A 57,671-nucleotide genomic window follows, 5' to 3' on the forward strand; every position below is an offset into this window, starting at 1 on the left:
ATCATCTCGTTTCCCAAACCACCCATCATCCAATACAAACAGCTCCACTCCTACACTCTGAGCTTCCTTCGCCAACTGCTCAATCTTGTCGGCATCAAAGTTAAAGTAGGTGGCTTCCCAGTTATTAATCAGGATCGGCCGTTCCTTGTCACGAAATGGTCCACGACATAATCTGTTCCTGTATAATTCATGATAAATTCTCGACATGCCGCCCAAGCCATTTTCGGTGTATACCATAACCACTTCTGGCGTTTGGAACGACTCCTTCGGTCCAAGCAGCCATGTGAAATCAAAAGGATTAATCCCCATCGTGACTCTAGTGTTCCGATAGGAATCTACCTGCGTCTGGGCCGTAAAGTTCCCGCTGTACACCAGATTAAAGGCGTATACTTCGCCCTGATCTTCATCTGTCCCTTCTCTTACAAGTGCCATAAAGGGTGCCTGATGAGGGCTGCTAGCGCCACGGCAGCTGTCTACAATTTGAATTCCAGGTAAAATTTTTCTCCTTGCTATATTTTTTTCATTGTTATGCGCACCGTACAAGGTAATGAGTTCATATTCATCATCTCGAAAATCCACACTGGCACTTAACGCTCTAAGCAGTTTTAGCTGCTGCTGACCTTCATTATCAAAACGGACAGAACGGGTAATGACATCCCGCTTTGGATATAGGCTATAGGATAGTACAATCTTTACATCAATTAATGGATCTTCAAGGATGATTTCCAGTGTTTCTACTTCGCCATCATCCTCCGCATACGTAGAAGGAAGCCCTTTCAATTTTGCTTTGCCTTGGTAAACCCGATGTTCTTTATACCGAAAATCTGTCACTGTAGAACCATTCTCCAATTGAAGCTGATACGCAGGAATCCTGAAATCACTATTTCCAAATGACGGATATTCTTGCGGGATGGTATCCAGTGAAAAAGCTCGATCCGCCCCATCCGGATTGGGTGAAAATCCTCTATCCATAAAGATGATTTTATTGCTTCCCCGATAGTTCTGAATTTTCTTTCCCCAATACAGATGGACTAAATAACCATCTTGTATAACCTGCATGACATAACTGGTATTGCTGCCTTGTAAATGGAATAAAAGCTTCTCTTTATCGATGATTATAGCCATAGTGACCCCCTTGTAGCGCCAATATTAATATTTTCAAAAAGTATAAATTATGTTGTTTCCTTGTTTCTTACACCCTAATCATAATGGAATAGTTTTAATAATTATATGGAATAATGTAGACTCTATATGAAACGGTGTGATAATATGCAGAGATGAATTAAGAGGTGAAAACAAATGAGTTCGCATTTTTCCAATCATTCCTATAACAACTTGGATCTCAATCTATACACATGTGGCAAAGAGAGCTGTACCAGCAAACACTCTTATGGTCCAGCCATTCGAAGCGGGTATATGGTGCATTTTATTTTAAAAGGAAAAGGGATCTTTAAAGTCAACGATAAAATCTATCATTTGGAGAAAAACGATGCTTTCTTTATTGAGCCGAAGGTTCTAATTTACTACGAAGCGGATGAAGTCGACCCATGGGAATATGCCTGGATCGGTTTTAATGGGGTGCAAGCAAAAGAATATCTAAGCCGGACCTGTATCCATAGGGACAAGCCCATTTTCCGGTTTGAAGCGGAGGGCAATCTTGCTCGCTGTATGGAAAGTATCGTCGTTTCTTCTACGCTGAAATCCAACAAAGACCTGTTGCTGACATCCAAGCTGTATGAATTCCTGTATCTGATGTTTGAACTTTACCCTAATCAGGAAGTCAACAATGAGGTAAGACAGCAGCGTTATATTAAAGAAGCGCTTCTCTTTATTCAACAAAACTATTCACACTTCATTACCGTAAGTGACATTGCCAAGTACATTTCAATTGACCGTTCTTATTTGCATCGTTTATTTAAACAGCAACTCAATAAGTCACCGCAGGAATATTTATTGCATTTGAGGATTGAAAAATCTTGCTCCCTCTTAAAAAATACTTCCCTGAAAATCGGAGATATTGCTCGATCAGTAGGGTATAAAGATGTATTGCTGTTCTCCAAAATGTTTAAAACGGTCAACAAGATGACCCCATCCGAATACCGAAAAAATCACCAAAAATAACACGCTTTGTTCGTAACTAAGACGTTGCTCCATTAAGCTAAACCAGCTAATAGCTTGTCAAGATTTTTCAATAGAAGCTCAAATAAATGCTTTTATACTAGTATTTGTGCAAGACAAATAACCCTCCAATACGCCCCTCGTTTTGTGCTGTTCAAAGTCTTCCTTATAGAACAACTCACAGAGGGCATAGGCGCCTACTGCATCAGCCTTTACCTTCCGCAAACTCGACGCTTTCTTAGCTTGATAAGACAGCATAGGATTAACCACTACAAACAAGTAGTTATTGTCTTGCAAGAAACGAGTAACAGGAAGATGATAATGTCCTGTTGATTCTAAGATAATCATCGGCTGTTGATCGCTTTGTTCCTCAATGAGCTTTAAGAACGAATGAAAAGCCTCCAATCCTTCACGAGTATTAAGGACGGTAGAGCTTGCAGCCCCTAGTCCCGCTTGTAGTGTCATAGCTTCGCTTGTTATTCGAGATCATTGTCTCGACCAGTCTCAAATATGTTTCTACAAGTAGGGGGTGAACAATTTAGCACACGGGGTCAAGCCCCACGGGCAGAGACGTTCTACCCCGGCTACCCGTAATAAACCTCTTATGAACAAAGAGGTCAACCAGTAAAAACTGGCTGACCTCATAATACGAACGGACAGGATAGCTTGATTGTTCGCGAAAAATAATAACTCCTTTAATTCCGGAGAGCCAGAGCGGCCGCAACAGCAGCTGGATCTCCACCGTACGTCTCAAGCTGGTCGATTACGATTTATCATTAGGCCGCATCTGCGATGTCTGCCTTTAAAATCATGGAATTTCTATGAAAATAAAAGTATTTTCCTCTTAATTCACTTCATTCTCATTTAATCATCCATGTAAAAAAGTGTTTTATTTATATAAGCTTATACGAAAGCGAAAGCTTTTTTAAGCGGCAAAAAAATAACAAAGGAGGTTTTTTCGTGAACTCAAACACTGCTCTTATAAGAAAAGGCGGCACAAATGTGTCGTCTTCCAAACGTCTTCCGTGGGTCGGGCTACTGGCCTTAGCCATGGCGGGATTCATCTGCATTCTTACGGAAAGCCTGCCCGCTGGATTACTGCCGCAAATTGCACAGGGTCTTGGGGTCACAGAAGCTCTTGCCGGACAATTGGTCACTCTCTATGCGGTTGGATCTCTTCTGGCCGCCATTCCTTTGACAACGGCTACCCGCGGGTGGAGACGACGGCCGCTCCTGCTGCTGTGCATCATCGGCTTTCTTGTATTTAACACCATCACCGCGTTATCTTCCGTTTATGTGCTGACGCTTGTCGCGCGTTTCTTAGCAGGTGTCTCGGCAGGCGTTCTGTGGGGGATGACGGCCGGTTATGCGCGGCGCATGGTGCCTGATTCGCTGAAAGGAAGAGCGATGGCCGTAGCCATGGTTGGCACCCCGCTGGCATTGGCGCTGGGCGTTCCGCTTGGCACTTTTTTCGGTGCATATACAGGGTGGCGTCTCATTTTCGGAGCTGTATCATTACTGACTGTAGTCCTTATTGGCTGGGTGCTTTGGAAGGTGCCGGATTATGCCGGTGAGCCTGCCGGTGATCAGCTCCCTTTTCACAAGGTTTTCCTGATTCCCGGTGTACGGCCGATTCTGTTTGTCGTTTTGGCATGGGTGCTGGCTCATAATATTTTGTACACTTATATTGCACCGTATCTTACGGAAACCGCGTTTGCTCAGCGAGTGGATTTGGTTCTTCTTATTTTCGGAATTACCTCGGTTGTCGGCATTTGGGTGATAGGCATGCTGATTGACCGTTTTCTAAGGATGCTGGTTTTAATCAGCATCGCGGGATTTGCTTTGGCTTCTGCAGCCTTGGGAATCGGAATGGATCAACCTGCAATCATTATTCTTAGTGTTACGGTGTGGGGGCTTACGTTTGGCGGGGCAGCCACTTTACTGCAAACAGCAATAGCACAAGCTGGGGGAAAAAGCGCTGATATAGCCCAATCGATGCTGGTTACCGCGTGGAATGTGGCAATCGGCGGAGGAGGTATTATCGGCGGTGTTATTCTTGAACTGCTTGGAGCTGAATTCCTTCCGAGCTTATTAATCATCCTGCTGCTTCCCTCCTTGCTTGCAGCTTGGCTAGCTAAAAAGCATGGCTTTCCTTCCTAAAGGATCTATGAGTATGTGCAACATAAGCAAAAAATGAATCCGCTGTAAGGCGGATTCATTTTTTTTGGATTTTAGAATTACATCTTATGCGAGCAAATTCGTTTCTCCAATGAGACTTTTATAAGCGATTGGTGAAGACATTACGATCAGAGTCGTATAGGTTCCGTATTGATCGCATCGGTTTTCAAACGCCTCCAGCTCCTGGGTTGTTTCCGTGAGGACCTTCAATAAATAATTATACTCCCCGCTTATCCGATAACATTCCGTGACCTCCGGTGATGAACGACAAAAATCAAGGAAAGGATAGCAATTCCGGGTCCGAACAAGCATATAGGCGTGGCATTGCTTACCCACTTTTTGCAAAGAAATGACGGTTCGGTATTCCTCGATAATACCCTTTTCTTCCATGCGTTTCACACGTTCAGTTACGGCTGGCTGAGACAGTCCCACCAGCTTTCCTAAATCTGTCATTGATAATCTCGCCTGGTTCTGCAAATGAAGCAGGATGCTTTTATCGATTTCGTCCAAAAAAATCGCCCCCTTAAATTTAAAAGTTATTTCTTTTAAATACCTTTAGAATCATCGCGAATTTCTTTATAAAACGTGTTTGTTTTATGTTAGTCGCCAGAAATTATTTATATAATAAACACACTTGCTATAAATAATCAAGTAAATTACAGTAGGAGAGGATGAGAAGTATGAGAAATATAGATCTGGAATTGGTGCATAAAAGAGTCAATGAGGTAATTGACCATGCACTTGAGGAAAAAAGGATCGTGGGTACCGTTGTCCAAATTGCATTAGGCGGAAACCTTGTTTACAACAGACCTGCTGGTTGGGCCGACCGCGAGCAGAAACGGCCGATGCAGGAAAATGCTTTGTTCAGATATGCTTCAGTAACCAAGCCGGTCGTGTCAACGGCAGCCTTAGTATTAATTTCGCAAGGGAGATTGCAGTTAAACGATCTGGTGGAAAAATGGTTGCCCGTCTTTCGTCCCAAACTGCCAAATGGACAGTATGCCTCCATGACTGTTCACCATCTGATGACGCATACCGCCGGTTTAACCTACCGTTTCTTCCAGGAAGAAAAGGGAACTTATGAGCTTGCCGGGGTATCGGACGGAATGGATCTGGCGGGAATTACACTTGAAGAGAATCTGCAAAGACTCGCTTCTGTCCCGCTTCTATATGAGCCAGGGAAAATGTGGAGATATTCCATAGCAACAGACGTGCTCGGAGCGGTCATCGAAAAGGTTACTGGAATGCCCCTAAGTGAAGCTGTACGGGTGCTTGTAACTCATCCGCTTTCCATGAAGGACACGGATTTCAAGGCCGTGGACACGGACAGATTGACCGCGGCTTACGCAGACAGCGCTGAAGAACCCCGGCGCTTGCACGAGTTTGATACCGTTCCTTTCGTGGAGGGGACGGCAGGATTCCTCCTTTCACCCAACAGGTTTACCGATAAGACAGCTTATCCTTCCGGGGGAGCCGGCATGATTGGCAGCGCAGGAGACTTTCTTAAACTGCTGGAAGCTTTGCGGCAGGGAGGAAATACGATTCTGCCTGAGGCTCTTGTCACGGAAATGACAACCAATCAAATTGGTGACCTTGTGATGCCCTATTGGCCGGGGAGAGGCTTTGGACTTGGTTTCACGCTGCTTAAAGACCCAGCGGATGCCAATACATTGGAATCGCCGGGAACGTGGCGGATGGGCGGAACCTATGGTCACTCCTGGTTTGTTGATCCGAGAGAGGAGCTTAGTGTTGTAGCGTTCACCAATACGGCGCTTGAAGGAATGTCAGGCAGGTTTACAACGGAGCTGTGCGAATCTGTCTACAAGGGTATTCGAGGAGTTAAGTAGAGAGTGGAGAACGATAGTTCAATGAAGCATTGACAATTTAAGGAAAGAAGTTATATGTGATACAAAACTGTTACAAATATATCTTGTAACAAAATGAACCACTTGTCAGAATTCGTCCTATTGAAAGTCGCATATTATGCGGCTTTTTTTGATTTATGAGGTCAAGTGTCGACAAAGAAATTTATAAAATTATGCTACTCAAGTCTCAAGACCCATTCACCAAATAATTTTAAAATTGAATAGATTGTTTCACAATCAACATTAATATGCGGCGAAGAGGGAATTTAATCGACCAGAAGAGGGCAGTTGTTCTCTCTCCTATTCAGACATCTTACAAAAGAAAAGCACGTTAAATTACTCAGTCGGAGGAATCACTATTTTGAGAAAGCTATCATTCTTTATTGCCATTATCATGTTAGGTACAATGTTGTCCGCTTGTTCTGCCATTACATCCACCGTGGATCAAGCGCCTGCAGGCGTTACGTCCGGCGAGAGCAAAGAAATCGAAAAATACAATGCGTATGTGAGGCTGAATAACTTGATGACAGGCAGAATCAATGAGGTTCTGGTTCATTATTTCGAGAAGTTCGGAGTTGATACACAGCCTGTAATCGAGAAGAACTTCAGCTTCATCATGCTCGGCGTTGCTGAAACTGAGCGGGAAGTTGTTGATAAAGCGAACAGCTATACCGCAAGCCAACCTGCTTTTGCGAACGCAGACCCCGTAGTGATCAAACTGACACCGGTCATCAATGATCTGTTGTCCGTCCTGGACGAAATGAAAGCCTACTATGATACAAAAGGCTACGTGGATGATGATTTCGCAAAAGGAAAACAGCTGCATACCAAGCTTGTAAGTGCCCATCTCGCTTACGAGACTGTCGCCAAACAATACTTCACGGCTTTGCAAAAATTGGGTAACGAGCAGCGTCTGGCTGAACTGCAAAAACTCAAGGACTCAGACCAGCAGATTAGGTATAATGCCTTGAAGTTCATGATAGATGCCGAGGCTACGGCCATTGAAATGGATGAGCAGGGAATCACCGCCGACAATGTGCTCCAGCTTGATATGACGAAGTTTAAAGCCAAATACGACATTATGACCGCAGATCTGAGTACGCTCATGACAATCTCAAAAGACAAGAAACGAGTTCAAAAAGAAGGGATTAACAGCTTCAGTATCGAGAGCTATGTTGATTCAGCCACTGAGGCAAAAGCGGCCGCTTCGAAAATCATTGAACGCATCAATAAGAAGGAACCTGTATCTGATTCTGATCTGAACGGCCAGTTCCTAAACACTACGGATGGCACACCTGAGAATTTCAATTATAAGCTAAGCAAGGCAGTCGAACGATATAATGAAATAAATTAAGCGTATCGTAGATAAGGCTGTAGCAACGATTCTAGGGAAAGAAAAGCAATGGTGGAGAGGCGAAGAGGTTAACAAGATTGCCGTCGGGATCGCGAAACAGAACGACACGGTTCCCCCACGGCATTGTGGTAGGTTCCTTTACCCACTCATCGACAAACGACTTCAAGCGCTCGTATTCGGCATCGACATCGTGGACGTGGAACTCGATGATGACAGTGTGATTGTCGGCCGCCACTGCCGAACATATACAAAAACACTACTGACAACAGTATATCAGTAGCGTTTATGAAGAAACCATAGGGAAAGAGTGATATGACTGCACTAATAGGATACGTTAGTTCAATGGAACATCGACAGTCTAGGACTTTATTTCGTATTATTAGGTCAACCAAAAATTTGGTTGGCCTATTTTAATAGGTGTTTTAAGATGACGATAGCCGGGAAGAACTAGGTGGTTTTAGGGAAATAAATAACCCCGTCAAGAAAACTGTTCTCCCACTATCACCAACGACCATGTTTGAGCTGATTGGGGCATGCGATCCCGTATAACAAGCGAAGCTATGAGGTTGGAATCATCGTGGGCTCGTTTCATTTCTCATACGAGAAGACATTGAACATCTCATTGTGAATCCCTTGCAATCTAAGCGAGCATGCGGGACTACGTTACGCAAAGTTAAAACAGATGCAGCAGACGCTTGGCACTTAGCTGAAATGTTCTACCGCGGCGATTTAAAGCCGCACCGGGCATGGGATGAAGCTCATACGGAGCTTCAAAATGTGACCAGACAGCATGAATTTATAACATCATTATATGTGCAGGCCAAGCTAAATACTCGTGCTTTGCTTGATCAGGTATTTCCCGAATATGAACCTGTATTTTATGACCTTTACTCGGTAACGGCTCTAAAAGTCCTACAAGCTTGCCTTCAGGGTAAGGTCAAAAATGCCTCTCAAGCTTTGTTTGAACATGCCAGGCTCTCTCACTCTAGGAAGTGGATTAACGATAGAGCAGAGCTGCTAGACATAGCGCTGAAGCAAAAAGCCAAGGTCAACCGAAGCATCTCTCAACATTCCGTTTTAGAAGGAATGATTACCTTATTACTTGCTTTTCAGTCTCAACTCGAAATATTAGAGACACAAATGGAGAAAATTTCCGTAAATCAGCTTATACATCACATATACGCCATACTTAGTAAAAACGAGCCCTGTTGTCTGTAAAATTACCATATTACCGTATTAATCCAGAACTTTCTGTAGGAGCAGAGAGTTTCTTAGTCATGCCTCTAAATGGGGTCCAGCCAATATTTTAACGAAAATATACGCTAAGGGAGCATAAAAAACGGGCTTTTCTTACTCTAAGTCGTTGTCCACTATACATCATTAGCGGTCATCAGTATGCCGAAAAACGGTTCGTTACGTCCGCTAAGGTCATCAGGAACGACGAAAATGCATGTCCGATAAAGCTAAGCATAAAAACGTCAAAATGTTGGCGCTACCCCTTATACCAAAACTGGTCCTCTATAAATTCTAAAGCATCCCGGTTTTGGACAGTAAACCGGGCACTCATAGAATGAATCGTGTTGATACGTTTACATAGATCATCCGGATTCCAGCGTGAGAGTAAGATCTTTGGATCACCACGCATGCCTCCAAGAGGATTCGCACGATAAATGCCTGAAAACGCCAGACGGTTGACCAAGAGCAGACTCCATGCAGCCTCGAACATCATCTATGTTCATATTTTCAATACCCCTATTTATTATAATTTTAGGGATTAATGTCCAATTACATTATGAACGTTTCCCATCTAGGTTTCCCCTTATGCAGAAGATCATGGAAATGAGAAGAAGCACCAATGGTACTGCCGCGCATATGATCATTCCAAAATACCCCGTTACTGTATCAAAGTTATCTATTTGAATAAAATTTTGAGGATAGATGCTGACGGCAAATATGATAATTAACGGAAGATAAAAAATGTATCCGTTCCACTTTTGGGTGAGCTGGCTGATCCCGGCTACAAGATAGAAATAATAATTTGAGGCGGTCATGAAAATTTTGATTGTCCACAAAATGATAAAAAATATTTCAAACCGTTCCAGGAACGAACCGGGGAATTCAATTTGCTGCGCAAAAGAAACGACCGGCCATTGCAATCGGGAAACTTCTTCTACCGACATACAGCCAACGACCATCGTTACCATCATGACATACAAAGCCATTGCAATCGAGTAGCCGATCCCCCCCGCTTTCCATGCTTTTTGTGGATTGACCATAAAATTAGTTAATATGAGCATGGATTCAAAACCCAGCGTCGAAAAAGGTACAACTTTAAGAGATTTGAGGATCGGCCCCCACCCTTGATGGAAAACAGGGCGCAAATTATCAATGTCAAAATGATTGATATTGAGAATGATCAGCAATAAATAAACAATAAAGGTTAAGGGAAAGAAAAGCTCGACCAAGCGAACCATCGCATGAAGACCGCCCGAGGTCAAATAACCAATAAGCAGAAGAAACGGCAAGAGAATCATGCTTACCGGAGTTCTCTCCAATGCAAGGGCTTTGAGGAATTCTGCCATCATTCTGGATACAAGAGAGCAGATCATCACGCAATATACCATGAACGCAATATTGATGAAAAGGCTGATAAATTTACCTGCGATCACAGAATTGAGCTCATAGAACGTTTTCCCTGGAAATCGCCGACACAATTTCACGTTGATAAAAACGACGCCGACACCAAACAGACTTGCCAGCAAAAGCCCCTGCCACACGTCAGGCGTTTGCGCCTGTTGCGTGACGGTTCGTGGTAAACTGACAATTCCCACAGCGTACACGGTCGAAGTTACTGTTAATAGAGCTTGTATAGTAGAAATTTCATCCTGTTTCATGGAAGGTATGTTGGGCATTACGCTCCCTCTCCTTTTGTATAAGCACCTGTTCGTTCAATCTGTACTTCAACCCGAACGTCGATCGGTATTTCACTGAATGTATCCTGCCAATTGTCTTTTACACGATCCCAGTAGGTGGGATAGTTCACTTTTACCTTTGAACCGAAGCCGGCTACGTCTGCTTTCATTTCTTTCTGGAGCTTGCTTAATGATTGGAGCACGATCTTTTTGATTTCATCTTGCACCGTTTCTTTAGCGGTTCGGATGAACGGTTCCTTCAAGAACTCCGAAGAAATAACCGAGTTTTCGTTTAGTTTGACAGCTGTTTTGATACGAACCGTGAATGAGAGAGCCTCCCCTTTGACGTGAGGGATAAGTTTGCTATGGGTATCCTCAACTTCATCCTGATAACACTTCTATCACACACGCCTCAAGATCTGTTCCTTCTTTCGCATTGATCGTAAAAGCCGCCTGCTGTACCAATTCTTCCTTCAGTTGTTCCAGATTAACCTGAGAGCGGCCTTCACGGATTCCCATTTGTCCCACATCCATTTTTTTGGAGACGACATCAGGAAGATGATCCAGGATCTTTTTTAGATGATCTAATTTCGCCTCGATTAATCTTGCCATAACGATGACGGTCCCCCTTCAAAAAACTTAAATCATGATATACATGTAATATGTGTAAAATAGTGATAAATATTCATGGGGAAGAACAGGGGTCTATCGTGTCCGGCGATGAAGGAGTGGATACTAGAACCAGAGGGACTCTCTTTGAGTATCAGTAAGCAAAAAAACGAACACCAGATGGTGTCCGTTGTTGGTCATACATATGGAGGCGAGGGTACTCTCGTCGAGCGATTCCGTGAAGCTAATCCCTTTTAGTTGCTCATTAAATTCCCGAATTGTTCTGTCGTTCCGTTTGGTTCAACAGTAGGATTTCTGTTTAATGCAATTGGCAAACATTTTGATTTTTGGCGAGTAACACAATCACAAAAGATGCATCCTTTTCAACCTTGCCGTTCAACATAGGAGTATATCCTGTACTAGTTTCACTCATGGTGTACTTGATCAAAAAATGGCAGAATAGTCCATTTCTCACGATTATTATTTTTACCACTGTGACAACAGTTGCTGAACTATGCGCTGTTTGGCTGGGCTGGGTTACTTATAGCATTGGCTGGAATTATTTATGGACTTTCATTTCTTACGGTATTGCATTTGTACTAGTTTACTTATATATACTGGTTTTGAAATGGGCAGAGAAATAAACGAATCTCCAAGCCAAGCGATAGCACAATAGAAGCAGTGACAGCCTAGTCTTTCGACTTGCGGGTCACTGCTTTTTTGAGTGGGAGTCAAATAAATGGAATTTGATACTCGACCTATTAGATGATCATACCGTTCAGTTTATAGAAAAATATGCCATCTCCTTGGCGTATTTTTTCGTTAGAATGTTGGTGGAACCCCTTGACAAACATTAGCTGGTTTTCTCGTCCTTGGTTGCCGCTGTTTCAATTTCTAGGCCCAGTATAATACTTTATTTTTTGCTGACAGTTATATTATTAACATCAGTTCTCTTTTTGCTTTGCATAATATTCGTTGATCAGATCCAGGAACACCTTGGGAAACGCCAAGGTGGACATATCTGCCTCGCTGATCCAGCGGTACCCCGCCGGCAGCGCATTATGTGCGTGCTCCACCTGCTCAGCCAGCGCAATCAACGCACCTGGCTTCGCCGCGGCGCTGTAGCTGGCCCGCTGCTCGGCAGCCAGCGGCTGTTCGCCCGCCTCCCCGTCAGGGACGGCGACCTCTTCACACTGGAACACACGCAGGTTCCAGTGAATGTGGCTGAACGTGTGCTCTGCCTCACGTACAAACCTCACCGGGCGCGCATGCACGCCCTCTGCCAACAAATGAGCTGCCAGGTGATCCATGGCTGGCTCATCTGGCACCGGACCGTTGTAGCCCTCCGGTCCGGCAAGCTCGTGCGGCAGCTCCCACATGCGGGCCAACAGGCCCTTGGCCGGGCGCTGGCGCACAAGCAGGCGGCCTGCGTTGGCACCGCTACCCTCGATAAGGGCGACGGAGCGAGGCTCCAGCCGCGGCGGCTTCGCTTTTGTTTTGACTGGCAGCGTCTCCTCGCGGCCTGCCAGCCTGCCCGAGCAATGCTCCATGACCGGACAGGTCAGACAATGAGGCGACTTTGGCGTGCAGACCAGCGCCCCCAGCTCCATCAGCGCCTGATTAAAATCGGAGGCTCTTCCTTCGGGAATCAGCTCCCTGACCAGACTTTCCATATGCGCCCGCGTGCTGCCCTTCATGATATCCTCTTCAATGAGAAAATAACGCGACAGCACACGCATCACATTCCCGTCTACAGCAGGCTCTGGCCGATTAAAGGCAATGCTCATAATCGCCCCCGTCGTATACGGGCCTACTCCTTTCAGTGCAGCAACAGCCTGCGTATCATCTGGCACCTGCCCACCGTGAAGCTCAACAACCTGTTTCGCCGCCGTTTGCAAATTCCGGGCCCGCGAATAATACCCCAGCCCTTCCCACAGCTTGAGCACATCCTCCTCGGGCGCTTCCGCCAGCGCTTCAATCGTCGGAAAACGTGCAATAAAGCGATTAAAATACGGAATGACCGTATCGACACGTGTCTGCTGAAGCATAATTTCCGAAATCCAGATATAAAAAGGATTGCGATGGCGGCGCCACGGCAAATCGCGTTTGTTACGTGTATACCAATTCAACAGTTCAAAGCTGAAGTAACGCTTTTGTTCCAATGTATTTGTAGTCATCACATCACGTCTCCTTATATTCGACAATCACAAAAGCAGAGGCAATGTTAGGCTGATGTGTAATACTCAAGTGAATGCTGTAATTCGAGTCACCCGTATTCGGTAATCTCAGTCGATCCCACGCAGACGAAGACAAATAAACTACGGGCTTCCCCCCAGATTCAGGTAAAATGTCCATATCGCTGAACCCGATGATTTGCCCAATTCCACAACCGAAGGCTTTCGTTATCGCTTCCTTGGCAGCAAAACGCCCTGCTACAAACTCCGTTAGCCTTCCCTTGCGTTCCACTGCAAGCTCGCGTTCTGCCGGGGTCAACACCCGATTCAAAAATGCATCTGCATATTTACCTGCCAAAATATGAGCCATACGGCTTATTTCCAGCACATCATGTCCAATTCCGTAGATCATTTGGGTATTCCCCGCCCTTTTTTTACTTTACTGGATCTATTGTAACAGTGCGTCCACACCCTGGCGAGTCGCAAAGGCGTAAAAGCGTCACCAAAATATGTTAAAATGAGAGAGGCAATCAGTGAATGCTTTAAATTCGCGGATATGCCAGTTTAAAAACTCCCTGTAGAAAGGAAGGATAGGATGTCAGAAACGATTGTGGTTGAAGCTGGTACTGATGCAGGAACAGATGCGGTGATCCGGGCCTCATGGTTTCCCGCTAAACATACGGCCAAGAGCCTGCTCATCATCGCTCATGGCTACAAAGGATTTAAGGATTGGGGTATGTTCCCCTTTATTGCAGAAGCATTGAGTATGGATAACCACGTAGTAACCTTCAATTTTTCACATAATGGCATAGGTGAGGATCTGGAAAATTTTACTGAGCTGGAAAAGTTCGCACGCAACACTTATAGCCGCGAACAAGAGGATTTGGAACTATTGCTGTCCGATCTGAGAGCACGCCATGAATTCAGAGAATTGCCGTTGTTTCTGTTAGGACATAGCCGAGGTGCGGGAAGCTGCTTTGTATATGCACTAGATCATCCCGGCGAGATTGCTGGCGTCATTTCATGGAACGGCGTAACCAATCTTGATCTGTTTACCTTACCGCAAAAAGAAGAAATGCGCGCCAAGGGACGCAGCTATGTGCAGAACGCCAGAACCGGACAACAGCTTCCGCTGGATGCTGTCATTCTGGACGACCTAGAGCACAATCGCGAGCGTTTTGCCATTGTAGACAGGCTTGCCAATAGCCAGCTGCCAGCTGTGCTTATCCAGGGAACCGAAGACTCCAAACGTCTACGGGAAGGCTCTGCCCAGCTCACCTCCGTTCGTCCCGACATCGAGTGGGTACAAATTCAAGGTGGCAATCATACCTTTAACACCGTTCATCCATTCCAGGGAGGCAGTCTTCAACTGGATCAGGCAATTACCGAAACCCGCCGCTTCATTGACCGGATCACTAATTAGGCAGTAGCCCCCTCAATACAAACGGCGATCCGCCGGGCGGATCGCCGCATTTATTTAGCTTAGCATTTTACAATTCCAAAATGATTAATGCTTACACTCCCGGAATGCTTGTCCGCTTATGTGCTGTACGTGTAAAATAGCTTTCCAGCTTTTCGCGGGCCGCCGGGTCAATTTCCTTGCCTTCCAGGTAGTCGCTGTTTGCTTCGTAGGAGATCCCCAGTTCCTTTTCATCCGTCTGGCCTTCCCACAATCCTGCTGTAGGCGCTTTGTCTAAGATAGCCTGCGGAACTCCAAGATAACTGGCTAGCAAACGCACCTGACGTTTGTTGAGCGTGCTGAGCGGTGTAATATCGACCGCACCATCGCCCCATTTGGTATAAAAGCCTGTAATGGCTTCTGAAGCGTGATCTGTACCCACGACGAGTAGGTTCAGTTCATTCGCAAGTGCGTACTGAACCACCATACGTGTTCTTGCCTTTACATTTCCTCTCACTTGCGGAGTAATGGAACGTTCCAGATCCATACTCTTTAATGCATGCTCCACTTCCACGGCAACCTTGTCCACGGCTTCCTTAATGTTCGTTTCCCCGGCATATTTCAGGTTGAACGCTTTGGCCACCGCGTAGCTGTGCTCGATATCTTCCTGTTGACCATATGGCTGGAATACACCCAGTGTTTTGTATTCTTGCCCTTGCTCCTGCGTCAACTCATCTGTAGCCTGCTTGCACAAGGCGGCTGCTACGGCACTGTCAATCCCGCCACTGATGGCGATCAACAGCCCTTTGCTTCCTGTTTTTGTTACGTACGACTTGAGGAAATCCACACGCTTGCGGACCTCCGCCTCTACGTTGATCGTAGGCTGTACTCCCAATTCAGCAATAATCTGTTCCTGCAAACTCATCAGATAAGCACCTCTTTTTTAGGAATTTCCTTCACAAGCCAACACGCAAAAGCCCCGGCAAATTTCGCAGGCGAAAAATGCGGGGCATAGCTTGAGCAGTTTACCGGCAAAAACGGTCAAATGCACTGGTCAAATCAGCAGCAATCTGATCTGCCGAACGATCTTCGATCTGATGACGCTCGATAAAGTGAACCAGTTCGCCGTCTTTCAGCAGCGCGATCGAAGGGGAAGATGGCGGATACGGCGCGAAAAATTCGCGAGCCTTCGCCGTTGCTTCCTTATCCTGTCCTGCAAAAACCGTATACAGATGATCCGGCGTAATATCATGCTTCAGCGCTTCAGCTATACCCGGGCGGCATTGGCCTGCGGCACAACCGCATACCGAGTTCACAACCACCAGCACTGTACCTTTAGCATCAGGCAGCTTAGCCTCCACATCTTCAGAAGTACGCAGTTCCTGAATCCCAAGATTCGTCAGTTCATCGCGCATAGGCTGAACTGAATCTCTCATATATTGATCGAAAGACATAGACATATTCTTTCACTCCTTTTCACTAAATCATATATACTACGTTTCTAATTTCATCCTTTGCCGTAGTAAAGACATGGACATCTAAAGCCCATTATACAATCTTTTTCACGTAATTTGCAAAAAATCCGGTTACATCTTTGCACAATTATTTCTGTATCGAATTTATGACAGGAGGCTCAGAATGCTCCCGATAAGTCGGAATGGTTCTGCGCAAACGGACTTTAAACTGTGTGCCCATTCCCTCCACCGAATCTACGGCAATCGTACCGTGATGACGCTCCACTATACTTTGACATAAGGCCAGCCCCAAACCTGTACCTTTCGTTTTGGTTGTGTAAAAAGGCTGGAACAGCTTTTCAAGCTGTTTTGGCGGAATTCCCGGACCTGTATCCCTCACTTCCAGTTCGACAAAATCCCCTTCTTCATGAGTAGAAATGGTCAGCACACCCTTTTCCCCCATAGCTTCCATCGCATTACGCGATAAGTTAAGCAGCAACTGCTTGATTTCCTTAGGATTCAGATGCAGCATCGTTACATGATCCTCCAGTTTTAACTCAATCGTCTGTCCCCTCAGGTTCGCATCTGCCCACAAAAGAGGTGTTAGTTCACGAATAATATCATGCAGATGACACTGCTCCTTCTCGACAATCCGATTCTGGGCCAGGGAAAGAAAATCATTAATAATCCCGTTCGCCCGATCCAGCTCCTCCATCACGATGCGGTAATAATGACTTAGAGAATCAGGGCTCTTCTCGCGCATAAGCTGTAAAAACCCGCGCACAACCGCCATCGGATTACGTATTTCATGAGTAATGCCCGCTGCCATCTGTCCGACGAGACTGAGCCTCTCGAAATTGCCCAACTCACTGCGCAGCGTCTCCAGCTCTGTGATGTCCTGCAAGGCGATAATGACACCTGTCGTCTGATTGATATGTTTATCTCGAATAGGAAGGAAACTGGAGAAGAATACTTTAGGAGATACATTTATAAAATCAGCGCCTGCTTCTCCTTCCAATGCTTTCGCAACTCGTTCGTTGACTACAGGCGAAGCGCTAAAAACGTACAACGAGTTTAAAGGACGGCCTACGACCTCAGGCAACGTAATATAGGGATCGAAGTCCCGGTAGAGCTCCAGCATCGTTTTGTTCATATGTATAACTCGTTCTTCGCTGTCCAAAGTAACAAGAGATAACGGCATCAAATCCATGACTTGACGCAGCTTATCCACTTCGATTAAATATTTGCTCGTAAACTCAGTTACATCTCGCCGCAACGTCAGTTTCTCAAAGGAATTATGCATCAGACTTACGACCGTAAAACTTGCCAACACACCTACAGCAACATTCCAAAACGTTGTAAGCAGATCAGGAATGTATACTGAAATGTTCTGTTTGCCCCACAATAGCGGTAATAATGCCTTAAGCAGCATATCAGCCACAACATATGTGAAAATTACGAGCTTTTTGTCCAACAATGTTCCTCTTTGAAAAAACTTGACATGCAGTAGCATAAAAGGAAAAAGGATAAAAGCAGTGCCCACATACATTGGGGACATTTCTATCGACTGCGCTATAATTAGAACACCCGTCAATGCAGAAGCAGCGAGAACAAAGGAAGTGCGACGTGTACCATACATTACGCCTACAGCAAGGGGAATAATACCGAGATTGGAAGGTAGGCCATATGGAGGCTGGTATTGAAAGAGCGAACATAGCAATATAGCTGGCAAGCAACACAGATAAAGTATTCCTTGATGAGGTCCGGGAAGCAGATTGCCTGCCCAAACCTTTTTCTTGTCCCCATAATCCGTTAATATAGAGAAAAAACCCGCCGATATAACGGCGAGGAGAACTTGGAGCACACTTTCCTTCAACGCAATTAACAAGGACTTCTCCCCCTCATCATCTTTCCTTGACGCCGTTAGTTGAATTAAAGCACAGGCTACAATATATTACAATATATGTGTTAAAATCCCGGTGTAGAACGACAAATTCTGCTAAATACCGGATATATATTAGAGGATCGTTTTTACGGTTTTTATACTCCTGTAAAATAAGAGATATACGCAGCTACTGTGCTCAAAGTCTATCTAAAGAGACGGTATTACGATATGATGGAAAATCTGTTACGCTATTCTGAATTTTTTTGAAAATTTGTCGACGAAAAGGAAGAGGTCTATGACTTACGACGTTATTGTGATCGGAGGCGGCTCAGCCGGCTTAATGGCAGCGGCTGCTGCCAGTGGCGAGGGCGCCAAGGTGCTTTTAGTGGAAAAGGGAAATAAACTTGGACGAAAGCTGGGGATCTCCGGCGGAGGTCGCTGCAATGTCACCAATGCAAAAGAGCTGGATGAACTTATTCGCCACATTCCCGGGAATGGTCGTTTTCTGCACAGTGCCCTGGCTGCTTTCGGCAATCGGGATATCATCGCCTTCTTTGAACAACTAGGTATAGCCTTAAAGGAAGAAGACAACGGGCGTATGTTTCCAGTAACGGACAAAGCCAAAACGGTCGTCGATGCTTTGATTAATAAGGTACGCTCTCAAGGAGTCGAGATTCGGACAAGCTGCCCTGTTCAAGAGGTGATTTACAAAGAAGGTCATACAGCTGGTGTGCGGCTGCGTTCCGGTGAAATGCTGCGTAGCCGTAACGTCATTGTCGCTGTCGGTGGCAAGTCCGTCCCGCACACAGGCTCGGAAGGTGACGGCTATGCATGGGCAGAGCAAGCTGGGCATACCATTACGGAACTATATCCAACAGAGGTCCCGCTAACGTCAGGCGAGACATTTATCCAGACAAAAGAGCTTCAGGGGCTCTCCTTACGAAACATCAGCCTGACCGTATGGAATGCGAAACAAAAGAAGGTTGTCGTTCATGAAGGAGATATGATTTTCACGCATTTTGGTTTGTCTGGTCCAACCGCTTTGCGTTGCAGTCAGTTTGTCGTCAAGGGAATGAAAAAGGATAAGGTAAACACAGTATTGTTAACTCTCGATTTACAGCCTCACAAACATGCTGATGAAGTCTACCGTGAGACGCTGGAACTGGCATCGGTCGATGCTAAAAAGGCGATCAAAAACGTGCTTAAACCTTATTTACCGGAACGCATGATTCCGTTGTTGCTTCAGCAAGCTGAACTGCGTGAGGATTTGACCTATGATCATATTCCCAAGCAGCAATGGCAAGAACTCGCCCATCGAATCAAGGCGTTTCCCATTCGTGTGAATGGGACGCTCTCCCTGAAGGAAGCATTTGTTACCGGGGGTGGTGTGAATTTGAAGGAAATTAATCCGAAAACGATGGAGTCCAAGCTGATGCCTGGCTTGTTTTTTTGCGGTGAGATTCTGGATATTCACGGCTACACTGGAGGTTATAATATTACAGCGGCGTTTACGACAGGGCATACAGCAGGAACGCAAGCGGCTTTAAACGAGATGTAGGAGTGGGAGGCACTACGCGTAGGCTTTGATCTTACGATCGCTGGCCCTTCTCCAGATTCAAATCCTCCGCTTTGCTACAAACCGCCATTACAACCGCAATTTTTAAGAAAAATAGGAATTTAAAAGACTTAAATCAGTTGTATTGCTGATTTAAGTCTTTTTTTTGAGTAATCGCGTATTGAACAAACTCCATCTTGTTTTAACGTTTACCGCTATTCCTAAACCTCAATAATGATAGGTAAAATCATAGGTCTTCTCTTGGTTTGGCTGTAAATAAACTGACCCACATTATCCTTTAACATCTGCTTAATCAAGCCCCACTGACTCATTTCGATTTCTGTTAACTCGTTCACTGTGGCCATAATCGTGTCGCGAATCTGATTCATCAGCTCTTCGGAATCCTTAACAAATACAAAGCCTCTTGATATGACTTCTGGCGTTGCAAGCATTTGCTTCTCGTTTTTGCTCAAAGTCATCACAATAATCAGCATTCCGTCTGAGGCAAGTTTTTTACGGTCCCGCAGTACAATATTGCCCACATCACCAGTTACCAGCCCGTCTACCAGGCTATTGCCGGATGGTACTTTGGGACCCAGGGATGCCCTTCCCTCTGCGATTTGAATTGTCTCACCGTTTTGGACAATAAATACGTTTTCCATAGGAATACCGACTGATTCTGCTAGCTGACGATGCTGATGCAGCATTCTGAATTCACCATGTATAGGAATTAAATACTGGGGTTTCATCAGGGTCATCATTAATTTTAACTCTTCTTGGCTGCCATGACCGGATACGTGCATCCCCGTGGCGTTGCCTGATCCATAAATAACGTTAGCGCCCAGTACGTACAGGTTATCGATGACTTGAGAAAGATTTCGCTCATTTCCCGGTATCGCTCCCGCAGCAATGATGACGGTATCCCCAGGCAATATTTCGATTTTGGGATGCAGGGAATTAGCTAAACGGGACAATGCAGCCATCGGTTCACCCTGACTTCCTGTACATAAAACTGCAATTTTTTCTGCAGGATACCGCTCCGTTTCTCCAGCCTCAATCAACAAATCCTCGGGCATGTGCAAGAAGCCCAACTCTTTAGCCACCGTTACCACATTTACCATGCTGCGTCCGAGTAAGACCAGTTTGCGGCCTGTTTCCACAGCAGCGTCAATGACCTGCTGGACACGGTTCACATTGGAAGCGAACGTGGAGATAAATACCTGCTGCTTGGCTCGAGCGAATGCATCCAGAATGTGCCCGCCAACCAAGCGTTCTGAAGGCGTAAATCCTGGTCTTTCCGCATTCGTACTTTCGGAGAGAAGCACCTTAACCCCTTTCTTTCCGATTTCAGCCATGCGATGAAGATCCGGAAAAGGTCCGCTGACAGGAGACATATCAAATTTGAAATCCCCGGTATGGACCACATTTCCTTCCGGTGTCTGAAAAAAGACGCCCAAGCAATCTGGGATACTGTGGACAGTAGTGAAAAAGGATGTCTGAATCTTCCCCACATCAATGGTAGAATCCGCATCTATAAGATGAAGCTCGGCATCACGTAAAAGATTATGTTCCTTTAGCTTAATCTTAATTAATTCGATGGTGAGCTTTGTCCCGAATACCGGAATGTTGATCTGCTTCAGTAAATAAGGAATGCCCCCGATGTGATCCTCATGTCCATGGGTTACAATGAGCGCTCTAACTTTATCCTGATTCTCCAGCAGATAGGTGACATCCGGTACAATGAGGTCAATACCAGGCAAATTTTCATTGGGAAACTTGGAGCCACAATCAATGACGACAATATCCTGATCGTATTGGATGAAATACATATTTTTTCCAATTTCATTAACACCGCCTAGAGCAGCAATGAGTAATCTGTTATCAGCAAGCATCAGTTTATTTCCTCCTTAGGAAAATGCTATCCATATTATTTATTTTCCGCGTAAACTTATGCACCATATTGGGAAAGAAATGAGTAGCCTTCCTAAATAAGAGGACTTGTTTCACAAACACAAAAAGAAACCCTTGTCTCTAACAGACAGGGGCCCTCACTTGATTGATTACATACCCACCGCAGCCGATATCGCAGCAAAAATAGCAGCAATCAGCCATAGGATCGGGAATAGTTTGAAGATTACCTTCAGCCACTGTCCAAAGCTGATCCGGGCAATGGCCAATCCTGCCAGCAGCACTCCACCTGTCGGTGAAATGAGATTAGTTAACCCGTTACCAAATTGGTACGCTGTGACTACGGCTTCACGATTAATGCCTACAAGATCGCCAAGCGGTGCAAGCACAGGCATGGTTAGTGCAGCTTCCCCCGAAGAAGAGGGAACGAGGAAAGTAATGATATTATGCGCAAGCAACATAATAGTCGTGAATAAATAACTTGGCAAACCTTCCAGGACGCTTGCAAGTGCATTCAATACGGTATCAATAATCATCCCCTGTTCTGCGATAATCAGAATTCCGCGGGCGAGGCCTATGATCACCGCGGCGTAGATAAATTCTCCGCATCCTTTTACAAAATTCTCAGCTATCTCCTTCTGACTCATTTTGGTGACAACCCCAACAAAAATACCAAGGGCAAAGAAAAGGGCGCCGATCTCAGTCATATACCAGCCTTTGACCAAAATTCCCCAGACAATCGCTCCAAGCGTTACAATAAATCCACCTATAATTAATTTGTGCCGGAATGTGAAGACGACGTCCTCGCCTGTGCTTTCCTTAATAAATTGCTCGCGGTTTATAATATCACTTTGAAACACGAGGGATTTCTCCGGATTTCGCTTCACCCGGTGCGCATACCACATCGTAAAAGCAATAGAAATCATCGTAAATACAAGCCATTCGATAAATCTCAGCCAGAGCTGAGGATTCCCCTCCACTCCTGCGATTCCCTGGGCAATCAACACTGAAAATGGATTGACAGTCGAACCAACATAGCCAATTTGCGTTCCCAGAAATAAAATAAGAATCGCTGTCATAGAGTCGAAACCCAAGGCAAACATCAACGGAATGAAAATCGCATAAAGTGGAATAATTTCTTCACTCATCCCAAAGGTAGAACCTCCGAGACTGAAGATAACCATAGCAATGGGAATAAGCAAAATCCCTTTATTCTTCAACCGCCTGGCAAGAGCTGTCAGCGCACGATCAATGGCGCCTGTCTGCAGAATAATACCGAAGGAGCCGCCTACAATAAGAACAAAAGAGACGACATCGGCGGCATTGATAATCCCCTTAATAGGAGCGCTAAGGATCTGAGGGATTCCCTGTCTTAAATCGCCGTTCTCCCCTGTTTTGGGTACAGAGTGATAGGTTCCTGAAACGATTGCCGTTTTGGTCACACCGTTCACTGTCACTTCATGACGCTCAAATTGACCGCTGGGTACAACCCATGTCAACGCGGCGACTGTAATAATAATCAAGAATATTAAGGTATAACTATGGGGCAAGGATAATTTCCATTTCTTATTCGTGATGTTCATGTTTATCCCTCATTCCAAGAATGGTTATACGTAACCTTCCCTCCCATAATGGTCAATATCACTTGGGCATCCCTGATGTCACCAGCGGATGCATTAAGGAGGTCGCGATCAAAAACGGCGATGTCAGCATATTTTCCAGCCTCCAGCGTACCTGTAACCTCTTCCATATAACAATGTTTGGCTCCATTAATCGTCCATGCCTTTAAAACTTCGGATGCCGGCATTCCTTGGTCAGGATACCAGCCTCCAGCAGGCGAGCCATCCGGGAATAATCGGTGAGAGGCCGCATACAGCGAATCGGGGACACTGGTGATAAATAAAGGCAAATCAGTACCTATAGTGATCGGCACGTTAGCTTCCAGCATGGACTTATAATTATAAAAACGGTTTTCATTCTCTTTGCCTGCCACAGCAGACATATAAGCCTCTTCGTAAGAGGGATTCAGCAGCAAAATCTGAGCATAGACCTCGGCAAAAATTTCGTTTTCTCCCATTCTGGTCAGGTCATCTGGATGAGGATACTCCAGATCACTGATCGAATGTCTGATAAGGTGATTGCCTTGCTGCGCGCGGCATTTTTCAATCATGGATACTGCTTGGCGAATCGCAGCATCGCCTTCTGCAGTTAGGCAGCATTTGATCCCCTGGCTGTCCGCTTCCAGAACTGAGGCTTCAATTTTTTCGTAATCAACCGCCCTCAAATTCGTGACTCCAGGCATATCTGCGTAAGGCTCCAACATATCCCCTGTATGATCGGCTACGACGCCGTCAAGCATCAGCTTGTAGCCTTGAAAACGAATAAGGTCTCCATGATAAAGTGCCTTATACTTGATACCAATACTTATATCAAACGGTTCGACAACCGGTTCCAGCGAGAAATGAAACCGGAGTGGAAGTTCACCTGTTTCTTTCAATTCCTCTAGAATTGGAAGCAGCTCGCTATGCCGGTCAAAGCCAATATCTTTTATAGAAGTAACCCCTCGTGCAGCCAGCAGGCGGCAAAATTCCATAAACTCTTGTTGGACAAGGCTGCGGTCCTGCATCATAGCTTGGAGCAGTAAAGCGCGTGCTTCGGCACTGCATTGATCTGGCGAAAATTGATATCTCTCCTCAGCCAATCGATTCATCCAGCAGTAACTTTTATTTTGGTTGATGGCGATGACCACCCGATCGGGAAACAATCCATCCAACAAGCTTGGCTCAGGCAGTCCACCCCATTTTTCCTCGCTCCAACCGTAAGCGGTTACATCTTTTCCTGATGGAAGGTGGTTTGCCTCTTGAAGCAGTAGTTGCACTGCTCCTTCACTTGAGGCTGTATGCGTCAGATCCACGCCCCGATGCATTGACATATATCCGGTGAAAAATACATGGTTGTCATGAATTCCCGGCATGATAAAGGCATCGCCCAGATCATAGACAACCGTTTCCGATCCTATCCAGACTTGTGCCTCTTCCGGATGCCCCACTGCTGCAATACGTTCTCCTCGCACTGCAATAAACCCGGGCGAAGCTTCATTTTCCAATCCATTAAAAATAGCATTGGAGAGTAATACTTTGTCTGCTAATGTATCTTTCATCCCTTGCATAGTTTCACCACCTCATGATTGATTCACCTAACAACATGACGTAATATAACGTTATGTTAATGCTTCTGCTTCTCCCTATTGGATGGAAGCAGAAGCCACACGTAACTGAACTACCTTGCATAACAGGTAACGGATTATATGGAGAATTGATAACGGTCTCCGATGATGTACTGCTTCCCTACATGAACCGGGCTTCCATGCTGGTCATAGATAATGGTATGCATGTAAAACAACGCCTGCCCGATCGCCGTCTCCAGCAATTTGGCCTGATTTTCATCCGCCAAGGCAATTTGTAATATCGTCTCTCCTGGCTGGTTAGGGTCGATGCTGTATTTTTGCCGCAGCAGTTCGTATACAGACCCCTCCAACTGCTCGTGCATTAGAAATGCAAAGCGTTCATAAGGATAAAAATTGTTTTCCAGCATCAGGGGGCGATCATCCGCATATCTTTTACGCTGGATAAATAACACTTTTTCTCCTGGCGATAGCTGCAACTGATGTGCAATTTCTTCATCTGCTTCTACGATTTCACGTTTTGTGACCACACTGTGTGAAGAAAGCCCGTTGGATTTGCAAGCAGCCGTAAAGCTGATGACATGTTCAATCTTCCGTCCAATTTTGGGGATATTGACAAAGGTGCCTTTTCCCTGACGTTTGGTCAGATATCCTTCATGAACTAATTCGGCAATTGCTTTCCTTACAGTAATTCGACTTACATTATACATTTCGCTTAATTCTGTTTCGGTCGGTATACGACTTCCTTGCGTAAATGTTCCATTATGAATTGCGGTTTTGACCGCTTTTTGTAATTGAATATATAATGGCTCCGCTTGGTCTGAATTTAACATAATGTACCCTCACTTGTCATATAACGTTATATCACTCTCACTTAGAGTATCAAAGGTTACATATTCTTACAAGTGAAGATATTCGAAAAGGATCGTCAATAATGAACGCCGTATCCGAAGGAACCTTCTACCAGGCAGCTCTGGGCGGCAAGCCTTGAGCCTTCTGCCATAGCAGCCTGAATGTTGCCTTTTTCCAAAAAGCTCAGTAAAAAAGCAGTTATATAAGAATCGCCTGCTCCCATGGTATCCACAGCGTCAACGGAATCGGGCATTTGAAAATAGAACTTCGTACCATCATAGGCGATAGATCGGTCACCGCCACGTGTGGCGACAAGAATTTGCCCCTCCTTTTTTCGATTGGAACGGATAAAATTCTGTGTCTCTTCATCCGTCATATGGCTGCAAGAGAAGAATGCAAAATCGGCATGCATGATATATTGTTCTACCTGTGTATCTGTAAAATCATCTGAAAAATCAAAGGAAATAGGAATTCCCAGTGTCTCCAACTCGGGCAGCAAGTGGCCTGTATGGCTGTACAAGCCAGTATGAATCAGGTCGAATCCGCCAAGATAATCCTTGTCATCTTCGCTCAGTTCCAATGGATGGAGACGTGTCACTCCCCCCTCATTACTACCCAGAAATACTCTGTCTCCGTCTTCCAGGGTTACACGTGCACAGCCGTTCTCACCGCTGTGATATCTGCACCGTGAAATATCGATGTCAAGCTCACGGAGGGTATGTTCTACATGCCGTGCTTCGTGATCGTCCCCAAACACGCCTATAAAGGCTGCATCCACTCCCGCTTTTTTGGCAAACACACTGAAATTAAGCGCATTGCCGCCAGGGTACATCATGCGCAGATGAACATATTTATCTACCACATTATCGCCAATGCCTAGAACCTTCATGATGGTTTCCTCCTGTTGGTAGGTGCGCTTAGTAAGCTACTTTGCCCATATAACGGCGAGTTTCCAATGGGTGGTTGCGTACATTTGCTAGTGCTTCACGATACACACATACAATGCTGTAAAATAAAACCGGGTTAAAAAACTCTACCACTTCGTCTGCAATCGTTCCGATGCCAAGCTCCTTTGCATCAATCACTTCCACTTTCTCGGCATACTGATTCAGGAAAGTCTGTGCCCGCTCATCCAGCGCCCGTGTACGTCCTTCGTTGATCATCAGAATAAATGGAGTTTCCTTATCCGTTACTTCAAATGGGCCATGAAAGAATTCACCGGAATGGATAGAAGCTGCATGAAGCCATTGCATTTCCATCAGCGAGCAGATGGCAAAGCCATAAGCATGTCCATAAGATGCTCCGCTGGTCAGGATATAAAAGAGTTCCTCATTGCGATATCTGTCAGCGAATACTTGAGCGCGCGGTTCAACTTGGACTTTGGCCCGGTTAATAATCCCATTGATTGCTCCCAATCCATTCTGGAAAGCTGGGTAATGCGCATAGCCCTCAGTGATTTGAAGCAGTTCAACCGTAAGTTCTAGAATAATGGCCATCGGGTTGTTTTTAACATCGCTCTCATCCCCCCACTCGTAAAGGAAGGAATAATCCGAATAGTTAAGCAGGCTCGCTTCACTATTGTGGGTTAAGCCAATGGTATAAGCACCTTTCTCTTTGGCAGATTTAGCAGCTGCGACCGATTCTGGAGTATTTCCACCGTGGGAACAAACGATGACCACTGAGTGTGCCCCCAATCGTTTTGGCAACGCATGTACAAACTCATTCGCTGTATACATCCCTGCTACCAGTTTCTTTGCTTCACTATCCAGAAAATATTTTGAAGGATACATATCAACTAGTGAGCCCCCGCAGGCTACTAAATAAACCTCAGAAATCTTCCCATTCGCTTGTTCATTAATCGTCTGAATCGTCTGTTGTACATTCATTTTTTATCTCTCCTTCTATATAACGTTATATAACGTATTGTTTACGAGATAAATATAAGCGCTTTCATTAAAAGTGTCAAGCCCTTCATTAAAAAAAGCTCTAACCCTTTTGTATGAGGTTTAGAGCTCCTTTTGGGATTTAATTTATATTCATTGATTGGGTTAGCGATAAGAGAGCTATGCCCATAATATACGCGCAAAAAATATGGTCTTACACATGGGTTTGTCCGAATAAACTAAATGAGACAAATACATAACGTCCAATAAATAATCAAGGAGGAAAACACCATTAATACATTTATCGGGTATGTTTTTCTGGGTCTGTCACTTTCAGCTCCCATTGGACCCATCAACGCCGCACAGTTAGATCGAGGTATTAAAAATGGATTTTGGCACGCCTGGTTTATTGGGCTAGGTGCAATCACAGCAGACATTATCTATATGATGCTTGTCTATTTGGGAATGATCCACCTTCTTAATTCCCCATTTGTCAAAGCTTTTTTATGGCTATTTGGTTTTTTCGTGCTTGTGTATACAGGACTTGAAAGCATCAAAAATGCTGGTGTGATTTCAGAATCCGAATTAAGGGGAAATGGCAATACCCTGACTAACTCCTTTGTTGCGGGCTTCCTGATGTCGTTGTTTAATCCTCTCTCCATCCTTTTCTGGCTTGGTATTTACGGTTCCATACTGGCCAATGTTGCTAATACATATCCAGTACAACAGCTATTGATTTACAGCGGAGCGATTGTACTGGGCGTGTTGGCGTGGGATGTGACGATGGCAGCCGCTTCAAGTGTTTTCCGTAGATTTCTCAAACCTGGATTGCTTAAAACCATCTCTTGGATGTCAGGTCTATCTCTTGTAGGCTTTGGCTTTTATTTTGGTGTACAGGCATTTCAATTACTTTTTTTACGCTAACGCTTGTCTTCTTGATAAAGTTAACGAGATTCCTTGCTGTGCTTTCGACGCACCCATTGTACAATGAGGTCACATATTGCAATTAACAAGACCAGCAGTAAACTGATGTAAACCCCAGGGCGGCTAAGCTTATGAAAAAAGGCCCCGACTACAGCCATAGCTATCAGCAATAACCCAATCCAGCGTTTGATATTGCTCGATGTGCTTGATTCCAGCAACTTACCTGAAGACAGCAAAATAAAGCACCAGTTATATAACAGCATTAAGCCCGCAGCTGTTGTGATATATTCATACACTTTTCCCGGTAGCAGCAACGATAATACGATTGCTGAGATTAATCCAACAGAGATCAAACTGAGTGCATAAAGAGGATATTTGCCCTTCCACTTTCGTGAGAACAGTGTGGGCGCATCTCCTTCCTGAGCAAGGGTAATCATCATCGAAGTCTCTGCATATAGCGATGCTGTCATCGTGGAGAACCCTGCAATAATCAGGACTCCATTAAACAAATGAGGCACAAAGGCCAGATGATCGCTACTGAGCGCAAGTACAAAAGGACTTTCCTTCGGATTAAAGGCACTTAATGGTACCATAGACACAGCCAGCCCAATCGAAAGCACATACACTGCAACCAGCGTCATCAACATGACCTTTCCTGCTTTGGGTGCTTCGTCCGGGTTTTGAAGTCGGTTAGACATAATTCCGAGCACTTCAATACCTCCGTATGCATAAAAGGCAAAAATAAAAGATGACCATAACCCTATGCCACCGGTTGGAAAAAAGTCTTTGTAGCTGAGAGGGAACTTCGGATTATATTTACCTCCTCCGATCCAGCCTGCCAAAAGCGCTACCGCTAGGACCAAAAACATCACAAGAGCCGCTATCTTAATGATCGCGAGTACATTTTCTACACGATCAAAACCCTTATTGCCAAAAAAAACAATCACAAGTCCTAAGAGCCCGAAGCCTGCCGCAAAAATCCACATCGGTACCTGAGGAAACCAAAAGCGTGAAAATATAGACAGCGCGGTTAGTTGACTCCCATTAATAAGCAATTCCGAGAACCAATACACCCAGCCACTGCCGAAGCCTGCCCAATTGCCAAATGCTTTTTGAGCATAGGAACGGAAAGAGCCCTGTTCTGGATGATCTGCTGTCATGCGCGAAAGGGCGTCAAACACCACATACGTTCCAACTGCTGCCAAGAAGTAAGCAATCAGCACGGCTGGACCACCAATGGAAATTGCTAAACTAGACCCGAGGAAATACCCTGTACCGATGGTGCCTGCAACTCCTAACAAGCTCAGCTGCCACCATTTTAGTTTTTGCTCTTTTTGTTTGCCCGCTGAAGACTTGCCCATACGAAAATCACCCTATTCTGAATTTGAGACCTATTTCTTGTTTTTTTATGATTGCCTTCTTCTCCATATTTCATGTGAAAGTCAATTCAATTTGTAATAAAGAAGCACCAGCAAACTCGATTAAAGGTTTGCTGATGCTTCTTTTTAATTAAACGTTTTACATTTTGGGCAAAGAAAGTGCCTTGTCTGCATTTTGAATATCCATTTGAATTTGCTGATCCGGATCATAGGCGTTGTAGTAACCATTATTCTTCATATAATTAAAAATTTGCTCATGAAGGTTAACAGCTTTACTCAATTGGTCACAAAGGACATTTCGAACTTCTGAGCTGGTGGACTCTGTTAAGGCCGCGGCGTAGTTTTTGATCCCACTTTTAGCTGCGATTAACAGATCTGAAGCAATCACCTGATCGGTCATGGGGGTCGTACCGGTCATATTCCCAATAAAAGAATTCACGTTATTCCTCCTTAGATTATACAAGCAGATTTCTAAGCTGTTGAATATCTTGTGTACCGCTGCTGATGTCCTGCTGTAAAATATTTTTTAAATTTGAATCTGAGACTAAAGGAAGCATGGTTTGAGTTTTTGTAATACAAGTTGTTTTAAACGTAAGTAGCTCATGCAATTCCAACTTTTCGTGAACTCCGAGTTTTTGCAAGATCAAAACCTCCTTTCTGAACTTTCTTCTTGTTGTTTCCTATGATTACTGCCATTATGCATGATCGAAGAACCCAAGTTTTCACAAGATCCTTTTCAGCTGTTTCTCATGATGAAAAAAGGTTCCTTCAAGCCATTAGTCATGGCTTTGAGGGAACCTTTTTATTCCAAACTGTGCAACCAGTGCGGACACAATTGTCAGGTGTGAACGCTTCCTGAAAAACCGTCCACATCGTCCTCCGGTTGTTGGTCAGAGCTGACATTGTGTTCCTGTGTTGTGTTCGTAAACGTTTGGGAAGAGCCGTTTTTATACGCCTCGCTCCAGTCTTCATTGATGATGTGCGCTGGAATAATCCAATCCTCCGGGCTATAACCTGGATTTTGCATACCAATATTACTTTGTTTACCTGGGCGATAAGTGAGAACTCCTGTCTCAATTATACTTCCTTCATAAGCTTGGCAAATCTCTAATGCAGACAGCACATCCTGGTTCTCAACGTGAACACTGAGGCCTGTATCACCGTTCGTGCTGGCAGAGTATCCAATCTCCTTTAATGTTTCACAGGCTTGGGCGGCTTGCTGCGGATCACGAAATTGAAAACGGAAAGAACCCGTATCCATGTGCTTCATCTCCTCTGAATTTATCTTATTTTGTTATTTGGGTTCATTAGGTATGTTATTTGTTAATATAACCAATCGGAACGGTATTTTTACATTCGAAACCTTTATTTTTCAAAAATTTACCTTAAAGCTTTGAAATTAAATAATTAAAAAAGCAGCTACTGTGACAAATCGCATGTTTTCCCTACGTAAATCCCTTTATGCTAGTAGTAAGGGTATGGTTGCCCGGTCATCCGAACCGAGCGGTCAAAGGATGCCCAAATCCATACATAAAGGCGGAATGAAGATGATAGATTACCGAACATTGGTGACACAGCAATCCATGCATTTGTATAGCGTGTTTGCCAAGTCATTCAAAAGTGTAAACGAACATGCGGTTGCTGGCATCAAAACGGTGGGCTTCAACCCAACGGCCTTCGCCGTGATGGAAGTTTTATATCACAAGGGAGCACAGCCAATTCAACAAATTGGAGCCAAACTGCTTCTGCAAAGCGGAAATGTCACTTATGTGATCGACAAGCTGGAGAGCCGTGGTTATTTGCACCGTCACCCGTGCGACCAAGATCGTCGTATTATATATGCAGAATTGACGGACGAAGGACAACGCGTCATGGACGAAATTTATCCTGATTATACACGTCAGATTGAACGTGCCTTTAGCGGAATCAGCGAAACCGAAAGAGATCAACTCATCGGCTTGCTCAAAAAATTGGGCCGTAGCGCTGATAATCTGTCACCTTATCACAAATAGAATGAATAGTATTTTAGCAACTGATCGTTTGTGAATAAACGAACAATCTTATAGCTGTGCTAAACGAAAATTTAGATTTACACAGAAAAGTCCACCCTTTTATTCATGGGTGGACTTTTTTAATGACTAAAATGTTTGATTATTACATTATTAAAAATAGCCTTACCGCCTTCTGAAAAAAGAGTAATTCCCCGATCCTCTAAGCGTGGAAATATTAAGGAGGAATAAGCTACTTCTCCATCATCTACAAAGACTTCGATGCTGGTTTTATCGACGAGAATCTTCAAGTGGACATTTTTCTTGTTGGTATCAAAAGGCGCCTTACTCTCTACATATTTTCCACTCTGATCCGGCTGCCCGGTGTTCGCTCTGTTTACATAAGAGTATTGACCCTCCACCGAAACACCCACATCTACATGACGCTTGCCATCCGCAGACTCTCGAAGCCTCAATCCTGTATTTTTGATCGTTGACCAAGATACATCCGCCTCTAACTGATAGGCATCACCTGCTACCGGAAGCGTGTGAGTCCCATCTACTTGGATCTTCCCCAATGATTCCGTTGCGATGGGGAATTGCTCCAAAGCTGGTACAGGCTGTGAAATCAAGCGATAGCCGACATCAGATGTACGCTTCAACCGAATTTGGCGAACAACCGAATCCATTCCATTAAAGCCTTCTTTTAGGGTAGGCGTGTTATTAGCATAATCCCAATTGTTCATCCAGGCCAGCGCATAACGGTGACTGTATTGGTCTTTGGCTTTGCCATCCTCGAACGTAACCGCACCATACCAGTCAAAGCCATAATCCAGCCAATCAGGATCATTGCGATCAGGGAGAAATGCTTCTCCATTAAAATCTCCCGTCCAATAGGCATACGTGTTGGGTCCGCCGGTTGGTTTACTATTGGCGCTCGCGCCCAGAATCCATTGATAGGTCCCATCATCCGCGCGCATCTGATAAAGGTCAGGACATTCCACAAGCCCGATATTTTCCGTTTGAAAGCCACTCGTAAACTGCCAATCTTTTAAATTCTTAGACTTATAAAAGCCAATCTTCGTTCCCTCTGCCATGACCATCACCCATTGATTACGCCCAGTATCCCGGACGATCTTGGGATCTCTGAAATCCTTCGTACCAGGGTTGGACATCACAGGCTTGTTGCGGTAAGAAGTAAACGTCTTGCCTTTATCCTTACTGTACCACAGAAATTGTTCCTGCTTTCCTCCATCTGCTGAGGGCTGTGTGACAATGGCTACAAGTGCTCCTTTTCCAAAACCAGCGGTGCCATGATCGTCGATCACGACCGAACCGGACCAAGGATCTCCATTCGGGTTTGTATATTTGGGAATCGCCACCCCTTCATCTTTCCAATGAACCAGATCGGTCGATGTTGCATGGCGCCATTCTGTACCGTTCTTATGAGGGTAATCACGATTATATAAATAATAATAATGATATTTTCCATCCATATAAATCGGCCGCTGCGGATCATTTTTCCACTTATCCGGAACGGTAAAATGGTAGGCTGCCCGGTAGGTCGGTGTTGAATGCTTACTTTGATTTGCTTGATTTTTTGGAGTTGCAGCAGGTTTAGGGGGGTTGACAGCATCCTGTTGGTACATATTCCATCCCATAGCTATGAATATCGTTAAGCCTGTGATGACTACTACGGATCGTATCCAAATGTTCTTGGGAGCTTTTTTTCTCATTATGACGATCCTCCTTACTTCATTGCATCGTTATGTATCGTCCGACGGACGACAGATCGGGTTGCTACCGACTGCCGCCTTCGGACATACTGCTTAAATACCTACTTATTTCTTTCCGTACTCATTTTGGTGTTCTTTTTTGTCATTCGCTGGATCAATCGTGATTTGCCCTTGTTCCAGAATACCGTTTTTCACAACAGAGGTTTTCGAACCTTTAATATTCAGCAGGAAGCTTGGCGCAAAAGTAGATTTGTGATCCGGGAAAAGCCCACGATTGGTCATATAACTCGAAACGACTACGTTATTGCCTTTGCCTTGCGGGATAGCAAAATGGGCATACGTCCAGGTAATATCATCACGATCCAGATCCTGATGAAGAACGAGACCGGTTCCATTCAACGGTTTATAAGGCCCTGTCAAGGAAGTCGAAACATAACCCAGCATGTAAATATCATCGTCACCGATCGCATCTACAGTCACCTTAGAACCTCTTGTACTCGTAAATAAATACCACAAACCGTTCATTTTGAACACATTCGCCCGTTCAATTTCATCTGTTACCAGATTGGATGCAATCAAAGGAGGCATTACATTTTTCAACGTATAATCATCATTCAATTCAACGATGCCCAGTGCGCCGTTCGCCAGCTCAGCTCCCTTTTTCTTAGGACTTTGCAGCAGGTTTTGTTGCTCTTCCTTGAAGAAATTCTTATTGCCGCCATAATAAGCTGGGTTTTGAATCGAATCTTCGCCCTGATAGCCTGTCTCTGTTCCTGTGTTGGCTTCAAATATAATATATTTGTGGCCTTGATCCTCGACATAGTGAGGGTCTCGAAGAGTATGATTATCCATATCTATTCCGACGCTTTGCTGTACATTTTGATAGGTTTTCCCATCTCCACCGTCATAGATCGATTTCAAATCCTCGACTCCATCTACTTTCAGTGTCTTATCATCAGGCTGAGAGACATTAATTTGAGCCGTGCTCAAGGTTTGCTTGCCGTATAATTTGTTATTCGGGTCATACGGCTGTCTGCTGGTATAGAATAAACGTACTTGTCCATCAGAGGTTAAGGTAGCTGAGCCGGACCATTCTTCTGACTGATTTTTGAGAATCGGATCGTTGGAGAGCAGTTTATCATTGTCTTTAAATACTCTACCAGCATTTTTCCAGCCGCTCAGTGAAGTATCACCCGCTTTTTGATAGAACAGATATATAAATGTATCCTCGCCTCTTTTAGGATCGCCTGCCAATCCAAAAACGATATTATATCCCTTGTAATTAGCCACTGTGCCATCGGCATTTTGTAACGGCCAGCTGTCCCAGACATCCAGATCAATCTGCTTGCCTGAGCTATCGTGACCAATAGCAGAAGGAATATTTTTAATTGTAGAGGCATCGAAGGACGGAACCTCATATTTCTCTTTACCTTGCTGTTTGAAAATATTCAGCATGTCACTACGCGTAATTTGGGTAAATGCACTGTCTGCTTTGGTATCTGCCTCGTCATTTCCCTTTGCAAAAGCCTGAACGCCGCCTCCTAACAGTAAGGTAGTTGCTACTGTTGCAGTGGCTGCTTTACTAAACCATTTGTTAAACTTCAAGTAATCCATCTCCCTTAATCTGATTATGCTTTCTAGATTTGAAACCCAATTTTTTGGTTGGTAGGGCCATTTTATATGGTATGTCAAACGATTGATATAGACTGAAAATCCCTATTATGTGAGGGAAGAAAACAGATTTCTCTATAAATTTTATCCTCATATTTTCCTAGTAATTTTCTGAAAACCCCTTTTTTTTCATTCTTATTACATTCAGAAAAATTTGTTACTTGATTTTTTTTCGTATCCCATTTTGCTTGGTTGGTTGCTTCATTCACATGCAAAATCGTTCTAAAATAAATCATACAAAGCCCGATTTGGAAGCGGGTTCAAAAAAATGGTTCCTTAGTACTGTACGGCTCAATACAGAAACAAATTTTTAGTTACAATTTTTTAAGACTTTTTTACCATTTCGTTACCTATTCGATATGAATATATCGCAATCTCTAGGGGGTTTTATTTTCTTTTTTATATACTGGGGAATTTATCGGTCCTATACGAGGTGGCTATTTTGCTGAATCAGTAGGAGAAGAGACCTTAGCATAAAGAAACAGCCCGGCCCCTTATTGGTGTACCGGACTGTCTCTTATAATGAAAGAAGTATATTATTTTTTATGCGTGTTCTCTTTGTGGTGCCTTTATACGCTGATCTGCCTCTTCTTCCGTACCCGGTGGGCGGTTCCGCAAGCCGAGGACAACAAACCAGCTAATCACTGCAATAACGACCATGATCACGAACAGGGAATGCAGACTGTTTTCCAGTACAGACCGGAGTAATCCGGCAACCTTGTCACTTAGACTCTGTGAAGCATGCGGGGCCAGCAGACCATTGATATCCTCCTGCGTAACCCCTTGCTGAGTGAGCTGTCCGTCCGCTGTCTGGGCAGCAATGCGATAATTCAGCCATGAACCGAAGGCTGCAACCCCAATTGTTTGTCCCAACGTGCGCAGGAACGTATTCAAGGCTGTAGATGCGCCACGCAGCTGGAATCCGACCGAGGACTGAGCAATAATCGTGAACACGGTCATCGAGAAGCCGAATCCCAGTCCATACAATAATGTAGACAGGAACAGCAGCCAGATCGGAGCCGTTTGGTCCATCAAGGTCATGACGAAAGCTCCCAATACAATCAGGGTCAGCCCGATCAAAGAGGTTCGACGCGAGCCCAGCGTCAGCAAAATGCGTCCACCGATCATGGAGCCAAACAGCCAGCCTACGGACATTGGTGCCAGTGCAAGACCAGATGAAGCGGCATCTCCACCGTGTACGCCCTGAATCCATAGTGGAAGATAGCTAGTCAGCCCGATTAGCAGGGTACTGACGAGTAGTGCAGCGGCACAGGAAAAAGCGATATCCCGTATTCGAAACAACTTCAGAGGCACCATCGGTTCCTGAGCGCGCTTTTCGATAACCAAAAACAAAACCAGGAACAAAATAGCCACCGCAGCCAAGGCCAGCAATTCAGGAGAAGTCCAGTCGATATACTGTCCCCCCAGGGCCAATACGAGCAAGAGTGCCGTCATCCCGATGGTAAAGGTAACTGCTCCCGCCACGTCGATACGTGCGGTACGCTTGCTTACCTGTTCCCGCAGGTAACGGGCGATGAAGAACATAGCCAGAAATCCAAAGGGAACGTTAAAGCCAAAAATCCATTCCCAGCCAAAATAGGTGACCACGTAACCGCCCAAGAGAGGCCCGACAAGGGAAGAAATCCCCCATACCGAGCTGATCATGCCTTGGACTTTACCACGTTCCTCCATTTTGTATATATCACCGATAATGGTAAAGGTAACAGGAATGACACCGCCTGCTCCAATCCCTTGAATAGCCCGGTATAAAATAAGCTGCTCCATACTACCAGCCAGCATACAAAGCAAAGAGCCAAGTACAAATAACGAGCATCCAATTAGAAAAATGGGTTTTCGGCCAAACAAATCGCTAAGCTTGCCGAAAATAGGCGTGGTTACAGCCATCGTCAGCAAATATGCCGTAAAAATCCAGCTGAGCAAACTCACACTGCCCAGTTCACTAACAATTGTCGGTCCTGCTGGACCGATAACCGTTCCTTCAATCGCGGCCAGAAAAGTGGCCAATAGAACACCTGTCAGCACGAGCCCGCGCTTCATAGGTTCATCGTTTCCCAAGCAAATCACAAATCCTTTCCTTGTAAAAACTGTGTTGTATCTGTACGGTTTTTCCTTCCCAGCTTGGATGATTACCCGCACTGCATAATCGTAAACAGGCGGCCTATATAGGCCGCCTGTTGTGTACGATGTATATATATTATTGTCTACATATCCTTAATTTTTGTCAACTGTAATCGTATGATAACTCCCGCTATCTTCCGTTTTATAGAGATACCCCTCTTCCATACGGAGAACATGGCTGGCAAAGCGTTCAGCTATCTGTATATCATGGGTAATGATTAGAAAAGCCGCGCCCTCAGCAGCCTGCTCTGTACACATACGGAGCAGGCTATTCGCCCCTTCGTAATCCGTTCCCGCAGTCGGTTCATCCAAAATGTAAAGTTTTTTGGGTAAGATGAACTGTGCCGCAACGCTCAAAAGCCTTTTTTCGCCTCCACTTAGCAGGTACGGAGAGGCCTCCAGCCTGTGATCCAGCCTGGCGGCTGCCAGTAAGCGATGCGCCCGTTCCTCATAGGCGGCGGGAATCGGATCTCCGATCCGTAAACCAAACTTGGCGCGCACGCTGTACAAGCACTCTTCCCACACCGTTGCAGCTGCAAACTGATGCTCTGGTTGCTGGAACACATAACCGATCCCGGCTGCCAGTTGATGAATGGGCAGCTTCGCCATATCCTGCCCCTCCCACCACATGCATCCCTTCGGTGCGGGGAGTAGACCCATAAGCAGCTTGCCCAGCGTGGTTTTGCCAGAGCCGTTCTCGCCCAGCATTACGGCTCGTTCGCCAGGCGCAAGGGCAAGACTCACACCCTTGAGCGCCGGGCGCTGGCTGCCGGGGTAGGTGAAGGGCAATCCCTTCACCTCCAGCAACGGCTGCCCAGCGCAGTTAGCCGCCGAGCCGGAATTCCCCCCCGGCTCACGCGGCATGTCTTCCCTCCCTGCGGAAGAGGGGAGCAGCCCCCAGGCTGCCAGCTGCGCCCCATGCTCGCGCAGCAGCTCTTCGGGCGGGCCTTGCATCAGCATAGTCCCGCCCTTCAGCACGATGACGCGCTGTGCTGCACGCGCGCCATCATCTATACGGCCGGACGCAGTGATCACCGTCCGGCCTGCGGCATGGAGCCGCCGACATAGCAGGACGAAGTCCCGTACAGCCGGCGGGTCCAACTGCGCAGCTGCGTCGTCGAACACGACCAGCGGCGCTTCCAGCGCCAGCACCGCTGCAATGGCGGTGCGTTGGCGCTGGCCTCCCGAGAGGCGCCGCACGAAGGAGCTGCGCTCGGATGCCAGGCCGACGGCCTCCAGTGCAGCGGCAAGGCGCTGCTCTATTTCTGCCGGAGGCACGCGCAGATTCTCCGGTCCAAAAGCAATTTCGTCTTCGACGATTCCCTGCACTAGCTGGGCATCCGGGTCCTGAAGCACGACGCCGACAGTGGTGGCGACCGTAGCCAATTCAGCGGTGTCGGGGTCCATCCCGTACACGGTCAGCTCTCCCGTCCGTTCACCCTCGCCAGAACGGGACAACCCGCCATGAAGCAGCTGGCACAGCGTAGACTTTCCACTTCCGCTAGCTCCAACAATGGCTACATGCTCGCCCACCGCAATGTCCAGCGTCAGACCATGTAACGCTGGCTCCACCTGGTCATCATACCGATAGCCAAAATTCCTCAAGGACACGGCCACTCTATTCTCAAAAGCATGATCACTACGTTCATTCATAACCGAAATACCCTCGATCCCTATTGTTCAAGCTATAGCCATGCATAGCCTTGGTTATGCACGTGAAGCGCGTCCCAGTTCAAAGCGTTTTAACAGCCCCGTTCCATTTAAGGCATCGCCCAGTACTTTCGTCAGCAGACCACACAGGACAATGCCGCTCAGGATACGAACGACCAGTGCAATCGTCAGCACCTTCCATCCCCAATGCATATAGCCAAACATATTGGCTGCCACGATAAACCACAGCGGAACCATGGCTCCGCCCGCCAGCATCAGTGAAACTGTGTTCCAGCGGCGATATCGCAAAAGAGCAAATACCAGTTCCGCCACAACCATATAGCAGACAGCCGCCGCGATGATAGACGCAATTCCATAGGCAGAGCCCATAAAAGACTGCACTACTGCGCCAAAGGCATAAGCAATTACCGCCGTACCTGGCTTACGAATAATATAATAGGCCAGCAAACCATATATCATGTACAGCCCGACGATAGCGGAAGTTGCAATAGGCCCTCCCAGACTATTTAACGTTTTGTTAATCATCGACAAATACACAGTCATGACGCCGTTCAACGTAGCCAGCATAGCCATTAACACGATATCCAGCGTTGTAAACTTGGCAAAAATACGAGATTCTTTCATATATATTTCTTGACTCCTCTCCATAATCTAGTATACAAGGTCATAGACTCTGGCCCTTGTACAAACTGTTACTGTATAAATGTATTCATCCGTTGTCTCATTGTCAACCTAATTTTATTTAACGAGTTGACAATAAGAACAAAAAAAAAGGGGCTGCTTCTTTATCATACCCACCATAAAACAGCCGTAGCGAATACAGCAATCACAGCATATACGTAGCCTAAACGCCCATTCTTCAGTGTTCGAAGATACGTCCGTTCTGCATATGCGCCAAAACCTTTGCCCTCCATAGCCAGTGCCGTCTGCTGAACCCGTCTCACAGCATTCACCAACACAACAGCCGCATACCCGCTCCACCATGATAACCGATTGCTCCATCCTCGTGGTGGCTCCTGTCCACGGACACGTCGTGCAGCCATAATTGTACGCCCCTCTTCTTCCAATAGGGGCAGGAACGTCAGCGCTACTGATATACCGAACGCAAATCGATAAGGCACACGCAAGCGAAGATTCAGAGCCTGCACAAAATCCCGGGGATCGGTCGTCGAGAGATAGATATAGGATGCCAAAAACAAGACAAAAATCCGCAGCGTTAACGCCCCCGCGATATCCAGTCCCTCAGCTGTAATCACAATGGGTCCCCATGAAGCCACTTCATGCCCTTCTCGAATCGCTAGGATAGACAGTATAAAATATGGAATCCCTAAACCAATCAGGAACGACATAGCGCGAAGTTGTCGTGCAAGGGTCAACCGTGCACCTAAGCCAGCCACAGCGATCAGTACCGCCAAGAGTGCCGCTTCCCGTAGCGTCGAATCCCATGACATCGACAGGAGGCTAAAGCATCCCACCCATATAAGCTTACTTAACGGTCCAAGCCTGTGCAGCGGCGACGAACCGCCGTTATACTGAAACAGCATTTCGTTGTACCTCCAGTCTGAGCCATTCTTCATGCAGTAATGAGTACATCAGCATATCCTTAAAACCTGTAGATGTATGCTGTACCTGCCGTAACAGCCCTTCCTGGGTCCAGCCCATCGAGGACAGCAGGGCTTGCGAGCCTGTATTGCGCGGGTCCACCAGCGCTTCGATCCGATTTAATCGGATCGTGCCATATCCGAATGAAAGCACCAAGCGAAGCGCCTCCGTCATATAGCCCTGTCGCCAATAAGGCTTGGCCAACTCATAGCCAATCTCGGCTTTATAAGCTCCCTCTGTCTGCCAATAATTAAAGCCGCAGCTTCCAATCAGCTTCCCGTTGTCCTTCAGCTCGATCCCCCAGCGCAGCGCATCCTCCGTCTTCGCCAGCTCATTCAACAGCCCAATCATATCCTCAGCATCCTCACGTCCTGACATACCGGAAAGATTCATATAACGGTGAACCTCCGGGTCAGACCAGCAAGCGAACATCGTAGCCGCATCCCGACTTTCCATCCTTCGCAGCCGAAGACGCGGGCTTTCCAGCAATGGTATATGCCCCTTACATGCATATGCACACATGTTACATCATCCTTCCAGCATCAAAATACAACAAATATACGCTACATTTAAGCATACACCTCCAACAAACACAACCTCCTTTAAAATTGGACAAGCTTTATCTATGAAAAATAGCCCTCCACTTCCTAAATCAGGATTGAAGAGGACTGCATTCAACTTGATGAGACTTTTTATGGCACTAACTGTGATTACTTTTACGAAGAGGCACGGGTAGTGACATGCGCTGGATTTTTCACAACATCCTCGTACAATACGCCCAGCATCGACTGTATTTCCTGCAACTCCTCGATCCCTGCGCCGGTAAGGCTGAACATATCATCATGCGGTGTCAGAAAGTTTTCCTGTGTCAGGTTTTCCAGTTCCTGCTTGACCTCTCGTTCACCTACACGGTACCCGCGTTCTTCGAGCAACGGTTGTACATCACTCACCGTCAAATCGTTCTGCTGTGCGTAAGAAAGCATCTGTATACGGATAAACAAGTTCTGAACATCTGCATGCATCGTTTTAGCTCCTCCCTGGCTTAGGCCAACAATATTATACTGTTTTTACCCTTTGGAGGACAGCTGGAAACAGATGAGGGATAACCCTTGCAGAGAATTGCTCTCTATTATTACTTAAATCCCAGTTCATAAAATTGACCCTTTGAATTAAAGGTACCGATTAGAGATGGAGATCCACTTTTCGTAAAATGCACGACAGCCGTCAACTTGGGATCTAGTTTTGCTTTATAGCCCGTCAGGTCAACCTTCAGAAGCTCCTTGGATTGCCCAGCTGCATTTTTCAGCAGTTGAGCCTCGCTGTATGATTTCATTTTTTTGTAGGCTTCTTTATAATTCGCAGCCGTGTCCTGCAATTCATATGCCGCAACCTTGGTTACTTTGTTCGTACCTTTTTCGACATTCACAAACACCGGATTCGCTCCAGTACCAAACATCAGGTTATACACGGTCTTTCCATTCTCAGTGACAAGCTGGGTTGGTTCATTCAACGCTCCCTGTTTCACGCCCTCCAGACCAGCGAAGACACCGCTTGCCGCCTTCAGTGCGTTTTCATCTATCTCCTGCTTGGCAAGCATCTTTACTGTGCGCAGCACTTTACCCTCCCGCAGAATAATAGTGTTATTATCGATTCTGGTATATAAATCTACTGCACCTTTAGGATACTCCGGGCTTTTATCCACTGAAATATTTACGTTTTCCGGTATTTTGCTTGCTTCTGGTTCCTGGAGAACGCTTTTCAATGCGGCTTGAAGTTGCTGTTTGTAGCTATCCTTGAGCTCTCCCCAGGATTGATCTACATATATACGTTCTAATTCACCCTTCTTGGTAACCATGACTTGACCGTGTTCCACACCTTTTATACTGAAATCCCAACCGTTCTCGTTACCCATACTCCATTTCTTTGCCCCACTAAACGTATAGCTTTTGCCTGTTGCTGCTTTTAAATGCTCTTGCGCCTTTTGTACAATTTTAGCATCCACTTCTTTTAGGGATGATGCCCCTGTTGCAGCTTGTGCAGGTTGGGTATTTTTCGTTGAAGCTCCATATACTGCCGATACCGGAACAGCCGTCAGAATCAAACTCGCCACCACCGCGGAGGTGAGTGTGTAATATACCTTTTTCATAATATAAAACTCCTTCTCCCTTATTTTTTCTGTCCAGAGATTAGATTACGGAGACTAGCCAAAGGTTACAGAGAATTTTTCAGTTGACTGAATGTATACAATCGTTATATCTTAAATTAATTAACCGATGGTAAATGAGATTTGAGGAAAATTAATGTTAGGAGCGTGGACTCTACATGTTTCAAACTATCCCTTACGAAGGAACACGTCAGGAACAATTCGAATCCGTTCTCGGACAACTCCGGGCACTTGTTCACGATGAATCCAATAGGATTGCCAATTTAGCGAACGCTTCAGCGTTACTGGGTCACTTTCTTCCAGATGTGAACTGGAGTGGCTTCTATCTTTATGATGGGACCGAGCTTGTACTAGGTCCCTTCCAGGGTTTACCCGCATGTATACGGATTCCACTGGGGCGCGGCGTTTGCGGTACCGCAGCAGCTGAACGGCGAACACTTGTCATTGACGATGTACATGCATTTCCAGGACATATCGCCTGTGACGCTGCTTCCAATAGCGAAATCGTTATCCCTCTAATCAAGAACGATGAGCTGATTGGAGTGCTGGACATTGACAGCCCGCTAAAAGGCCGATTTGATCACGAAGATCGTGTATTCCTAGAGGAATTTACGGCTATTCTGGTATCCAGCCTGTAACCAAAAATTGTGCATATATATGCTCTTCCTTCGCCACAATATATGAGGGTCCTAAAACCTAAACTATCCGGCGAAGGAGATTGATGATCAATGTTCAACAACATGGCTCCGCAACAACAAATTCATCAATGTGAACAAATTATTCAGCAATTGGTACAACAAACACAGCAAGGAACCGCTATGTATCAACAGTTGCTGCAACAAGAGCAACAAAATGCATCCAGCCTTGAAAGCCTGATGCAACGTGAACGTAATGCGGCTCAAATGATCCAAACCGCAATCCAGGACCACCAAAAAGCTATGCAGCAATACCAGCAAGTTATTCAACTGTGTAGTCAGCTGGAAAACACCATCCGCTCGAGCAACCAAATGACTCAACCGGGATTTGGCGATAACTATGCTTCCCGTAGTATGCAACCATCCGGCTTTAGTACAGGAAGCCACATGAATCACAACTTTCCGCAACATATGGGGACGACCGGACAACATTTTGCAGGCAGTAGTAACATGCAACAGTTCGGAAACAGCAGTCAACAAGGCATGAGAACAGCACCAAGCGGCATGTAAGCTGCTTTACACAAAAAAGGGTGAACAGCAGGCCGTCGATTGGTTTGTTGTTCACCCTTTTTTCATATTACTTATAGCCCTTTTCATCAGCTGTTGCTCTAGGTTAATTCCCGCTTGGCCAGCTCCTTCATTCCGTCTCGCAAATACTCAGCCAGCCCAGGGTGATAGCCTTCATACATTTTACTGAAATCCTCATGTTCTACATACAAGTCTCCCAACCCGCTATAAATTTCTGCTGTAGGGGTATAGAATCGGCTTACCCATTGAAGATGACGGCGGATCAGCGCCTGTACTTCTGCACTGTTATGCTTCAATCCCTTATTCATGGCTTCAGCCAACTCCCGATGAATCTGATCTGCCTCTGCCTGCGAATCCAAATAATCCTCTTTGCTCCAGTTCGTCGTCGCAGTCTTACTCTCCTGAACCTTCTCTTCGACCTGTGAACCATAACGTTCCGTCAGATCACGTTCATACATTTCTTGTTTTTCCGGGTTAAACCCTTGGTACATTTGCTCTGGTTCCATCGTTTGTTCTCCTTTCAAATGAGCCACCGTTTCGTCGATGGTCTGAAGGAGAGTATGCAAGCGGAAGACCTTGGCCTCAATATTGGCTCGATGCACCTGCAAAACCTCAGCCTTTTGTTCCTTGGTTTGCTCCAGCACATTGCCAATTTCGGATAAAGGCAAATCCAGTTCCCTGTACACCATGATTTGCTGAAGCCTCAACAGTTGTTCCTGTTCGTAATAGCGATATCCATTATTTCCGATATGATGTGGTTTCAGCAATCCAATTTCATCATAATAATGCAAAGTTCGAACGCTGATTCCCGACAGATTAGATACTTCCTTAACCGTATAAGCCATTCCGCTTCACCTCCCTTGCTTTCACAGTCTACAGCCTCACGTGGCGTGAGAGTCAATACCCCCACTTCCCCACCTTGGTACTACACTTTTACCCTGTAAGCACATTGTGAACCGCCTAATTGCCAACGATTTTTCATACTTGCGACCTACAGCAGGTATCTTTAGATATCTATGCAAAAAAAAGCCCTACAGCGTATTTCAAATAGGCTGGGGGCTTCATATATTCAATTCGATCTGGCTACTAAGAGAAGCTTTTTCCCATGACCACATGATCGTAGTAAGCGATCTTTTGAATAATTTTCTCCAAATTGTGTTGCGTTTGTGCCATATGTTCTTCCACTTTCTTTTTGTGAGCAACCAGGAAATCTCTTCGCTCTTGGATCGTGGCTTCTCCTTTTACATTTAGCTCAAGGTATGCCTTAATTTCTTCAATGGTCATTCCTGTGTCTTTCATAGCCATAAGGAACCTGATCCAATCCATTTGTTTCTCGGTATATACCCTTCTCCCACCTTCATCCCGACCGACATCAGGTAGAATGCCCTCTTTTTCATAATAACGAAGGGTAGATGCTGGCAATCCGCTCCTGATTTCAACTTCTTTAATGGAGTACATGGTTGATCCCCTCCTCGTTCTTGTATTTTCGCTTCAAGTCAGCTGTAACGATAAGTATAAGTTTTCATAGAAAAGAGTGCAAAATTAGGATTTCCCTATTCACAAACTGAACAGCTAGCTCTCTCCCTGTCCTTCCCCTCGCAATTTCCCAATATAACTCCTTACATTCTCCTCCGGATGGCTCACTTCCCATTGATCCAACAGCCGATTGACCTCCTCATCCTGAGAATTCAACTGGTAATAAAATATGGCCGCTCGTAATTGGTGGTGCTCTTCGACAGGTTCATCATCAGGCCAGTGGTACTCTTGCGTGCCGTTCTCATCGGTAGTCCCTATCGCTCCGTCCAGTAACGGAGAGCGGTCTTCTAGGCCTTCACCACGGGCAATGGCTTTGAGAAAATCGGCATGTCTCATGGCAACATCAGGCGAACAACGGTGCAAATTCTCGAAAATATCAAAGGCATCAATCGGATCGTATTCCAGATTCTCAAGGAAATGCCTTTGCAGCAACGCGGCAACTTTCTTATTGCCCGTCATTCCGGACAGAAAATAGAATGTAGGCATTTGTGCCTCATAACGAAAATCGTCGACATGGCTGATAATATCGTCCACAATCTGGTCGGTCTGAAGGCCTTCACGGGCTAACCGAGTTAGTATCCGCACCGCCTTATACTGCGTCCAATCGTACACCCCGAACGCCACCTCATACAGCATGGGAATCGCCTTTTCCCTGTAATTGTAGATAATCTCAAAAATAGCATTCTGTTGAATATGCAGCCAGTCACCCAACCCTTCATACTTTCCCGCCAAACTCTCAGGCTTCTGCAACTCAGTTCCAAAAAAATAACGCGGGAATAGAGGCAATGCCTCTTCTCCCAGCATAGCAGCAGCCTTCTTCGCCTCGGCGGTGAATTGCTCGGGCTGATCTACTAATCCGCCGACCTTTATAATGACTGCAGGAATAGCAGTGTCCAAATCGATTGCCATATGTAATTCACAGCTCCTTATCGTATATTACTAAAAATTCCTTCGCCAACTAGAATATTCATTCTGAATATATATCGGTAATCCCCTATAATTCATCAACACGTTTTCCATGATTAAAAAAACATATCTTGGGAATTACTTGTATACTTTTCAACAGTTTACTTAATATATGCGATTGCTTCTCTAAGCCTATTCTTTTTTACTATAATTATTTAGTATTATAAGGATATAAAAAAAGGAGGTTATCATTTGAAAAGTACAGGTATGACACGTCCCCTAGATGCGTTAGGCCGTATCGTCATTCCCAAAGAAATGCGAATTTCTATGGATTTTAATGTGGGTGACCCCGTTGAGATTTTCGCAGATGAGGAAACCGGTATTCTCGCCTTTCGAAAATATACCGGGGTGACGTGTAAAATGTGTGGTTCAGCAGAACAATTGACTTATTTTAGAGATAGTTTTATTTGTAAAGAATGTATTGAAAGTTTAAAGAAGGGGTTAAATTTTAGCCCTGTCCTAAGACCAGCCAAATCGGCTTTAGCCAACGGACAACGGTCGAATAAAGAGTCCAAACGTCTGCGGCGATCGACACAGCAGATGATCGAAAGTCTCAAAGAATTAATGCAAAAGCAGCCCAATGCAGCACAGCACGAATATGCCAAAATGCTTGAGGTTTCCCAAGCCCGTATATCCCAGCTCAAAAAATTGCTATAACTACAGCTTGCTATCCTACATAGGTATACACCAGAGATTTCATCATGTACAGCTAATTTTGAACCGTGATACGCAGCATCATAGCTAACCGACAAAACGCATATGCGAAAATTCCATACTAGGTATAAAGAACTACTGGATGAATTGCAAGCGATTATGCCTTATTTAAGAAGACAATGCCAATTAATAGTAACGCCTAAATTAAACGAAACGACCTTCTCTATGTAAAGAAGGTCATTTCGTTTATTTATTCATTTTATGTTATTTCCAATCATCCAAATGCTTTACCCGTAAAGGTATGCTTTTTGGGGACATTGAGTTTTAAAAAAAATATCTTAAAGGAACATTGCCCATTCCAACAAGTACGTTTGCACATATGATGTCACAAAATTCAATCTAAAGGAGAGATACACACCTTGTCAAAACATTCTTCTAATCGTTCGATGGGACCGGTTGGTTTTTTTCCAACCACTACTGAAGTGGGTAATTTTGTTAATTTATGGGGGATATTTACTGTGAATGGTCAACAGATTGTTGCTTTCGTAAAAAGTGTAGATCCCGTAAATAAATCAATGTTAGTGCTATATCCTAACGGTACACAGTCTTATATTGACGTTACTCAAATCAGTCAGGCACAAGGTCCCTATCCAAGTATGCCTTCTGTTGCAGGACAAAGCGGTGGCCAAGGCGGCGGTCAAGGTGGTGGATCGCATTGGCCTCCTCATGGGCAAGGCGGCGGCCAGGGCGGTGGGTCGCAGTGGTGGCCTCCCCATGGGCAAGGTGGCGGTCAGAGCGGTGGATCGCAGTGGTGGCCTCCTCATGGGCAAGGTGGCGGTCAGGGCGGTGGGTCGCAGTGGTGGCCTCCTCATGGGCAAGGCGGCGGTCAGGGAAGCGGGTCACAATGGCCCTCCAGAGGATCTCATAGTGCTAATCGGAAAAATCGGAAAAACTAATACCCATCCCTTAGTGTAGCAAATTGATGCTTGCCATGAGCGAGTGTTGGTTGGAACACATTCAATATTGCACCGAGCAAAAAGGCAACGCCTGCAGATGCACGCGTTGCCTTCTTTCCTGAGAACACATTTCCATTAAGCCTTGCTGGCCATGTCTGCAATCTGGTAAAGCCACTCTTTACGTGTATCTTCATCGGATTGGGGTACCGACTCGAAAAATATATGATACATAACGTCAAGTCCGCAATATTCAAATATACCTTTATCGGACGTCAAGCGAAGTGCTTGATCCATGCCATTGCTGGCATATTCCGCATGTGATTTCCCTTGTGTGTTGAGGATGATGACCTTCTTCCCCTTGAGCAGTCCCATCTGCACCCCGTTTACATATTTGTAAGCAAATCCGTAAGAGAATACGCGGTCAATATATCCCTTCATGATGGCTGGCATCCCCGTCCACCAAATCGGATAAATAAAGGTGATCACCTCTGCCCATTGCAAAAACTGCTGTTCCCGCACAATATCTTCTCCGATTCCTCCAATAATCTCGCTACTGCTGACTACAGGTTGAAAGCCGATATCATACAGATCACGAACCACCACATCATGTCCTTTTTGCTTTAGCCCCTCCACTGCAGTGGTCAAAATTGCATGATTAAAGCTTCCCTCAGATGGATGCGCGTAAATAATAAGATGTTTCATCTTTTTCTCCTCCATTTACAAATAAAATGAGTGATTGATCAATTACATAACTTCATACTTCTTCATCTAACTGAATCTTTATCAATCTATAGTTCCAATAAAGATACGTTTAGTAAACTTGAAGCAGTCTCTTGCTCATGAATGTTACCTCGTTGCTTGTTAATCAATTAGTAATTGATCAATCACTAACTAACTGGCCTCAGTATAGTTTATTCCTTTTTATTTTGCAAGTGCTTTTGGTTCAACTTTATATAAAAGATTGTAAAAAGATCTGATCCAAGGCAGTGTTATTATCGCTGTTCAAAGTAAATAAAGTCCCCCAGTTGATGCCCATTAGGGTGTGATGTAGAGCAATCACTTAATATGACTTTATAATGTCATGTTATAAGGTGTATGCTACCGAGTGAGGTGAAGCTTATGCCGTTAAGCAGACATTTTGAAATCGTTTATATGTTACTCCATAAGAAAAAAGTGACTGCTGATGAATTGGCAGAGCATTTTGAGGTTTCTACACGAACGATTTATCGGGACATAGATGCCTTAAGTGCAGCTGGGATTCCCATCTACAGCAGTAGAGGCAAGGGTGGCGGAATATCATTGATGGAGGGTTATGTCTTTAACACCTCTTTACTGTCCGAGCAGGAACAAGATGATATCTTAATGGCCCTTCAGAGTGTGGCTACAGCTACCATCCCACAGGTAGAAGAAGTGCTAAGCAAGTTGAGTAGGCTTTTTAAAAAAGAAATGGGAAACTGGATCGAAGTAGATTTTTCGCCATGGGGAAGCCAAAACAGCCAGAGACAGCTATTCACTCTTATACGCAACGCAATAATCACAAACCGTGTTATAAAGTTCCGCTATTATAACGTCGCCGGGGAACAGAGTTATCGTAGCGTCGAACCTGCCAAGCTCTTGTTTAAAGATAAATCCTGGTATGTGGAAGGTTACTGTTTAAATACCGAAAGTTATCGTGTATTTAAGATTAGCCGAATGAAAGAGATTGTAGTTACCGAAATTAGTTATGAGCCAAGAACAGTCGTAGTAGCTACAGATACAAAGATGAACGACTTGCTTCATAACATTGAAGTAACTCTTCACATTTCTGCTCAAGGAGCTTACCGCGTATATGATGAATTTGCCGAGAAAACAATTACTCAGAGGGAAGACGGCTCTTATATCGTCACGGCACAATTTCCTGTAGGCAATTGGCTGGACAGTTATCTGCTATCCTTTGGTCCCCTCCTTATAGAGGTTAGCCCCGAACAAGTACGTACAAGAATATTGTCTCATTTAGAAACGATGAAAAGAAATTTAAATGATCCTCTATAATATGACATCATGTAGTCATATTATTACTGCTATGATGAGTTTGAAGTTATCGCTCACAACATACTCACCATAGGAGGTTGAAGAATCAATGAATTCACATAGATCCATGCCACCAGCAGTAGAAACTTACTTTACATCAGCGAACAAATCCCGACTTGAAGCATTTACATCCGCTTTCGATAAAGATGCGTTGATCTTGGATAACCATCGCGAAATCAAAGGTATGGAAGCCATAAAATCATGGTGTGAAGCAGAAATAGTGGAGCCGAATGTCACCTTCGAGATCGTGGATATGGATGACATTAATAATACCATCGTCGTAATTGCGAAAGTAGACGGAGACTTTGATAATCGAATCTTCCCGACCCACTCCTACTTAAACATCAATTTCTAGTAAACAACAATAAAATTAAAGAACTGATTATTACACTTCCATAAAGAAATTAAAAAATAAGAAAGGGAAAATGTATATGCCTGCTTATGTTGTTTTTATACGTGAACAGAGTACCGATCAAACTGAACTCCAACTCTATTCTCAGTTGGCACCGGCAGGTTTGGCGGGACATTCCGTCAACCCCCTAGCAATGTATGGCGCATACCAGGTCCTCGAAGGACCCGATATTGAAGGGCTGGCCATCTTGGAATTCCCCACTTTTGAGGAAGCACAAGCTTGGTACTTTAGTCCAGCCTATCAAAAAGCCCTAAAGCATCGACTGCGCGGAGGGCGGTACCGGGGTATCATTGTCGATAGTGTGTAAGGTTCGCAAAACAAGTGAATCCGGAGTAGAGATACCTAGAGGTATTTCTCAACCACATTGTCAAAATTAGGAGGAATTATTCACATGAGTTTTCAATTAGAAAGCATTTTAAGTGAGTTTAAAGGCAAAAGGGCCTTGGTCACAGGCGGTACCAAAGGAATGGGAGAGGCTATTGCTAAGAGACTTACGGCTGCAGGTGCTACTGTAATTACTACGGCTCGAACTACTCCAGTTAATTTAGAAAATCCGGACCTATTTATTCCAGCCGATATTAGTACGCCTGAAGGTGTAGATAAAGTGGTAAACAGTGTTCTTGAGCGCCTAGGCGGTGTAGATATTCTTGTCAACAATGTTGGAGGCTCGTCAGCCCCATCCGGGGGAGCTCTTGTCTTGACGGACGAGCATTGGCAGCAAACTTTTAACGCCAATCTGTTTGCTGCCGTTCGTTTAGACCGTGGACTGCTGCCGGCTATGGTGAATAAGGGTTCAGGTGTTATTATTCATATTTCATCCATTCAACGTCGCTTGCCTCTATATGATGCAACATTGGCTTATGCTGCGGCCAAAGCAGCTTTAACTACTTACAGCAAAGGATTATCCAAGCAGTTTTCGCCTCAAGGCATTCGTATTAATACAGTTGCGCCAGGTTTTATCGAAACGAAGGCAGCACAAAGTTTGATTGATCGGATTGCTGAGACGACAGGCGACCGAGAAAGTGCATTAAAGCAACTGATGGACTCGTTGGGAGGAATTCCAATTGGTCGTCCAGGACTACCAGAAGAAGTCGCTGAGCTTGTTGCTTTTCTGGTATCCGACCGGGCCCTTTCTATTACAGGAAGTGAATATAATATTGACGGTGGAACAGTTCCAACGGTCTAAAACTCAAGCTAAATACGCTTTATCCAAATATTTTTCAGTCTAACACTTTATTTTCATCTGACATTCGCGCAAATAATGAGAAAAAAAGCCTATCTAATGAGCAGACATACGCAAAGCATTTTCTGTCCTTCAGATAGGCTTCTATATAGCTATTTACCGTTTAATAACGATCAGCTTGGTTTCCAGCATTTCTTCCATAGCGTACTTTACACCTTCGCGTCCGGTGCCACTTTGCTTCACACCGCCATACGGCATATGGTCAACACGGAAGCTTGGTATGTCATTGATCATCACGCCCCCTACCTCAAGCTTGTCCGCTGCATCCAGCGCGGTCGTGATATTACGTGTGTAAATCCCCGCCTGTAAGCCATAAATTGAATCATTCACATGGCTCACAGCCTCATCTACAGAGCTAACGGAATGAATCAGCACAAGTGGGGCAAACACTTCGCGACAAGACACCTTGGAAGTCGGGTCCACATTGAGCAATACGGTCGGCTCCAGAATCCCACCTTCGGCATGACCACCCAGAGCGATTCTCGCGCCTGCTTGGACTACTTCCTCCAGCCACTCACGAACACGCTCGACATCCTTGGCTGAGATGAGCGCCGATACGTCCGTGTCCGGGTCTAGCGGATCTCCGATTTTTAAACGTTGAGTCGCTTCTATAAATCGGGATACGAACGTATCATACAGCTCACCGACAACGTAAATACGTTGAACCGAGATACATACCTGCCCCTGATTGGCAAAGGCTCCACTCACACAACGGTCGATGATCGCGTCCACATCTGTATCACGGTCAATAATAACAGCCGCGTTGGAACCCAGCTCCAGCGTAACCCGCTTCAAGCCAGCCTTGGAGCGAATTTCTGTACCGACTGCCGGGCTACCGGTGAAGGTGATATAGCTGACACGTGGATCAGTGACAAGTACGTCGCCAATGGTTTTGCCATCGCCGCTGATCACGTTAAGAGCGCCCGCAGGCAACCCGGCCTGCTCCAACAGCTCCGCGATCAAGTAAGCCGACAGTGGTGTCTGCTCCGCAGGCTTCAATACGACCGTATTGCCTGCTGCCAGCGCAGGGCCCACTTTATGAGCGACCAAGTTCATCGGGAAGTTAAATGGTGTAATAGCTCCTACTACCCCGACGGGTTCTTTGAGCGTGTAGGCCATACGGCCCTCGCCGCCTGGTGCAGCATCCAGCGGAATGGTCTCTCCGTGAATGCGCTTGGCTTCTTCGGCTGCAAACTTGTAGGTTTGTACCGTCCGATCAACTTCCGCGAGCGCAGCCTTCCATGGCTTGGACGCTTCGCGTGCAATGGTACGCGCTGCATCCTCACGCTGCTCTTCCAGCAGGTCAGCCAGCTTCTCCAAAATAGCTGACCGCTGGTGGGCTGGCATGACCCGCATCTCTGCACGTGCATCAGAAGCCGCCTGAATAGCGGTCTTGGCATCCTCAGCAGTGGCCTCTGCTACCTCGGCAATGACTTCCCCAGAATACGGTGATTTCAGCGTCGTATATGATGAAGCTGCTTTCCATTCACCGCCAATAAATAAGTGCTGCTGCATGCTTTTTTCCTCCTTTGCTCTATATCAATGTCTCATTTAATACTATTTCACTGTCAGCACTGGACAAGGTGCATGCTGAATCACATGATGGCTCACGCTACCCAGGATCAGCTCCGAAACAAGTCCCTGTCCCCGTGTTCCCATAATGATCATATCCGCCTTTTCCTGCTTTGCACTCTCGCAAATAACACTCGCCGGATCACCATGACCCGCCAGCATACGGTACGAAATGCCCTCGTCCTTCAAATAGTCGGCTGCAGGCTCCAGAATATGACGACCTTCCTCTTCGATCCGCTCATCCACATCAATCCCAACCGGGGGCTCATTCATGGATAAAGTCGGATTTACATGCAATACGGTCAGATGCAGGTTCCCCTGAAGCTGCTTGGATAACGTTTTGGCTGTCTCCAATGCCTTCATAGCGTGTTCCGAACCATCAATCGCGACCAGAATCTGTTTGAATTCGCTCATATTCTTTTCCTCCCCAGAAGTTCAATGTTAGTGTGCATCTACCTGAATATCCTGCATATGTCGGCGACGTACGATCAGCACAGCTACACCAATCAGTACCATCAACGCTCCAAAATAAAACGGAGTTTCTGCTGCATACCACTCTGACAGCTTCCCTGCAAGCCACGGTGAAATGGCCCCGCCCAAAAAGCGCATGAAGCTGTAAGCCGCAGATGCTGTGGAGCGCTCCACTGGAGCAGCCTGCATAACAGCGGTTGTAATCAATGTATTGTTAATCCCCAGAAAAATACCAGCTACAATGACGGCGACAATGACAGTCGTTGGCGAACCAGCTACCGTCCCAATCGCCATAACACCTAAATCAATGGCAAATAGCGTCAGCATGATACTAATGGAAGATACCACGCTCAAGCGTGCTTGAATCTTTGGTGCTACAAACACCGAGGTAAAAGCCAGCATAATTCCCCAGCCAAAAAACACGTAACCCAAACCATGCTCGTCTAAATGCATTACATATGGAGAATACGCCATCAACGTAAAAAATCCAAAGTTATATAACAACGCCACAATGCCGAGCGTGAGTAAAGCTGGATAACTAAGCGCTTTGAACGGATCGGCAATGGAGCCACGTTTTTTGGGCTTTGGAATCGAAGGCAACATAAACGTAATGAACAAAAATCCCACTACCATCAGTCCGGCTACACCGAAAAACGGACCACGCCAGGAGATGGAGCCTAACTCACCGCCCAGCAGCGGGCCGACTGAAATCCCGAGGCCCAAGGCCGCTTCATACAAAATAATCGCTTTAGCTGTTCCAGAAGTGGACAGACCAACAATCGCAGATAACGCTGTTGCGATAAACAAAGCGTTCCCCAAACCCCAGCCTGCTCGGTAGCCTACAATTCCGCCAACCGTATTGGCCGTACCGCCCAATCCAGCAAACACAATAATAAATAAAATCCCGGTTAGTAGCGTCCATTTGACACCCAATCGACTTGATACGACGCCCGTAATCAGCATCGCAACGCCTGTCACCAGATTATAGCTGGTAAACAGCAATGACACTTGGCTTTTCGTAGCATGAAGCTGATCGGCAATGGCCGGAAGAATCGGATCGACTAATCCCAGACCCATAAATGAAATAACACAAGCAAAGGCGACCGCCCATACGGCTTTAGGTTGAGACAGCAAGCCTGAGCGTTCTTTTAACTCTTCAGGTAATGCATGTTGTGAACTCATATTATGATGTTACCTCCACATCTGAATGTAAATGTTCTTGTTATGATGGGTCGTGTTCAAGTTCCTCATCCAAAAGGATTTTGCGTTCACGAACCCTGATCCGCAGCTCTTCCAATTCAGTCTGGAGCATACGGATACTGTTGATTTTCCCCTCCATTAATTCCAACTGTTCGTTCAGCGTACGTTCCATATCCTCCAACATGGCCCGTCGCTCAATTGGTTGCAAATGCTCCGTCCGCTCGCGATATTCCTCCCGCTGCCCCTTGAGCATTTCCGCTGCGGACATGTAACGCTGAAGCTCTTGCAAAGAAAAACCAAGCACTTCCTTGGCACTCACTATTTTTTTTAGTAGATCCACATCCTCCTGCGTATACAGCCGCATATTTCCTTCACTGCGCTGCGGGGAGGGCAATAAGCCGATTTCCTCATAATAACGAATAGTTCGCTTGGTCAAACCGCTTTGTTTCGCGACCTCATCAATTTTATACGTAACCATGACACCCACCTTATGAAAAAGATTATATATAAATACTACGCCTATATAACGTTAACGTCAACGTAAACTTTAAAACAAAAAGAAACCGCCTCTGTTAGAGGCGATTCCTATTTGGGATTGCATGGTCATAGACCCGAAACATCGGCGCTCAAGCCCATGAATATCGCTTTAGATGAAAATAGTACGTGTGATGATAACCAGCAAAATGAAGAGTACCAGAATAACACCAGTGGAAGTAAACATGCCGTAACCGCCACCGCCACAACCTCTTTCTACTTCACCCATCTTAGAATTCCTCCTCCCTCTGTCGATTACAACAAATCGCCCGAAATCAAATTCTTGAGCTGAGAATTAGATAACGAATGCTTTGGAAATAATAACGAGCAGAATGAAAAGTACTAGAATCGCTCCTGTAGATGTAAAAGCTCCATAACCAGCGCCTACTCCAGACATGGTGATTCCTCCCTTCATGGTTTACAAGAGCATCTTATGCTTATGTTACCGTCCATGATAGGGACAAATGCCGCGCCTGACGCCCAAATGTGGGTTAAGATTCTACGGTTCCGTATCCTTCGGATGCCAGCATACCACGATACAGTAGGTTTCGTGCCTGCATGGCAAGAACAGACGGACTTTCGCGCCCAGGCAGCAATTTCGTTAACGTCAGCCGTTCTATCAAACCGATCACGCATTCTGCTGTCAGTTCAGGGTCCAGTTCCTCACGGCAGGAACCCCATCGTTGTGCTGCCATCAGATGTTTTTTGATGTGCTCTGCCATTTCCGCCTTAATGCGCACCGAGTTTGCTGCCTGGTAAAATCCGACACGAGTGATCGCCGGATTATTAGACAACACGCGAAAAATAGCCTCCAGAAACACTTGTCCCCGTCTCAAAATTTCAGTCTCGCTCTGATCCGGGTCTACCTTCATGCTCTGTACTGTCTCATTCACCAAAGTACGAAAGCTCTCCACAAGCTCCTCATACATCTGTTCCTTGCTTTCAAAATGAATATAAAAATCCGGCTGCGTCAATCCTGCACGCGCCGCGATCGAACTTACCTTTGTCTGATAAAACCCCGTCTGAGCGAACTCTTCAGCCCCCGCTTCCAGTAACAACCGTCGACTTTCCCGACTTCTGACTCCCGCTCTCATCACGGTCTTGCCCCCTTACGCCACAAATCTATCGTATTATAAAATTCCTTTGCAGTAAGAACAACGGGCTTGAGGATGATATATACCTGTCCTTCAAAAGTCCTAATACAGAAGAACTGAAGGTTTTGGAAAATCAAGGGCATCTCCCTACGAGGTATAATTAACCAATTAGATGGATGGGCGAGCAGGAGTGAGTATATCGAAATCAAATTTTTATGTTGGCGTTATACATATATCAATGATGAGGACAATATTTACGCATCATTTCAATTGTTATCAGATCATCATCCAGCCCCCGTTGTTGCAAGCCGTCGATAATTTGCTGACGCTCCTGATCTTTAACATTTTGTCCAAATTTAAACTTGGCAGTCCATTCCTCGGGTACAATTTTGATCAGAGCGACCCCTTTCAAACGTGAGGCATACCGAGAATCGTTGGCATCAATCGTGTCATATCCGCCTTCCGGTTGCAGCTTACTCATAAAAATGGAAAATGCCGATGCCTTTTCCTCCAGATCCACTACATGCTCCGCATGACCACGCACGGTAATACTTTTAAAAAATGAAGTCGCAGGACATGCCATATGTTCATCCGTGAAATAAGATGGAATGAGCGCATATTCTTTGGCGGCTGAAAAAGTAACCCGATTATCCTCTTTCATCCGTTCCATCTTTTCTCCAGCACGGCTGCCATGAATATAAAAAACGCCATTTCTATAAGCGAAATTCAAGGGAACCACACGTGGAAAACCATCCTCGCTGTTCATGCCTAAAAATCCGAAACTGACCTCGCTTAGAAACTGCTCTATTTCCTCTAGTTCTTCTACCGTAAATTCCTTTCTTCTCATAGGGAACTCTCCTTCCATCTATTGACCAACGATATATTTCAGATTATGTTGAAAATGGATTATTAAAAAGACCCAATATAAACGAAAACGACTGGTCCAATATAAGGAGAAAAGTATGGACATTACGATTGCTTATCAACGTGCGATTCAAACATATCATTTGAAATACTTGGCATTGTATCACGCTCTTCGAGAGGGAATTCTCACTGGCTCCCTTGCCAGCGGTACGCGCCTGCCTTCCAGTCGCGATCTGGCTGTGATGTATGGAATTTCGCGCGGGAGTGTTAAA

Annotated in this window: 58 protein-coding genes and 4 pseudogenes (2 of these 62 cut by a window edge); 18 read left to right on the plus strand and 44 right to left on the minus strand. The window is 45.4% G+C overall.

Annotated features, from left to right (window positions below):
- Positions 1 to 1,125 carry the 5' portion of an alpha-galactosidase gene (locus OIU26_RS21120; RefSeq protein ID WP_264217915.1) on the minus strand. 1,071 nt of this gene lie to the left of the window's left edge, so only the first 1,125 of its 2,196 coding nucleotides appear in the window; it begins with the start codon at positions 1,123 to 1,125; its stop codon lies beyond the left edge, outside the window.
- Between the two features lie 174 nt (positions 1,126 to 1,299).
- On the opposite strand from OIU26_RS21120, the gene OIU26_RS21125 reads away from it, so the two are divergent.
- Entirely contained in the window at positions 1,300 to 2,121 is an 822-nt protein-coding gene (locus OIU26_RS21125) for an AraC family transcriptional regulator (protein WP_264217916.1), read from the plus strand.
- Positions 2,122 to 2,253: 132 nt separating this feature from the next.
- Here the strand turns inward: OIU26_RS21125 and OIU26_RS21130 are convergent.
- Positions 2,254 to 2,583, minus strand: a pseudogene (locus tag OIU26_RS21130) (IS110 family transposase); the annotation flags it as partial.
- Positions 2,584 to 2,656: 73 nt separating this feature from the next.
- Positions 2,657 to 2,872: a hypothetical protein gene (locus OIU26_RS21135; protein ID WP_264217918.1), complete on the minus strand. Its 216-nt coding sequence runs from the start codon at positions 2,870 to 2,872 to the stop codon at positions 2,657 to 2,659.
- 206 nt (positions 2,873 to 3,078) lie between these two features.
- Between OIU26_RS21135 and OIU26_RS21140 the strand changes: the two genes are divergently transcribed.
- Positions 3,079 to 4,278, plus strand: coding sequence for an MFS transporter (locus tag OIU26_RS21140; RefSeq protein WP_264217919.1), 1,200 nt, complete (start codon positions 3,079 to 3,081; stop codon positions 4,276 to 4,278).
- Positions 4,279 to 4,362: 84 nt separating this feature from the next.
- On the opposite strand, the gene OIU26_RS21145 is transcribed toward OIU26_RS21140, so the two are convergent.
- Entirely contained in the window at positions 4,363 to 4,806 is a 444-nt protein-coding gene (locus tag OIU26_RS21145) for an Lrp/AsnC family transcriptional regulator (protein ID WP_058831232.1), read from the minus strand.
- Positions 4,807 to 4,976: 170 nt separating this feature from the next.
- On the opposite strand from OIU26_RS21145, the gene OIU26_RS21150 reads away from it, so the two are divergent.
- A complete protein-coding gene (locus OIU26_RS21150) occupies positions 4,977 to 6,143 on the plus strand; it encodes a serine hydrolase domain-containing protein (RefSeq protein WP_264217920.1) in 1,167 nt (388 codons plus the stop codon).
- Positions 6,144 to 6,522: 379 nt separating this feature from the next.
- On the plus strand, positions 6,523 to 7,515 hold the full coding sequence (locus tag OIU26_RS21155) for a YiiG family protein (RefSeq protein WP_264217921.1): 993 nt from the start codon (positions 6,523 to 6,525) through the stop codon (positions 7,513 to 7,515).
- A 31-nt stretch (positions 7,516 to 7,546) separates the two neighbouring features.
- Here the strand turns inward: OIU26_RS21155 and OIU26_RS21160 are convergent.
- Positions 7,547 to 7,756 (minus strand): annotated as a pseudogene (locus tag OIU26_RS21160) (VOC family protein); the annotation flags it as partial.
- Positions 7,757 to 8,100: 344 nt separating this feature from the next.
- On the opposite strand from OIU26_RS21160, the pseudogene OIU26_RS21165 reads away from it, so the two are divergent.
- Positions 8,101 to 8,733, plus strand: a pseudogene (locus OIU26_RS21165) (IS110 family transposase); the annotation flags it as partial.
- Between the two features lie 274 nt (positions 8,734 to 9,007).
- On the opposite strand, the gene OIU26_RS21170 reads toward OIU26_RS21165, so the two are convergent.
- From OIU26_RS21170 to acpS, 6 genes and pseudogenes are all read right to left on the minus strand, one after another.
- Positions 9,008 to 9,244 (minus strand): hypothetical protein, encoded by a 237-nt coding sequence (locus OIU26_RS21170; RefSeq protein ID WP_264217922.1) that lies wholly within the window; start codon positions 9,242 to 9,244, stop codon positions 9,008 to 9,010.
- A 61-nt stretch (positions 9,245 to 9,305) separates the two neighbouring features.
- Positions 9,306 to 10,409: a spore germination protein gene (locus tag OIU26_RS21175; protein WP_264217923.1), complete on the minus strand. Its 1,104-nt coding sequence runs from the start codon at positions 10,407 to 10,409 to the stop codon at positions 9,306 to 9,308.
- A gap of 17 nt (positions 10,410 to 10,426) precedes the next feature.
- Positions 10,427 to 10,795 (minus strand): annotated as a pseudogene (locus OIU26_RS21180) (Ger(x)C family spore germination C-terminal domain-containing protein); the annotation flags it as partial.
- Between the two features lie 13 nt (positions 10,796 to 10,808).
- Positions 10,809 to 11,039, minus strand: a complete 231-nt coding sequence (locus OIU26_RS21185; protein WP_264217924.1) for a hypothetical protein — start codon at positions 11,037 to 11,039, stop codon at positions 10,809 to 10,811.
- A gap of 941 nt (positions 11,040 to 11,980) precedes the next feature.
- Positions 11,981 to 13,213 carry an A/G-specific adenine glycosylase gene (gene mutY, locus OIU26_RS21190; RefSeq protein ID WP_264217980.1) on the minus strand — a complete coding sequence of 411 codons (1,233 nt, stop codon included), beginning with the start codon at positions 13,211 to 13,213 and terminating at the stop codon, positions 11,981 to 11,983.
- Positions 13,214 to 13,217: 4 nt separating this feature from the next.
- Positions 13,218 to 13,622, minus strand: coding sequence for a holo-ACP synthase (gene acpS / locus OIU26_RS21195; RefSeq protein ID WP_264217925.1), 405 nt, complete (start codon positions 13,620 to 13,622; stop codon positions 13,218 to 13,220).
- Between the two features lie 183 nt (positions 13,623 to 13,805).
- Here acpS and OIU26_RS21200 point away from each other — a divergent pair, with 183 nt between their 5' ends.
- Positions 13,806 to 14,633, plus strand: coding sequence for a serine aminopeptidase domain-containing protein (locus OIU26_RS21200; RefSeq protein WP_264217926.1), 828 nt, complete (start codon positions 13,806 to 13,808; stop codon positions 14,631 to 14,633).
- A gap of 91 nt (positions 14,634 to 14,724) precedes the next feature.
- On the opposite strand, the gene nadE is transcribed toward OIU26_RS21200, so the two are convergent.
- The 3 genes from nadE to OIU26_RS21215 form a co-directional block, all read right to left on the minus strand.
- On the minus strand, positions 14,725 to 15,534 hold the full coding sequence (gene nadE, locus OIU26_RS21205) for an ammonia-dependent NAD(+) synthetase (RefSeq protein WP_264217927.1): 810 nt from the start codon (positions 15,532 to 15,534) through the stop codon (positions 14,725 to 14,727).
- Positions 15,535 to 15,634: 100 nt separating this feature from the next.
- Positions 15,635 to 16,069, minus strand: a complete 435-nt coding sequence (locus tag OIU26_RS21210; protein ID WP_013369388.1) for a BrxA/BrxB family bacilliredoxin — start codon at positions 16,067 to 16,069, stop codon at positions 15,635 to 15,637.
- Positions 16,070 to 16,211: 142 nt separating this feature from the next.
- Positions 16,212 to 17,951, minus strand: a complete 1,740-nt coding sequence (locus OIU26_RS21215) for an ATP-binding protein (protein WP_264217928.1) — start codon at positions 17,949 to 17,951, stop codon at positions 16,212 to 16,214.
- A gap of 292 nt (positions 17,952 to 18,243) precedes the next feature.
- Here OIU26_RS21215 and OIU26_RS21220 point away from each other — a divergent pair, with 292 nt between their 5' ends.
- Positions 18,244 to 19,506 carry an NAD(P)/FAD-dependent oxidoreductase gene (locus OIU26_RS21220; protein ID WP_013369386.1) on the plus strand — a complete coding sequence of 421 codons (1,263 nt, stop codon included), beginning with the start codon at positions 18,244 to 18,246 and terminating at the stop codon, positions 19,504 to 19,506.
- Positions 19,507 to 19,724: 218 nt separating this feature from the next.
- On the opposite strand, the gene OIU26_RS21225 is transcribed toward OIU26_RS21220, so the two are convergent.
- From OIU26_RS21225 to OIU26_RS21250, 6 genes are all read right to left on the minus strand, one after another.
- Complete coding sequence (locus tag OIU26_RS21225; protein ID WP_264217929.1) at positions 19,725 to 21,395, minus strand: ribonuclease J; 1,671 nt, start codon at positions 21,393 to 21,395, stop codon at positions 19,725 to 19,727.
- Positions 21,396 to 21,563: 168 nt separating this feature from the next.
- Complete coding sequence (locus OIU26_RS21230) at positions 21,564 to 22,994, minus strand: YfcC family protein (protein WP_264217930.1); 1,431 nt, start codon at positions 22,992 to 22,994, stop codon at positions 21,564 to 21,566.
- 2 nt (positions 22,995 to 22,996) lie between these two features.
- Positions 22,997 to 24,580: an amidohydrolase family protein gene (locus tag OIU26_RS21235; protein ID WP_264217931.1), complete on the minus strand. Its 1,584-nt coding sequence runs from the start codon at positions 24,578 to 24,580 to the stop codon at positions 22,997 to 22,999.
- Positions 24,581 to 24,714: 134 nt separating this feature from the next.
- Positions 24,715 to 25,428 carry a GntR family transcriptional regulator gene (locus OIU26_RS21240; RefSeq protein ID WP_040102148.1) on the minus strand — a complete coding sequence of 238 codons (714 nt, stop codon included), beginning with the start codon at positions 25,426 to 25,428 and terminating at the stop codon, positions 24,715 to 24,717.
- A gap of 95 nt (positions 25,429 to 25,523) precedes the next feature.
- Positions 25,524 to 26,336 carry a fructoselysine 6-kinase gene (locus tag OIU26_RS21245; protein WP_013369381.1) on the minus strand — a complete coding sequence of 271 codons (813 nt, stop codon included), beginning with the start codon at positions 26,334 to 26,336 and terminating at the stop codon, positions 25,524 to 25,526.
- A 28-nt stretch (positions 26,337 to 26,364) separates the two neighbouring features.
- On the minus strand, positions 26,365 to 27,333 hold the full coding sequence (locus OIU26_RS21250) for an SIS domain-containing protein (protein WP_013369380.1): 969 nt from the start codon (positions 27,331 to 27,333) through the stop codon (positions 26,365 to 26,367).
- Between the two features lie 288 nt (positions 27,334 to 27,621).
- Between OIU26_RS21250 and OIU26_RS21255 the strand changes: the two genes are divergently transcribed.
- Entirely contained in the window at positions 27,622 to 28,254 is a 633-nt protein-coding gene (locus OIU26_RS21255; RefSeq protein ID WP_025676060.1) for a LysE family transporter, read from the plus strand.
- 20 nt (positions 28,255 to 28,274) lie between these two features.
- Here the strand turns inward: OIU26_RS21255 and OIU26_RS21260 are convergent, their stop codons facing one another.
- The 4 genes from OIU26_RS21260 to OIU26_RS21275 all read right to left on the minus strand — a co-directional run bounded on the left by OIU26_RS21260 (position 28,275) and on the right by OIU26_RS21275 (position 30,894).
- Complete coding sequence (locus tag OIU26_RS21260; protein WP_264217932.1) at positions 28,275 to 29,615, minus strand: amino acid permease; 1,341 nt, start codon at positions 29,613 to 29,615, stop codon at positions 28,275 to 28,277.
- 157 nt (positions 29,616 to 29,772) lie between these two features.
- On the minus strand, positions 29,773 to 30,072 hold the full coding sequence (locus OIU26_RS21265) for a spore coat protein (RefSeq protein WP_025676058.1): 300 nt from the start codon (positions 30,070 to 30,072) through the stop codon (positions 29,773 to 29,775).
- A 16-nt stretch (positions 30,073 to 30,088) separates the two neighbouring features.
- Positions 30,089 to 30,274 (minus strand): hypothetical protein, encoded by a 186-nt coding sequence (locus tag OIU26_RS21270; protein WP_058710680.1) that lies wholly within the window; start codon positions 30,272 to 30,274, stop codon positions 30,089 to 30,091.
- Positions 30,275 to 30,471: 197 nt separating this feature from the next.
- On the minus strand, positions 30,472 to 30,894 hold the full coding sequence (locus OIU26_RS21275; protein WP_013369374.1) for a hypothetical protein: 423 nt from the start codon (positions 30,892 to 30,894) through the stop codon (positions 30,472 to 30,474).
- A gap of 286 nt (positions 30,895 to 31,180) precedes the next feature.
- Here OIU26_RS21275 and OIU26_RS21280 point away from each other — a divergent pair, with 286 nt between their 5' ends.
- A complete protein-coding gene (locus tag OIU26_RS21280) occupies positions 31,181 to 31,645 on the plus strand; it encodes a MarR family winged helix-turn-helix transcriptional regulator (protein ID WP_013369372.1) in 465 nt (154 codons plus the stop codon).
- 119 nt (positions 31,646 to 31,764) lie between these two features.
- Here OIU26_RS21280 and OIU26_RS21285 read toward each other — a convergent pair whose 3' ends face one another.
- The 9 genes from OIU26_RS21285 to OIU26_RS21325 form a co-directional block, all read right to left on the minus strand.
- Complete coding sequence (locus tag OIU26_RS21285) at positions 31,765 to 33,357, minus strand: glycoside hydrolase family 32 protein (RefSeq protein ID WP_264217933.1); 1,593 nt, start codon at positions 33,355 to 33,357, stop codon at positions 31,765 to 31,767.
- Positions 33,358 to 33,462: 105 nt separating this feature from the next.
- Positions 33,463 to 34,962: a glycoside hydrolase family 68 protein gene (locus tag OIU26_RS21290; protein WP_165082940.1), complete on the minus strand. Its 1,500-nt coding sequence runs from the start codon at positions 34,960 to 34,962 to the stop codon at positions 33,463 to 33,465.
- A 609-nt stretch (positions 34,963 to 35,571) separates the two neighbouring features.
- A complete protein-coding gene (locus OIU26_RS21295; protein ID WP_264217934.1) occupies positions 35,572 to 37,086 on the minus strand; it encodes an MDR family MFS transporter in 1,515 nt (504 codons plus the stop codon).
- Positions 37,087 to 37,260: 174 nt separating this feature from the next.
- Positions 37,261 to 38,820, minus strand: coding sequence for an ABC transporter ATP-binding protein (locus tag OIU26_RS21300; RefSeq protein WP_264217935.1), 1,560 nt, complete (start codon positions 38,818 to 38,820; stop codon positions 37,261 to 37,263).
- Between the two features lie 54 nt (positions 38,821 to 38,874).
- On the minus strand, positions 38,875 to 39,462 hold the full coding sequence (locus tag OIU26_RS21305) for an ECF transporter S component (RefSeq protein ID WP_013369365.1): 588 nt from the start codon (positions 39,460 to 39,462) through the stop codon (positions 38,875 to 38,877).
- Positions 39,463 to 39,626: 164 nt separating this feature from the next.
- Positions 39,627 to 40,382, minus strand: a complete 756-nt coding sequence (locus OIU26_RS21310; RefSeq protein WP_165082944.1) for an energy-coupling factor transporter transmembrane component T family protein — start codon at positions 40,380 to 40,382, stop codon at positions 39,627 to 39,629.
- Positions 40,366 to 40,962, minus strand: a complete 597-nt coding sequence (locus OIU26_RS21315; protein ID WP_040102156.1) for a GNAT family N-acetyltransferase — start codon at positions 40,960 to 40,962, stop codon at positions 40,366 to 40,368. The genes OIU26_RS21310 and OIU26_RS21315 overlap by 17 nt, the downstream gene beginning before the upstream one ends.
- Positions 40,963 to 41,156: 194 nt before the next feature.
- The gene (locus tag OIU26_RS21320; protein WP_264217936.1) at positions 41,157 to 41,462 is read right to left on the minus strand and encodes a hypothetical protein; all 306 of its coding nucleotides are present in this window, start codon (positions 41,460 to 41,462) and stop codon (positions 41,157 to 41,159) included.
- Between the two features lie 110 nt (positions 41,463 to 41,572).
- Positions 41,573 to 42,586, minus strand: a complete 1,014-nt coding sequence (locus tag OIU26_RS21325; protein WP_264217937.1) for a hypothetical protein — start codon at positions 42,584 to 42,586, stop codon at positions 41,573 to 41,575.
- A gap of 176 nt (positions 42,587 to 42,762) precedes the next feature.
- Here OIU26_RS21325 and OIU26_RS21330 point away from each other — a divergent pair, with 176 nt between their 5' ends.
- Positions 42,763 to 43,242 (plus strand): GAF domain-containing protein, encoded by a 480-nt coding sequence (locus OIU26_RS21330; protein ID WP_064961770.1) that lies wholly within the window; start codon positions 42,763 to 42,765, stop codon positions 43,240 to 43,242.
- Positions 43,243 to 43,332: 90 nt separating this feature from the next.
- Positions 43,333 to 43,809, plus strand: coding sequence for a hypothetical protein (locus tag OIU26_RS21335; protein WP_264217938.1), 477 nt, complete (start codon positions 43,333 to 43,335; stop codon positions 43,807 to 43,809).
- Between the two features lie 98 nt (positions 43,810 to 43,907).
- On the opposite strand, the gene OIU26_RS21340 is transcribed toward OIU26_RS21335, so the two are convergent.
- From OIU26_RS21340 to OIU26_RS21350, 3 genes are all read right to left on the minus strand, one after another.
- On the minus strand, positions 43,908 to 44,672 hold the full coding sequence (locus tag OIU26_RS21340; protein WP_102999223.1) for a MerR family transcriptional regulator: 765 nt from the start codon (positions 44,670 to 44,672) through the stop codon (positions 43,908 to 43,910).
- Positions 44,673 to 44,913: 241 nt separating this feature from the next.
- The gene (locus OIU26_RS21345; RefSeq protein ID WP_013369358.1) at positions 44,914 to 45,285 is read right to left on the minus strand and encodes a MerR family transcriptional regulator; all 372 of its coding nucleotides are present in this window, start codon (positions 45,283 to 45,285) and stop codon (positions 44,914 to 44,916) included.
- A 114-nt stretch (positions 45,286 to 45,399) separates the two neighbouring features.
- Complete coding sequence (locus OIU26_RS21350) at positions 45,400 to 46,272, minus strand: transcriptional regulator (RefSeq protein WP_264217939.1); 873 nt, start codon at positions 46,270 to 46,272, stop codon at positions 45,400 to 45,402.
- 249 nt (positions 46,273 to 46,521) lie between these two features.
- On the opposite strand from OIU26_RS21350, the gene OIU26_RS21355 reads away from it, so the two are divergent.
- Together OIU26_RS21355 and OIU26_RS21360 are read left to right on the plus strand one after the other, a co-directional pair.
- Positions 46,522 to 46,986: an AbrB/MazE/SpoVT family DNA-binding domain-containing protein gene (locus tag OIU26_RS21355; protein WP_264217940.1), complete on the plus strand. Its 465-nt coding sequence runs from the start codon at positions 46,522 to 46,524 to the stop codon at positions 46,984 to 46,986.
- A gap of 416 nt (positions 46,987 to 47,402) precedes the next feature.
- Entirely contained in the window at positions 47,403 to 47,939 is a 537-nt protein-coding gene (locus OIU26_RS21360; RefSeq protein ID WP_264217941.1) for a hypothetical protein, read from the plus strand.
- 135 nt (positions 47,940 to 48,074) lie between these two features.
- Here OIU26_RS21360 and OIU26_RS21365 read toward each other — a convergent pair whose 3' ends face one another.
- Positions 48,075 to 48,641 (minus strand): NAD(P)H-dependent oxidoreductase, encoded by a 567-nt coding sequence (locus tag OIU26_RS21365; RefSeq protein WP_025678034.1) that lies wholly within the window; start codon positions 48,639 to 48,641, stop codon positions 48,075 to 48,077.
- A gap of 417 nt (positions 48,642 to 49,058) precedes the next feature.
- On the opposite strand from OIU26_RS21365, the gene OIU26_RS21370 reads away from it, so the two are divergent.
- The 4 genes from OIU26_RS21370 to OIU26_RS21385 all read left to right on the plus strand — a co-directional run bounded on the left by OIU26_RS21370 (position 49,059) and on the right by OIU26_RS21385 (position 51,607).
- Positions 49,059 to 49,970: a helix-turn-helix transcriptional regulator gene (locus OIU26_RS21370; protein ID WP_264217942.1), complete on the plus strand. Its 912-nt coding sequence runs from the start codon at positions 49,059 to 49,061 to the stop codon at positions 49,968 to 49,970.
- Positions 49,971 to 50,058: 88 nt separating this feature from the next.
- Positions 50,059 to 50,364 carry a nuclear transport factor 2 family protein gene (locus OIU26_RS21375; RefSeq protein ID WP_264217943.1) on the plus strand — a complete coding sequence of 102 codons (306 nt, stop codon included), beginning with the start codon at positions 50,059 to 50,061 and terminating at the stop codon, positions 50,362 to 50,364.
- A 76-nt stretch (positions 50,365 to 50,440) separates the two neighbouring features.
- Entirely contained in the window at positions 50,441 to 50,728 is a 288-nt protein-coding gene (locus OIU26_RS21380) for a DUF1330 domain-containing protein (protein WP_064961767.1), read from the plus strand.
- A gap of 84 nt (positions 50,729 to 50,812) precedes the next feature.
- Positions 50,813 to 51,607, plus strand: a complete 795-nt coding sequence (locus OIU26_RS21385; protein WP_264217945.1) for an SDR family oxidoreductase — start codon at positions 50,813 to 50,815, stop codon at positions 51,605 to 51,607.
- 153 nt (positions 51,608 to 51,760) lie between these two features.
- Here OIU26_RS21385 and OIU26_RS21390 read toward each other — a convergent pair whose 3' ends face one another.
- The 7 genes from OIU26_RS21390 to OIU26_RS21420 form a co-directional block, all read right to left on the minus strand.
- Positions 51,761 to 53,179 carry an aldehyde dehydrogenase family protein gene (locus OIU26_RS21390; protein ID WP_264217946.1) on the minus strand — a complete coding sequence of 473 codons (1,419 nt, stop codon included), beginning with the start codon at positions 53,177 to 53,179 and terminating at the stop codon, positions 51,761 to 51,763.
- Between the two features lie 42 nt (positions 53,180 to 53,221).
- Positions 53,222 to 53,650 (minus strand): universal stress protein, encoded by a 429-nt coding sequence (locus OIU26_RS21395; RefSeq protein WP_013369348.1) that lies wholly within the window; start codon positions 53,648 to 53,650, stop codon positions 53,222 to 53,224.
- A gap of 27 nt (positions 53,651 to 53,677) precedes the next feature.
- On the minus strand, positions 53,678 to 54,889 hold the full coding sequence (locus OIU26_RS21400; protein WP_165082961.1) for an MFS transporter: 1,212 nt from the start codon (positions 54,887 to 54,889) through the stop codon (positions 53,678 to 53,680).
- A gap of 40 nt (positions 54,890 to 54,929) precedes the next feature.
- Positions 54,930 to 55,385, minus strand: a complete 456-nt coding sequence (locus OIU26_RS21405) for a MerR family transcriptional regulator (protein WP_013369346.1) — start codon at positions 55,383 to 55,385, stop codon at positions 54,930 to 54,932.
- Positions 55,386 to 55,736: 351 nt separating this feature from the next.
- The gene (locus OIU26_RS21410) at positions 55,737 to 55,838 is read right to left on the minus strand and encodes a hypothetical protein (protein WP_014599460.1); all 102 of its coding nucleotides are present in this window, start codon (positions 55,836 to 55,838) and stop codon (positions 55,737 to 55,739) included.
- A 94-nt stretch (positions 55,839 to 55,932) separates the two neighbouring features.
- Entirely contained in the window at positions 55,933 to 56,535 is a 603-nt protein-coding gene (locus tag OIU26_RS21415) for a TetR/AcrR family transcriptional regulator (RefSeq protein ID WP_264217981.1), read from the minus strand.
- 235 nt (positions 56,536 to 56,770) lie between these two features.
- Positions 56,771 to 57,382 carry a pyridoxamine 5'-phosphate oxidase family protein gene (locus OIU26_RS21420; protein WP_264217947.1) on the minus strand — a complete coding sequence of 204 codons (612 nt, stop codon included), beginning with the start codon at positions 57,380 to 57,382 and terminating at the stop codon, positions 56,771 to 56,773.
- A 115-nt stretch (positions 57,383 to 57,497) separates the two neighbouring features.
- Here OIU26_RS21420 and OIU26_RS21425 point away from each other — a divergent pair, with 115 nt between their 5' ends.
- Positions 57,498 to 57,671: the start of a PLP-dependent aminotransferase family protein gene (locus OIU26_RS21425; protein WP_264217948.1), read on the plus strand. 1,365 nt of this gene lie beyond the right edge of the window; 174 of the gene's 1,539 nt are visible here — the first part of the coding sequence; it begins with the start codon at positions 57,498 to 57,500; the stop codon falls past the right edge of the window.

This window comes from Paenibacillus sp. BT-177 (assembly GCF_025846815.2).
In the GTDB taxonomy this organism is placed as follows: Bacteria; Bacillota; Bacilli; order Paenibacillales; family Paenibacillaceae; genus Paenibacillus; species Paenibacillus polymyxa_C.

Bases quoted from the DNA above. Each gene is read 5' to 3' on its own strand.
- OIU26_RS21340 (WP_102999223.1), bottom strand. From the start codon at position 44,672: ATGGCTTATACGGTTAAGGAAGTATCTAATCTGTCGGGAATCAGCGTT.
- OIU26_RS21410 (WP_014599460.1), bottom strand. From the start codon at position 55,838: ATGTCTGGAGTAGGCGCTGGTTATGGAGCTTTTACATCTACAGGAGCG.
- OIU26_RS21310 (WP_165082944.1), bottom strand. From the start codon at position 40,382: ATGCTGTTTCAGTATAACGGCGGTTCGTCGCCGCTGCACAGGCTTGGA.
- OIU26_RS21275 (WP_013369374.1), bottom strand. From the start codon at position 30,894: ATGGATACGGGTTCTTTCCGTTTTCAATTTCGTGATCCGCAGCAAGCC.
- OIU26_RS21405 (WP_013369346.1), bottom strand. From the start codon at position 55,385: ATGGTTACGTATAAAATTGATGAGGTCGCGAAACAAAGCGGTTTGACC.
- OIU26_RS21225 (WP_264217929.1), bottom strand. From the start codon at position 21,395: ATGCTTGCTGATAACAGATTACTCATTGCTGCTCTAGGCGGTGTTAAT.
- OIU26_RS21420 (WP_264217947.1), bottom strand. From the start codon at position 57,382: ATGAGAAGAAAGGAATTTACGGTAGAAGAACTAGAGGAAATAGAGCAG.
- OIU26_RS21365 (WP_025678034.1), bottom strand. From the start codon at position 48,641: ATGAAACATCTTATTATTTACGCGCATCCATCTGAGGGAAGCTTTAAT.
- OIU26_RS21415 (WP_264217981.1), bottom strand. From the start codon at position 56,535: ATGAGAGCGGGAGTCAGAAGTCGGGAAAGTCGACGGTTGTTACTGGAA.
- nadE (WP_264217927.1), bottom strand. From the start codon at position 15,534: ATGAGTTTGCAGGAACAGATTATTGCTGAATTGGGAGTACAGCCTACG.
- OIU26_RS21220 (WP_013369386.1), top strand. From the start codon at position 18,244: ATGACTTACGACGTTATTGTGATCGGAGGCGGCTCAGCCGGCTTAATG.
- OIU26_RS21315 (WP_040102156.1), bottom strand. From the start codon at position 40,962: ATGTGTGCATATGCATGTAAGGGGCATATACCATTGCTGGAAAGCCCG.
- OIU26_RS21150 (WP_264217920.1), top strand. From the start codon at position 4,977: ATGAGAAATATAGATCTGGAATTGGTGCATAAAAGAGTCAATGAGGTA.
- OIU26_RS21250 (WP_013369380.1), bottom strand. From the start codon at position 27,333: ATGAATGTACAACAGACGATTCAGACGATTAATGAACAAGCGAATGGG.
- OIU26_RS21200 (WP_264217926.1), top strand. From the start codon at position 13,806: ATGTCAGAAACGATTGTGGTTGAAGCTGGTACTGATGCAGGAACAGAT.
- OIU26_RS21235 (WP_264217931.1), bottom strand. From the start codon at position 24,580: ATGCAAGGGATGAAAGATACATTAGCAGACAAAGTATTACTCTCCAAT.
- OIU26_RS21285 (WP_264217933.1), bottom strand. From the start codon at position 33,357: ATGAGAAAAAAAGCTCCCAAGAACATTTGGATACGATCCGTAGTAGTC.
- OIU26_RS21385 (WP_264217945.1), top strand. From the start codon at position 50,813: ATGAGTTTTCAATTAGAAAGCATTTTAAGTGAGTTTAAAGGCAAAAGG.
- OIU26_RS21380 (WP_064961767.1), top strand. From the start codon at position 50,441: ATGCCTGCTTATGTTGTTTTTATACGTGAACAGAGTACCGATCAAACT.
- OIU26_RS21345 (WP_013369358.1), bottom strand. From the start codon at position 45,285: ATGTACTCCATTAAAGAAGTTGAAATCAGGAGCGGATTGCCAGCATCT.
- acpS (WP_264217925.1), bottom strand. From the start codon at position 13,622: ATGATCTACGGAATTGGACATGATGTGCTGGAAATAAGCCGTATGGCT.
- OIU26_RS21280 (WP_013369372.1), top strand. From the start codon at position 31,181: ATGATAGATTACCGAACATTGGTGACACAGCAATCCATGCATTTGTAT.
- OIU26_RS21185 (WP_264217924.1), bottom strand. From the start codon at position 11,039: ATGGCAAGATTAATCGAGGCGAAATTAGATCATCTAAAAAAGATCCTG.
- OIU26_RS21330 (WP_064961770.1), top strand. From the start codon at position 42,763: ATGTTTCAAACTATCCCTTACGAAGGAACACGTCAGGAACAATTCGAA.
- OIU26_RS21375 (WP_264217943.1), top strand. From the start codon at position 50,059: ATGAATTCACATAGATCCATGCCACCAGCAGTAGAAACTTACTTTACA.
- OIU26_RS21335 (WP_264217938.1), top strand. From the start codon at position 43,333: ATGTTCAACAACATGGCTCCGCAACAACAAATTCATCAATGTGAACAA.
- OIU26_RS21320 (WP_264217936.1), bottom strand. From the start codon at position 41,462: ATGCATGCAGATGTTCAGAACTTGTTTATCCGTATACAGATGCTTTCT.
- OIU26_RS21125 (WP_264217916.1), top strand. From the start codon at position 1,300: ATGAGTTCGCATTTTTCCAATCATTCCTATAACAACTTGGATCTCAAT.
- OIU26_RS21210 (WP_013369388.1), bottom strand. From the start codon at position 16,069: ATGTCTATGTCTTTCGATCAATATATGAGAGATTCAGTTCAGCCTATG.
- OIU26_RS21175 (WP_264217923.1), bottom strand. From the start codon at position 10,409: ATGAAACAGGATGAAATTTCTACTATACAAGCTCTATTAACAGTAACT.
- OIU26_RS21390 (WP_264217946.1), bottom strand. From the start codon at position 53,179: ATGCAGCAGCACTTATTTATTGGCGGTGAATGGAAAGCAGCTTCATCA.
- OIU26_RS21260 (WP_264217932.1), bottom strand. From the start codon at position 29,615: ATGGGCAAGTCTTCAGCGGGCAAACAAAAAGAGCAAAAACTAAAATGG.
- OIU26_RS21400 (WP_165082961.1), bottom strand. From the start codon at position 54,889: ATGAGTTCACAACATGCATTACCTGAAGAGTTAAAAGAACGCTCAGGC.
- OIU26_RS21245 (WP_013369381.1), bottom strand. From the start codon at position 26,336: ATGAAGGTTCTAGGCATTGGCGATAATGTGGTAGATAAATATGTTCAT.
- mutY (WP_264217980.1), bottom strand. From the start codon at position 13,213: ATGACTACAAATACATTGGAACAAAAGCGTTACTTCAGCTTTGAACTG.
- OIU26_RS21230 (WP_264217930.1), bottom strand. From the start codon at position 22,994: ATGAACATCACGAATAAGAAATGGAAATTATCCTTGCCCCATAGTTAT.
- OIU26_RS21350 (WP_264217939.1), bottom strand. From the start codon at position 46,272: ATGGCAATCGATTTGGACACTGCTATTCCTGCAGTCATTATAAAGGTC.
- OIU26_RS21170 (WP_264217922.1), bottom strand. From the start codon at position 9,244: ATGATGTTCGAGGCTGCATGGAGTCTGCTCTTGGTCAACCGTCTGGCG.
- OIU26_RS21395 (WP_013369348.1), bottom strand. From the start codon at position 53,650: ATGAGCGAATTCAAACAGATTCTGGTCGCGATTGATGGTTCGGAACAC.
- OIU26_RS21300 (WP_264217935.1), bottom strand. From the start codon at position 38,820: ATGAATGAACGTAGTGATCATGCTTTTGAGAATAGAGTGGCCGTGTCC.
- OIU26_RS21240 (WP_040102148.1), bottom strand. From the start codon at position 25,428: ATGTTAAATTCAGACCAAGCGGAGCCATTATATATTCAATTACAAAAA.
- OIU26_RS21325 (WP_264217937.1), bottom strand. From the start codon at position 42,586: ATGAAAAAGGTATATTACACACTCACCTCCGCGGTGGTGGCGAGTTTG.
- OIU26_RS21370 (WP_264217942.1), top strand. From the start codon at position 49,059: ATGCCGTTAAGCAGACATTTTGAAATCGTTTATATGTTACTCCATAAG.
- OIU26_RS21305 (WP_013369365.1), bottom strand. From the start codon at position 39,462: ATGAAAGAATCTCGTATTTTTGCCAAGTTTACAACGCTGGATATCGTG.
- OIU26_RS21295 (WP_264217934.1), bottom strand. From the start codon at position 37,086: ATGAAGCGCGGGCTCGTGCTGACAGGTGTTCTATTGGCCACTTTTCTG.